Annotated in this window: 42 protein-coding genes and 1 pseudogene; 20 read left to right on the plus strand and 23 right to left on the minus strand. The window is 58.1% G+C overall.

The annotated features are described in order from the left end of the window. The 3 genes from BSF44_RS30410 to BSF44_RS22825 all read left to right on the plus strand — a co-directional run. On the plus strand, window positions 1-856 hold an 856-nt coding region (locus BSF44_RS30410), incomplete at its 5' end, for a hypothetical protein (protein WP_172435387.1). A gap of 899 nt (window positions 857-1,755) precedes the next feature. Then, window positions 1,756-3,372: a hypothetical protein gene (locus tag BSF44_RS22820; RefSeq protein WP_141250076.1), complete on the plus strand. Its 1,617-nt coding sequence runs from the start codon at window positions 1,756-1,758 to the stop codon at window positions 3,370-3,372. A gap of 782 nt (window positions 3,373-4,154) precedes the next feature. After that, window positions 4,155-5,822, plus strand: coding sequence for a PD-(D/E)XK nuclease domain-containing protein (locus tag BSF44_RS22825; protein ID WP_095945423.1), 1,668 nt, complete (start codon window positions 4,155-4,157; stop codon window positions 5,820-5,822). 174 nt (window positions 5,823-5,996) lie between these two features. On the opposite strand, the gene BSF44_RS22830 is transcribed toward BSF44_RS22825, so the two are convergent. Next, entirely contained in the window at window positions 5,997-6,905 is a 909-nt protein-coding gene (locus tag BSF44_RS22830) for a site-specific integrase (RefSeq protein ID WP_172435388.1), read from the minus strand. Window positions 6,906-7,083: 178 nt separating this feature from the next. Between BSF44_RS22830 and BSF44_RS22835 the strand changes: the two genes are divergently transcribed. Further along, entirely contained in the window at window positions 7,084-8,112 is a 1,029-nt protein-coding gene (locus tag BSF44_RS22835; RefSeq protein ID WP_095945425.1) for a DNA-binding protein, read from the plus strand. 10 nt (window positions 8,113-8,122) lie between these two features. Here BSF44_RS22835 and BSF44_RS22840 read toward each other — a convergent pair whose 3' ends face one another. Continuing rightward, complete coding sequence (locus BSF44_RS22840; RefSeq protein ID WP_095945426.1) at window positions 8,123-8,833, minus strand: hypothetical protein; 711 nt, start codon at window positions 8,831-8,833, stop codon at window positions 8,123-8,125. 1,252 nt (window positions 8,834-10,085) lie between these two features. Here BSF44_RS22840 and BSF44_RS22850 point away from each other — a divergent pair. The 11 genes from BSF44_RS22850 (at window position 10,086) to BSF44_RS22900 (ending at window position 21,880) form a co-directional block, all read left to right on the plus strand. After that, on the plus strand, window positions 10,086-10,733 hold the full coding sequence (locus BSF44_RS22850) for a hypothetical protein (protein WP_095945428.1): 648 nt from the start codon (window positions 10,086-10,088) through the stop codon (window positions 10,731-10,733). Further along, window positions 10,720-12,603, plus strand: a complete 1,884-nt coding sequence (locus BSF44_RS22855; protein WP_095945429.1) for a DDE-type integrase/transposase/recombinase — start codon at window positions 10,720-10,722, stop codon at window positions 12,601-12,603. Before BSF44_RS22850 ends, BSF44_RS22855 begins: the two co-directional genes overlap by 14 nt. A 260-nt stretch (window positions 12,604-12,863) precedes the next feature. Next, window positions 12,864-13,820 carry a TniB family NTP-binding protein gene (locus tag BSF44_RS22860; protein WP_095945430.1) on the plus strand — a complete coding sequence of 319 codons (957 nt, stop codon included), beginning with the start codon at window positions 12,864-12,866 and terminating at the stop codon, window positions 13,818-13,820. Further along, entirely contained in the window at window positions 13,813-16,017 is a 2,205-nt protein-coding gene (locus BSF44_RS22865) for a TniQ family protein (protein ID WP_095945431.1), read from the plus strand. Before BSF44_RS22860 ends, BSF44_RS22865 begins: the two co-directional genes overlap by 8 nt. Before the next feature lie 571 nt (window positions 16,018-16,588). After that, window positions 16,589-17,059 (plus strand): hypothetical protein, encoded by a 471-nt coding sequence (locus BSF44_RS22870; protein WP_095945432.1) that lies wholly within the window; start codon window positions 16,589-16,591, stop codon window positions 17,057-17,059. 172 nt (window positions 17,060-17,231) lie between these two features. Beyond that, a complete protein-coding gene (locus BSF44_RS22875; protein ID WP_095945433.1) occupies window positions 17,232-17,864 on the plus strand; it encodes a TetR family transcriptional regulator in 633 nt (210 codons plus the stop codon). Window positions 17,865-18,149: 285 nt separating this feature from the next. After that, window positions 18,150-18,650 (plus strand): urease accessory protein UreE, encoded by a 501-nt coding sequence (gene ureE, locus BSF44_RS22880; protein WP_095945434.1) that lies wholly within the window; start codon window positions 18,150-18,152, stop codon window positions 18,648-18,650. Then, the gene (locus tag BSF44_RS22885; protein WP_095945435.1) at window positions 18,647-19,321 is read left to right on the plus strand and encodes an urease accessory protein UreF; all 675 of its coding nucleotides are present in this window, start codon (window positions 18,647-18,649) and stop codon (window positions 19,319-19,321) included. Before ureE ends, BSF44_RS22885 begins: the two co-directional genes overlap by 4 nt. 23 nt (window positions 19,322-19,344) lie before the next feature. Beyond that, window positions 19,345-19,959 (plus strand): urease accessory protein UreG, encoded by a 615-nt coding sequence (gene ureG / locus BSF44_RS22890; RefSeq protein WP_046039876.1) that lies wholly within the window; start codon window positions 19,345-19,347, stop codon window positions 19,957-19,959. 27 nt (window positions 19,960-19,986) lie between these two features. After that, complete coding sequence (locus BSF44_RS22895) at window positions 19,987-20,559, plus strand: HupE/UreJ family protein (RefSeq protein ID WP_095945436.1); 573 nt, start codon at window positions 19,987-19,989, stop codon at window positions 20,557-20,559. 181 nt (window positions 20,560-20,740) lie between these two features. Continuing rightward, entirely contained in the window at window positions 20,741-21,880 is a 1,140-nt protein-coding gene (locus tag BSF44_RS22900; RefSeq protein ID WP_095945437.1) for an AGE family epimerase/isomerase, read from the plus strand. Window positions 21,881-21,887: 7 nt separating this feature from the next. Here the strand turns inward: BSF44_RS22900 and BSF44_RS22905 are convergent, their stop codons facing one another. From BSF44_RS22905 to BSF44_RS22950, 10 genes are all read right to left on the minus strand, one after another. After that, the gene (locus tag BSF44_RS22905; protein WP_095945438.1) at window positions 21,888-22,793 is read right to left on the minus strand and encodes a cation diffusion facilitator family transporter; all 906 of its coding nucleotides are present in this window, start codon (window positions 22,791-22,793) and stop codon (window positions 21,888-21,890) included. A 168-nt stretch (window positions 22,794-22,961) separates the two neighbouring features. Next, window positions 22,962-23,723: an SDR family oxidoreductase gene (locus tag BSF44_RS22910; protein WP_095945439.1), complete on the minus strand. Its 762-nt coding sequence runs from the start codon at window positions 23,721-23,723 to the stop codon at window positions 22,962-22,964. 297 nt (window positions 23,724-24,020) lie between these two features. Further along, window positions 24,021-24,269, minus strand: a complete 249-nt coding sequence (locus BSF44_RS22915) for a hypothetical protein (protein ID WP_095945440.1) — start codon at window positions 24,267-24,269, stop codon at window positions 24,021-24,023. Between the two features lie 296 nt (window positions 24,270-24,565). Then, window positions 24,566-25,282 (minus strand): ABC transporter ATP-binding protein, encoded by a 717-nt coding sequence (locus BSF44_RS22920; RefSeq protein WP_007979701.1) that lies wholly within the window; start codon window positions 25,280-25,282, stop codon window positions 24,566-24,568. Continuing rightward, window positions 25,279-26,151, minus strand: coding sequence for an ABC transporter ATP-binding protein (locus BSF44_RS22925; RefSeq protein WP_095945441.1), 873 nt, complete (start codon window positions 26,149-26,151; stop codon window positions 25,279-25,281). Before BSF44_RS22925 ends, BSF44_RS22920 begins: the two co-directional genes overlap by 4 nt. Beyond that, window positions 26,148-27,431, minus strand: a complete 1,284-nt coding sequence (gene livM / locus BSF44_RS22930) for a high-affinity branched-chain amino acid ABC transporter permease LivM (RefSeq protein ID WP_095945442.1) — start codon at window positions 27,429-27,431, stop codon at window positions 26,148-26,150. The genes BSF44_RS22925 and livM overlap by 4 nt, the downstream gene beginning before the upstream one ends. A gap of 3 nt (window positions 27,432-27,434) precedes the next feature. Further along, complete coding sequence (locus BSF44_RS22935) at window positions 27,435-28,349, minus strand: branched-chain amino acid ABC transporter permease (protein ID WP_008048116.1); 915 nt, start codon at window positions 28,347-28,349, stop codon at window positions 27,435-27,437. A gap of 239 nt (window positions 28,350-28,588) precedes the next feature. Continuing rightward, entirely contained in the window at window positions 28,589-29,722 is a 1,134-nt protein-coding gene (locus BSF44_RS22940) for an ABC transporter substrate-binding protein (RefSeq protein ID WP_008048115.1), read from the minus strand. 362 nt (window positions 29,723-30,084) lie between these two features. Continuing rightward, a complete protein-coding gene (locus BSF44_RS22945; RefSeq protein ID WP_095945443.1) occupies window positions 30,085-31,368 on the minus strand; it encodes an FAD-binding oxidoreductase in 1,284 nt (427 codons plus the stop codon). Window positions 31,369-31,534: 166 nt separating this feature from the next. Continuing rightward, the gene (locus BSF44_RS22950; RefSeq protein WP_056725425.1) at window positions 31,535-33,025 is read right to left on the minus strand and encodes an aldehyde dehydrogenase family protein; all 1,491 of its coding nucleotides are present in this window, start codon (window positions 33,023-33,025) and stop codon (window positions 31,535-31,537) included. A gap of 174 nt (window positions 33,026-33,199) precedes the next feature. Here BSF44_RS22950 and BSF44_RS22955 point away from each other — a divergent pair, with 174 nt between their 5' ends. From BSF44_RS22955 to nadE, 3 genes are all read left to right on the plus strand, one after another. Continuing rightward, window positions 33,200-34,111 carry a LysR family transcriptional regulator gene (locus BSF44_RS22955; RefSeq protein ID WP_095945444.1) on the plus strand — a complete coding sequence of 304 codons (912 nt, stop codon included), beginning with the start codon at window positions 33,200-33,202 and terminating at the stop codon, window positions 34,109-34,111. Window positions 34,112-34,316: 205 nt separating this feature from the next. Next, window positions 34,317-35,543 carry a nicotinate phosphoribosyltransferase gene (gene pncB / locus BSF44_RS22960; protein WP_095945445.1) on the plus strand — a complete coding sequence of 409 codons (1,227 nt, stop codon included), beginning with the start codon at window positions 34,317-34,319 and terminating at the stop codon, window positions 35,541-35,543. Between the two features lie 4 nt (window positions 35,544-35,547). Beyond that, window positions 35,548-36,375 (plus strand): ammonia-dependent NAD(+) synthetase, encoded by an 828-nt coding sequence (nadE, locus tag BSF44_RS22965; RefSeq protein ID WP_095945446.1) that lies wholly within the window; start codon window positions 35,548-35,550, stop codon window positions 36,373-36,375. Window positions 36,376-36,548: 173 nt separating this feature from the next. Here nadE and azu read toward each other — a convergent pair whose 3' ends face one another. Then, window positions 36,549-36,995, minus strand: coding sequence for an azurin (azu, locus tag BSF44_RS22970; protein WP_095945447.1), 447 nt, complete (start codon window positions 36,993-36,995; stop codon window positions 36,549-36,551). Between the two features lie 344 nt (window positions 36,996-37,339). On the opposite strand from azu, the gene BSF44_RS22975 reads away from it, so the two are divergent. Next, a complete protein-coding gene (locus tag BSF44_RS22975) occupies window positions 37,340-37,927 on the plus strand; it encodes a TIGR00730 family Rossman fold protein (protein WP_095945448.1) in 588 nt (195 codons plus the stop codon). A 68-nt stretch (window positions 37,928-37,995) separates the two neighbouring features. Then, a complete protein-coding gene (locus tag BSF44_RS22980; RefSeq protein WP_095945449.1) occupies window positions 37,996-38,175 on the plus strand; it encodes a hypothetical protein in 180 nt (59 codons plus the stop codon). Window positions 38,176-38,329: 154 nt separating this feature from the next. Here BSF44_RS22980 and BSF44_RS22985 read toward each other — a convergent pair whose 3' ends face one another. The 10 genes and pseudogenes from BSF44_RS22985 to BSF44_RS23030 all read right to left on the minus strand — a co-directional run. After that, window positions 38,330-39,220, minus strand: a complete 891-nt coding sequence (locus BSF44_RS22985; protein ID WP_095945450.1) for a transglutaminase family protein — start codon at window positions 39,218-39,220, stop codon at window positions 38,330-38,332. After that, a complete protein-coding gene (locus BSF44_RS22990) occupies window positions 39,220-41,706 on the minus strand; it encodes a circularly permuted type 2 ATP-grasp protein (protein ID WP_095945451.1) in 2,487 nt (828 codons plus the stop codon). Before BSF44_RS22990 ends, BSF44_RS22985 begins: the two co-directional genes overlap by 1 nt. 88 nt (window positions 41,707-41,794) lie before the next feature. Next, window positions 41,795-45,070, minus strand: coding sequence for a DUF2126 domain-containing protein (locus BSF44_RS22995; protein ID WP_095945452.1), 3,276 nt, complete (start codon window positions 45,068-45,070; stop codon window positions 41,795-41,797). 339 nt (window positions 45,071-45,409) lie between these two features. Further along, on the minus strand, window positions 45,410-47,713 hold the full coding sequence (locus tag BSF44_RS23000; protein ID WP_007994999.1) for a YgiQ family radical SAM protein: 2,304 nt from the start codon (window positions 47,711-47,713) through the stop codon (window positions 45,410-45,412). Between the two features lie 190 nt (window positions 47,714-47,903). Then, entirely contained in the window at window positions 47,904-49,301 is a 1,398-nt protein-coding gene (gene dnaB, locus BSF44_RS23005) for a replicative DNA helicase (protein ID WP_053153720.1), read from the minus strand. Between the two features lie 120 nt (window positions 49,302-49,421). Beyond that, window positions 49,422-49,868, minus strand: a complete 447-nt coding sequence (rplI, locus tag BSF44_RS23010) for a 50S ribosomal protein L9 (protein ID WP_034149636.1) — start codon at window positions 49,866-49,868, stop codon at window positions 49,422-49,424. A 19-nt stretch (window positions 49,869-49,887) separates the two neighbouring features. Continuing rightward, a complete protein-coding gene (locus BSF44_RS23015; RefSeq protein WP_095945453.1) occupies window positions 49,888-50,781 on the minus strand; it encodes a hypothetical protein in 894 nt (297 codons plus the stop codon). A gap of 36 nt (window positions 50,782-50,817) precedes the next feature. Continuing rightward, complete coding sequence (gene rpsR, locus BSF44_RS23020) at window positions 50,818-51,048, minus strand: 30S ribosomal protein S18 (protein WP_002551829.1); 231 nt, start codon at window positions 51,046-51,048, stop codon at window positions 50,818-50,820. Between the two features lie 28 nt (window positions 51,049-51,076). Continuing rightward, the gene (gene rpsF / locus BSF44_RS23025) at window positions 51,077-51,499 is read right to left on the minus strand and encodes a 30S ribosomal protein S6 (protein WP_008048087.1); all 423 of its coding nucleotides are present in this window, start codon (window positions 51,497-51,499) and stop codon (window positions 51,077-51,079) included. 305 nt (window positions 51,500-51,804) lie between these two features. After that, window positions 51,805-51,892 (minus strand): annotated as a pseudogene (locus tag BSF44_RS23030) (23S rRNA (guanosine(2251)-2'-O)-methyltransferase RlmB); the annotation flags it as partial.

Below are 51,892 nucleotides of genomic sequence, written 5' to 3' on the forward strand. Positions count from 1 at the left end.
GGACATGGCTGACTATCTGATGGTTGCCGATATAAATGTACTGGCACTTTCTGAAATTTCTTCCACTAACTCAGTCACCGGAGAAGCCCGAAACCAGCAGCTTGATGAAACTTTCGCCCGGCTCAGTATTAATGGCGCGAGTTGGCAATACCGGCTCTTCGAAAAGCGTCCAGGAGCCCGTGCACCAGATGATCAATGGACCGGCTTGGCTTGGAACACAGCCAAGGTCCAACTGGTGGGAGAACCCTGGAAAATTGATACGAATATTGACGAAGCGAAAGAAAAAGAAATCGCCAAACAGCTCAGCAAGGAATCCGGAACCATTATCTGGAGCCGCACTCCTTACGCCGTGAAACTGGCTGCCGCGTCCGGGAAGACGGACTTCATCATCGTGCCAGTGCACATGAAGTCAAACTCCGGCGGGACGGCCACTGCCAAGGCGCGGGAATATGAAGCTACCCTCCTCGTACAAGGTCTGAAGAAGCTACGAACTGAGTCGGGCGAGAAAGACATTATCGTCCTGGGTGACTCGAATATGCTGTCGAGCTCGGAGCCAGCAGCTACGGTATTGAAAGACTTTGGTTTTACTGATTGCAACGCCCGTGACATGGGTACGCACATTTCTTTCAATGCGAATGAAAAAGGAGCCCCGTTCGACCGAATATTCGTAATGAAGGACCAGAATGAAACGAAAGAGTCCTGCCCGTCTAACGGGGACGGCAGCGCACCTCTGGACTTCCGTATCGTTCGTCCAGAGGACTGGATACACGGTATGACACCGTCGGAGTTCCGCAAGAAGCTTTCTGATCACATGCTGGTTAGGACAGGATTGTGCATTGGCGCGGATGATGATTGATTGCGGATCAACGGGATATACCTTCCCATTCGGTCGTTGAATGATGAACTGGATGGGTTAATGTGACCCACTGCGAGTGTCATGTAGCACGGTCGGCAATGGCCCCCCCTGCCAGAGTTTCTCAACCTGAGAGCCATCACACATTTCCTGTGCAACGAAGCTAAATAGGATCGTTTTTTTTTCAATCGCAAATGCGCCGAACTCTCCTTAGTTTGCCCATTTACTGGATGTTTTCGGTTACGTAATCGCCCAAGCAGGCAGCAACGTGACTCGAGTCTGAGCCTCACCCTCAATGAATCACTTCATCATCACGCCCCGATACGCTCTAGACGGCCAGAAGGTTAGACAATCTCTCGCGTTTTCACACAGACTGGAAACAACGTCGCCCTTCCCTAAGGCCAGCAATCGGCCAGAAGTGGACCTATCAGAAAATTGTGGTTGGTGACACCACCATCCAGCTCAAGCTCATGACAGCGCCAGAAAGCGCTTGGCCTTTTTCTGGATGCCTATCTGACAAGGATTCCCCTTCACCGTTGGCCGGCGCTCATTCAGGCGTAAACCTCCGTCAGCCCAGTGGTGATTAGACTTGGGCAGATGGGAAACTGGCCTGCAAATCGCTCATGCCTATTTGTGGTCAAGATTTTCGCGTGATTCCAATGATTTGCGTCCCAAATCACTTTGCGCTAGTTTGTCCACACGTCGCTACATGGTCGACGGGCTGCCCACCCCTTGAGGCCTCACCGGCCGCAGCTAACCGGATCGAACCATGATCATCACAGCAATCTCTTGACCTAAGCCTCTTCCGGGCATCGGGGATGGCGGGTGGGCGTCTCCGATGTCGCTCCTTGGGAGCAACGGAGAAACTTATGGTACCAACTACACGCCGCGAAACCATCAAAGTGCAGGCCAAGCGCCTGCGCAATTTGTTCGTTATCGATCTGACCACTGCCAAATACGTTTTAGCGCGCGGCCCCTATGGCTGTGCCGATTGGGCGGATCTGTGTACCCGACTCGATCAGGAGCCCCCTCTTCAAGGTGCGTTGCAACTGGCCGAATTGCCCCAGTCCCCGAGCGCAACAGCATATCTGGCCAAGCATCTGTGCCCGTTGGCCACCTCGGTCAGCCAATTGATCATCACCAACCGCAACTTGCCAGAGCTCTGCGAAGCGCTGCGGCAAGTGTTCGCGGTACCGGGCAACCCAGTGGCGCTTACGGATGTGTTGCAGGCCATCACGCCAAGTGAGTGGCTACCCACCGAGATGGGGCCGGACCCACTGGCAGTGATTCAAAGTCGAGTCTGTGTTAACGGGGCGGATCTACAGCTGTTGGGAACCCGGATTTTCTGGCCGCGGTTATTTGCCTTTGATGCAGAGATCACCGTCGAACCAGTGACTGCAGAGCCCTTTGGCGACGACCTCAAAATCATGTGGGAGGTCGCTCCGTGGTATCAAGCGAGCCGAGACTACCTGTTCGAGTATCAACGTGGAGACGACTGGGACGACCTGCCAGATTTCGTGGAACCGCTGATTCCCGAGTGTGCGCGCATGCAACAGCATGCTCGGTGGTTTGCCCAGTGTCTGAAAGGGTGGTCGCAGGAACGCCACTACAATGACGAGGGCGAGGAATTCATTCCGTTCCTCTACCAGGGCCACGCCTACCTGGTGTTCGGCGTGCCCTGCGCTGAGCCGGTGATGCACCCGCCGTTGCGTCGGCAGTACATCCAGTTCCCGGACGAAGACAGTAACCGCTATCAAGTTATTCTGCTCGGTGGCCGGTTGCTGCAGATCGAGATGCTGGTCGTGCCCAAACCAGCCCAACATCAAAATTGGGATTACGCCGACTATCACCAGGCGCTGTGCAACGGATTGCTGGGCGGCGCGGCGGCCGCCGGCTGGATCAGCGCGCCCGTGCATGGTTGGGGTGACCTGTTATTCATCAGCCCCGCCTGCCGCTTCACCCTGGAATGCCAATTGCGGGTGGAGATCAAGCCCGAGCCCAATGAAACGCTCCTTACCCTGCAGACCGACAATCCAGACCTTGCCATGGAAGTGCTGGAACGGGTGCACAAGGGGGATTTCATTCGCTACGAGCACGCTACGTTCGGTGCGCAGTACGCCATGCGCATTGACTTGCCGGCCGACCACGCCCGTGTTGATCTGAGCCTGTCGATGAACTGTATCGAACAGACAATCTTCCACAGTGCCCACCTGATCAGCCGGCGCGTGACCCAAAGCGATGGGGACAAGCAGACGCTGTACTGCAATATTGAACCAGCCTTACTCAACCTGGTGGAACGCCAGCCGCTGAAGTTGCTGAAGAAAGCCATCCGCGAAGGGCAGATCCTGCGCGTCCAAGGGCTGTCCGAGCAGCTACAGGCAGCGCCAACCTTGCAGGCCAGGGGACCAGCGTTCGATCCGACCCTCAACGGGGTGGCCAACCCCCTGGAGGAGTCACTGTTCGATGGTGACGGCGAGTTGAGCTTCCACACGATCCGCTATCAACGCTCTAACTTCTAACCAAGTATCCAGCAACGTGGCCAATGCCGCGTTGCTGGACAAGCGAGCCCTTCTGTCCTCCGTCAAACAGGCCTGCTCAACGCGGCCAATCGCCAAACGGCGCGGCGGCCTCGCTGCGCAAAGATGGCCAGAGAAAGAGCATGCACGCCTCTTGTCCATGCCAGCGCGACGTGAAGTCGCGCTTACCCCGCTGGCGAATCAAACGGCACAGACTTCCGAGGATAAGATCATCATCAAAACGAAGAGATAAATAGCACTTATCTAACGCTATCATTCTCGATAGTTTTCCAAGTGAGCGAATAATATCTGCTCTTGGCCGGTCTCAGCCGGTCGCGATCGGATTGAGTCGACCCGATGAAGGCGCTCGTAACAGAATCTCGCTGGCTGTTCAGTGCAGAGCGTCACTCGGCAGCCCAAAGACCCTGAGCTGGTAATACGTCACGGCCTGGAATAGCGACTCAGCAAGTAGCGTAATCGCTCCAACGCCATCCGAGGAGCACCGATATCTAGATCTAGCGTTTCATAATACCGACGCAGCGCCTCCGAAATACGGCTAGCAGCCAACCATAGCGATTTGATAGACTTGGGAAGTTACCGTGAAAGAATCGACTACATTTCTTGAAGACGTATCCAAGCGAGGCGGTTGAGCATAGAAACCATAGGACTAAAGCACTTATTTGAGCGCACTCCTCTATTAATTTCTAATCGGGAGTAGACAATGCTTGGATCCTTACGACATACATCCCCCTGCTGCCTGTTTTGAATAGAGCGAGCCATCGCAGATGTTTACCGACGAATTTGAGAAGCTACTTACTTCAGCCCCTGAACGAAACATTGAGATCGAGCGAGAAATCGATCGCAAGTATTTTTTATGTAACGACAGAGCTGAAAGCACCAAAGTTTATCTAGATGCACTACATCAACTAATTGACGACTGGAACAATATAAGAGACCGCCGCTCAAAGAGCTCCCTTGTAAACTTCATCACTCACAAAAGTTTCCCTTTCAAAGAATCCAACATCTCACACCTTACACTTCTAGAAGAGGATTACTTACGAGAGCTGCACAGGCACATAGCCAACATTCAAATGGAGACCAAAAACCTCAAACATTCCAACTCATTCATATACAATCAGATAATTGGCGAAATAGAAAAGCACTTGCTGATTGAAATCTGGAACTCAAAATCCATTGAGGGAAAAATACTAAAACTCCTCGACCGCATGAATGACATTGTCTACTACCATTCATCAAGTCCAGATACGGTTGTTATCCACATCACCAACCTCAGTCGCACTATATGCATAGCCAATTACAGCTTCGATGAAATACATTTGCCATACCCTGCCACCCTGATACTCAATCACAACGATTTCTCCAAACTGTCAAAGGGGGTTTTAAGACAGGCTAATATTGTCGAGCTAAGCTATAAGGTTAATTCCGAGCGCTTTGAATACATTGACACTCGAGATACTTTGGACTGGTGTACGCAGAAAGTCAAAGGGGCCATAAAGAGCCTTGAATCAACCAACAACACACAGAATGGATACGAGATCATACAAGATTTAAATGATTGCCTTTCCGCAATAGAGTCAATTAGGTTTGATATTCTAGACATAAGCAGACTCAGATGGGACAAGCTGCGCCTGGAAGATGTCAAGCGAGTCAGGACCAAACTATCCAATACCGTTAACACCTTAGCGCTCCGCAAGCAAAAAGAAACTTATTTTGTCGAATCCTATCAGGCAATGATATCGGTGGACAGGGGTTTGCGGCTGATGTTCTACAGAATCACTCAGCGACTGGACCTTGATGGGAATATCTTGTTCTGCCTCAGCGAACTAAAAAGAAATAATGCACTATATGCGCTATCAGGGAATAAGCCTAAAAGCTTAGACACTACTTTTGGAGAGGAAAATCTTTCAGCAATACTCGCAAGCAACTTACAATGTATATATCGAAATCCTCACTCTCGCATCATGGTAAGGTGCGAATCCCGGGTAGGCAATGGCCGATCAGATATTACGATAGAGCAAGAAAGAAAGACAATCTCGATCATTGAGTCGAAGCTTATCAAGCAAAAATCCGACATCACCAAGGAAATTACATCAGCTATCAACCAGCTATTTGATAGGTACAGCGAAAATCAGTACTTAGACTCAGGCAGGTACTTTCAGCTGTATGTAATTATTTTCTGTCACGACAGAAATTTACGCGCTTTGGATGCACACATATCATCTGCTATTCGCGAATACTCTGAAAGAAATGGTCTATCCTGGGAAATACTTGAATCTACCGAAAACTTGATCAGATTTTCATATATTGAACCTAAGTCGGCTGACATGTTGTCTGACAAAGTTAGGACAATAACGCTTATAATTTGCAACATGGAGGTGGAATGGAAAAATCGCGCAAAGGATCGCACAAATCTCAAACCTTATTCATTTTAACATGGATCCTTACATAGTTACTTCTCAACGGCAACTTGAGTATTCTGAAAAACCAAGCGTATTAAGCCATCAGCGCGTGTTCGAGGAGGCGAACGCCAAGAAGAATGAGTCCGGCGATTGACCGTGAAAAAGTGTCACAAGCAGGCACCACACCGGTCATCGTCACTGCCACGCTTACCGTCGCCATTTTCCGAAAGGTGCGGTGGTGTCGATGTAACGCATCGCTGACTGCACGTCCCGCCAACCGACATAATCCATCAAGTCCTTAGCCCCCCACTCGTTACGATTGGCCCAGGTCGCAAATCCGCGGCGCAGCGAATGGCCACTGTAACCTTCGCCATCCAGGCCATTGCGGGCAAAGGCCATACGCAGCAGCCGCGACAGACTGTTCGAATTCAGTCCCTCGGCACTGACATGTCCCCAGCGGTCGATGGCGCGGAACACCGGTCCTTGCTGCAGGCCGCTGGCCGCCAACCAGGCCTCGTACGCCGCCACCGGACACAGACGCTTCAGCGCCGGCACCATGACGGTCCGCCCTTGATGCGCACGATCGGTTTTGTCACTGACGAGGAAGATTTCCAGGCTGGCTCCCGTATCAACTTTGATGTGCTCGACGCGTAGCTGGCACAGATCGTCGCTGCGAAAGGCGCGCCAGAAACCGAGCAAGATAAGCGCCTGGTCGCGGCAGGCGCGCAGTCGCTCTGCGGCCACCGTGGAGTTGGCCTGCGCCTGCAATCCGCCGATGCAGTCCTCAAGCGCTTGCAGTTGCAGCGCCTCGGCTCGTTTGACCGGTTGGGGATGCTCGGCACGTATGCCGCGCAGCACATCACGCACCCGCGGCGCTTTGGTCGGGTCCACAAAACCATGGCGTTTATGCCACTGCGCCAGGGCGGCCAAGTGCGTATACAGGGTAGAGCTGGAGAGCTGCTCCGCATAGGTCGCCAGATAGCGCGCGACACTTTCGCTGGACGCGGGCAACAAGCCTTGCCACGTCCCTTCAAAATGTTCAAGCGCACTGAGGTAACGGCGCTGCGTACTCGCCCGTCGCGCCGCCTTCACGTACCGATCCACTGGGGCCGTCACGCCACCCACCCTCCTCGCATACCCCTGATAAGCCGAATATTGCCCAAAACGCCTCTCACGTTTGAGAAATCAGCATTCACGCACGTCAGTTCGTCACCTGCCTCCATTCCCCACAGGACATTTGTACGGGTGTACTTCCATACTTCGTAACACGCTACGAAATAGTAGGAGACCGCTCATGGCTCGTGGAGGCATCAACAAGGCGCTGGTGCGAATGGCCCGCGAAGCGCTCATCGCCCGCGGCGTTCGTCCCAGTATCGACGCGGTGCGCGTGGAGCTGGGCAATACCGGTTCCAAGAGCACCATCCTGCGCTACCTGCGCGAGCTCAGCGCCCCCGAGACGTCGACCGTGCCGGTGGCCCTCAACGACGAACTGGCGCACCTCGTGGCAAGTGTAGCCGAGCGTGTTCAGGAGCAAGCCCGGCAGGCCGTGAGCGAAGACCAGACGCGGGTCGACGACGCGTGGCGGCGACATGCGCAAGCCCAGGCGCAACAACGCGAACTGATCGACGCGTTGCAAGAACAAGTGCGCCAGCTGGATAGCCAGTTAGTCGAGTACCGCGCTCGTGAACAGCAACTGCAGATGCGTTCGAATGAATTACAGGGGATTTACAATTCTCAGCAGCTGGAGATGAGTGAGTTGCAGCAGGAGCTCAGCAAGCGGGATCTGCTGGTCCAATCGCTCAACGAGCGCTGCGAACATCTGAAGGCATCACTGGACCACTATCGCGAACAGCAACGTGCACAACGCGAACAGGACCTCGATCGCTACGACCAGCAAACGCAACAACTGCTCAGGGAACAACGGACCCTGCAAGCGACCCTGCTCCAGAAGCAGGAAGAAATCGCCCAGCTCAATCGTGACAATGAGCGGCTGCTCACCGAGGCCCGGCTGACGGCGCGACAAGCGTCGAGCGACGCCCAGGAATTTCGCCAGGCCCAGGCCGCCTGGCAGGAACGGGCTCACACCCACCAAGAGGCGCAGGCGCAGTGGCAGGCCGAGCAAGTCGACCTGCGCAGCCGATTGCGCGCCGCCCTCCTCAAGCAGCGTGGAGATGCTCATTACATTCGCAACGAGCAGCGGCAAATCACCCACCTGCAGCGGCTGCTGGAGTCGCGGCCGCCCCCAGCGCCTGAGCCTGGCGGAGCTCCGTCACCCCAGCCGACAACACCTTCCGTGCGCGCAGAAGCAGTGCCGAGCCGCTGATGTTTGCGAGTTACACGGCCACGTTGAGCCGCGGATCCAGGTCGCGCATCAAGTGGCGAAGCGGCGCCGGACAGCGCCGTCCACCCCGACTGTAGCTGCGTGCCAACTGTTCATTCAGTGGGGTGCCGCCCAGGTGCAGCGACCAGAGCATGGCCAAAGCGCACCGCGTAGGCAGATCCGCTTCCGGCAGCCAGCCGCGATCCATCAGTTCCTTGCGCGTCAGTTGACTCAGAGCCTGCTGATACTCGAACGCGCCGGCATCGATGGGCCACTTCAACGACGAGGCGTCGGCGCCCAGCCCCCTGGCTTGCAGCCATTGATCAACCAATGCCCACAGATCAGGAAAACAGCGCTGGTACGTCGGCGACAGCGAGGCGATCGTCAAATAATGGCTGAAATGGGCGTGTAACCAACGTTGTTGAGGGTGATGGCCCAACGCGGAACTGTCCAACAAGGCCAGGGGCATCGCCAATTTCGTCCAATCGGGGACACCCAGCGCCCCTTTCATCCGCGCATTGGTACGGCACAAGTAACTGGAGCGTTCCAGTGCACGGCAGTTCGGCCTGAGGTGCTTCAGGTAGGTAAAGGGCGCCTCACTATCGTCGCTGTCCCAACTGAGCACGTCCCACAAGGGGTGGTTGCGGACAACCTCCATCTCGGGATACACCGCGGCCAGACGGTTCAGGCTATCTGCATGCAGCTTGATCCCGTGGTCCAGCAACCGCAGCCACTTGGGGTTACCTCGATGCAGTGACTCCGCCCCAGCAGCACTCGGTGCCGCGTACAGATGAGGGCGATCCAACTGATCACAGCGCAACGCAAATTCGCTGGGCGAACGAGCCCCCGTCAGTCGGTAGAGTTCAGCGCCGACAAACCGGTTCCGGCAGCGGCAGATTGATTTAAGGCTAAGTGTCGACACTTTGTCACCTCACACCCCCACCAATTACCCCGGTACACAACTATAGAGCGGTATGTAGGACTCGCCAGTCAGCCCGACATTCTCATAAGGCCATGTGAGGTGGGCAATTCCAGACATCACAAAAAGTGATGCGAAAACTTTTGTTCGCTAACTTGTTGATTTTTACCACGCATAGCTTTCGTCTATGAGTGGAATCGACTCATTTCCGGCGACACCACTGCTGGCTTATGGCGTGGGGGCAACGCACAAGTTTTAGTTACGTAAACTGTTGATATCGCATGGAAATAGCTTGCGTCTATGCACATGTCGACGCTGTTTTAGTCGACTGATTCACGGTACCTAGCGAAATAAAATAGACCTCCGACGCGGCAATTCCGCCGCGTCAGCTGGAGGACATGCATATGTATCCCCATCGACTGCCATACCGTTTCCGCTCCCAGTACGCGCCAATGCCCACCATCACGCAATGGCATGCGCGGCTCGGCACGCCCTATAGCGCTGCTATCCCACAGACTGCCCGAAGCCGTTACCCCATCCAAGACCAGCCCCACTGTTCCGACGGCGATGGGCAACTAGGCATCGTCGTGTGGTGGGTGTTTCGTCCGTACGGGCGCTCGGCATACCGCATGCTGTCAAGAATCCCCCCGCTGGTTCATACGACGTTCATCGCCGGTAACGATGAGCAGCAAATGAAACTGCTTGAAGCCACGATGGGCATCTCACTGTTTGAACTGGCTCGGCGACGAACGCACCGGCATTAACACGGGGCATCGCACAGCTCGCCCGAGTCTCCCGACGTGAGTGGCACCCCCCCCTCGCGTACTGGCGCCGATAAGCGCCGCTAGCGATCTCTGCCCGTCACGCTGACTGCCCCACGGCAACCTATTGGCGGCGAAGCGAGCCGAGCGCCTTGACCAGCGCGAAGCGGGTCTGCCCCGCTTCGCGCGGCACCGTCACCGTCACCGAGCAACCGTCAGTGGCGGTCGGGTACTGCGGATGGCCTTTAGTCTGCCGCCGTCATTGCTCATTCATCTCCCCCTTGAGGAGAACCATCATGTTGGCTTCACGCAACCGTCCCGAGGAAAACCTCACCCGTGCACCTTTGACCAAAGGTCGCCCGGGCAGTCGAGTCACGTTTTTTCCTTCGCGAAAAAATGGAGGGGCCGTAGCTTGCGGCAACCTGCAGCAGGCTAATTACTGTGTCCATCTGGAATACCGCCCGGATGTTCTCAGCTACCACTGCCGACCGCCCACTGTGTGCGGCGGCGCACGGCGCTACAAGGCCGACTTTCTCGTCACGCTGAGTAGCGGGCCACCGATTTATCTCAAATTCCTACCGTCCGACGATCAGCCGGAGGCGCTGGTCCGCGACCAAAAGCAAGCCGTGGAAGCGATGCTTCGAGATAAGGGGCTGTTGTTTCATTGGCTGGAGGCCTCTGACCTTCCCCATCCACAGGTTAGCTACAACCTGCGGGCCCTCTACCACCAGGGTTTTGGCAGCTCCCAACGAGCGGCAGAACAGGTACGCGCCCAAGTGATGGCGATGCCTGAACAGCGTGCGACTTTCGGCGCTCTGTTCGCCGGCGGTGCGACGTCTGCCGATATCTGTCACGCCATCTTCCTTGACCAACTGTGGACCAACCTCAAAGAACAACTCACCTTGCAAACTATGATTTACGGAGGCCGTGATGGACATCTTTGAATTCAAAATCGGTGAACACTACCGCTATCGCGGCCAACGGATGCAGGTTGTCGACCGGCAGGGTGAATGCGTACAACTGCGCGCGATCGAGGGCCGCCGGATCGTGCTGCGCCAGACTTGGGACATTCTGCTTCGCGCAATGAAGCGTGGCGCCCTCGTTAAAGATCAGGAAGCGCCGATTGAGCAGGATCCGCAAAAAATCATCGCCGGTCTGCCCAAGCCTTACGCTGTTGTATTCGACCGCCATTGTTACTACACCCGGGGACTGATGGACGAACTGCATGGCCGAATGCCAACGCGACGCGCCCAGTCAGTGATCCAGCGCTTGGCAAAGCAGATCAACGATATCTGCCCGCCCAGCCTGAGCACGGCACGCAGTTGGGTCCGAACCTTTTGCAAATCGGGTTACAGCTATCTGTCGCTCATCCCGGGCCGCAAACAAAAAATGAAACATCGCCTGGACCACCAGCCGTGGGAAATTCAGCAGATCATCAAGCAGCAGGTTAAAGATCTCTATCTGAAATCAGAACCCGCCTGTAAAACCGAAGTGATCGATGCCATTGTCCTGGAACTGGAAGCGTTTAACGAGGGCAGACCCAAACACGACCGGCTGAAGATACCTTCGACATCGACCCTCAATCGGATCCTGCGAGAACTGGACGCGTATGAAACGGCTTGTGCCCAGCACGGCAGTAAGTACGCCCAGAAAAAGCAAGGCTGGACCCGTAAACGGCCAAGCGCGGGGCGCCTGTTCGAACTGGTGGAGGCCGACACTCAACAGATGCACGTAATGGTCGTGAATGATCGAGGCGAGGTGATCGGTCGCCCGTACCTGACCGTTTTCCTAGAAGTCCTTACGCGGATGCCCTACGCCTGGAGCATCGGCTTTAACCCGCCCTCCCTGGACACCACCCTGCGGGCGCTCAAGCTGTCGTTATCCAGCGACAATATGTACGGGGGTGTCGCACTACGTTACGTCTTCGACAGTGGCCCCGAGTTCGTGGCGGATAACCTTCGTCGGATTATCACGCTGCTGGGCGGTGAGGTTTGTTACTGCGAACCGGCCACCGGCAATCAAAAACCTCACGTGGAAGCCTTTTTTGGCGTCTGGTCGAAGGAGATTGCCCATGCAATGCCCGGCACGACCTTTTCCAACATAGCCAGCCGTGGCGATTACGACGCTGAAAAAAACGCGCGCCTGACCATCGAAGAAATCAGAGATACCTTCCGTCGCTGGGTGAACGAGGTGTACTGCGAACGGGTGCACAGCAGTCTGAACACCTCTCCCCGACTGGCCTGGGAGGCGGCTTACTCGCCCATGTTCGCGCCGCGGCGCTATTCACCCTCGGAACTGCGTCAGCATTTCTTAAGTGCGTTCGAAGCCTCCGCCCAACAAGGTCGGCTGCGGTACAAATCGCTGTTCTGGACCGGACCAGCTGTGCCGTACCTGGCGAACCGCCAACCGAAAGTGGACAAGCTGCTTGTCTATTACGACCCCAGTGATCTCGGGCGGGCTTGGGCCTGCCATCCCAGCTATCCCGACGAGGTACTTGAGCTGCAGGCAGTCGATCCCGACTACCAGGAAGGACTGACCCTGCACCTGCATCAATTGATTCTTAAACGTCTGAAGGCGGAACGCGAAACCTTCAATCCGCGCAAGGCACAACGCGCTCGAATTACCCTGTTGCGTGAACTGGCCAAGGTCAAAACCCCGGCCCAACGGCGCCAGCGTCAACGTGCTGCGGAAAAGGGCTTGCTCCCAAAACAACCCAAACGCCCCGCACGGGTAACGAGAACCAAACCTAATACGCCAGTTGATTATCGCCATCACGGCGATACCCCGGACGATTATTCGTCGGTGGAGGTTTGACGCCATGTACAGCCTACTGCGCACTGCTTCACCCGCGCCGGTCGCACACCATTGCGCTAAAGCTTGGGGTCAGCCTCGATCGCCACCGCGCTCCGTCCCCCATCTGACTGCCCAGGCAGAAACGCTCCGTTTGCCGCGATGAAAGCGCTGTATCCAGCCATCGAATAACGGGCACCGCCACCGCCTGGGTGGATCCAGCGCACTGCTCCGCTCCACCCTGCAGCCCGTAAGTCCTACTGACCATACCGAGGTGCATTGCCATGGAAGCCGAGGTCCAAAAAATCATTCAAGCATTCAAAAGCAAAATTGTTTTCCATCCCCTCTATCGACACGCGTGCTCACAAATCCAGAACGCGATCGAAAACACTGAAGCGTTGGGTGAGCCAGTATGTGCCCTGCTTTGCGGGCCAAGCGGTACCGGAAAATCCACGCTTTGTCGTTATTTTCAAAAGCTGCATAACGGCAACGCGATGATTCGCCGTGACGATGGGACCTATACCAATCTACCCGTTTTTTATTGCGAAGTGCCCTCGCCGACGACCGTCAAAGGCTTAATCACCAATATGCTCCGTGATCTCATTGACGTCACGCCCAATGGCAACATCGAAAAACTGACGCATCAGCTCATTACTTGCTTGAAAACGTGCCAGGTAAAGATAATATTTCTCGATGAAATTCAGCGCCTCTGTATTACCACGGTGTCCGAGAAGGTTCGTCTCGACTCTCTGCAATGGATTGTCTCACTTCTCAATGGCGTTGGAATTCCAGTAATCCTTTCTGGCACCGAACTCTGCCGAGATATAAGACGTGAAAATGAGGCGTTTGAAAGTCGATACCCGTATTTTGCGGAACTATCACATTTCGCTTATGACACAGGCGCCAACTCCGCCCTTCTGGCGACACTGAAACAATTAGATACCGTAATGTACGACATTGCAGCGCTCGCCAAGGGGGTTCATCTAAACGACCCCACCATCGCCGCGCCACTCTATGTGGGTACCTGCGGCAATTTGAAAAAGATGCGTTTAATTATTAACGACGCATTGAAAACTTGCTTGCGCCGAGCCGCTCCGCACGAACTGAAAGCGAGCGATTTCTATGCGGCCTGCCAGTGTGTTGACCTGCCAAAAAACCTAGCAGACGGCAACCCCTATGCGTTGACTTATGATGACTCGCTTAAATTAATCCAGGACTATCAGGAGAGTCGCGATGAGTAATATTTTATTCATTCCTCAGCCTTTACCCGAAGAAAGCCCAACAAGTATGCTAAAACGCATGGCCATCAAGCATGGTTGTGTTTGTAACTCGGATTACCAGCATCTCTTTGGTGACGCGTGGTATCACAGTATCCCATTATCCCAATCTCACCCAGTCATTCAACATATTGCGAGACAAGCCGGCGTGGCAGGAGCGGATTTTCTCAGCGGCTTCTATAAGCGAATTGGCATTCTAGAACAAAGTCCACCGCTAAGCATTGCGGGAATTACGGTAGAAGCCGACATGATCCGCAGGAGAACAGTCGCGTATTGTTCCGAATGCTGGCGAGAGGGCCACGAGCATTTCATCAAAGACTTCAAGCTTGCCTGCTACTGCCCCTATCACAATCGCGAATATCTGACGCAATGCCCAAACTGTCGTCGCGGTCTTCATTGGAGCGTGCCGTTGGTGGAAAAGTGCGGGTGCGATTATCTTTTGATATCACCAACCTGCAGTTGGGATGAGGCAGAGAATGAACGAAACTTGCTAAGTATATTTAGAGCGGGGGCCACCGAGGAGTTCCAGCACCTAATGAGTGTCCTTAGAAAACTAGAATACCCATTAGGAAGAGACACTAAATGCCCCACAGACAGGTGTCTGCAATCGATAGCGTTTTGCATAATGAAAGATAACATGTTGGGCCTCATGACTCACCTGCGTGTTTTGGAATTTTACTATCCGGAGATACCCAAACGCATTCTCGCGGCGAAACTCGCCAGATTCAATGATGTAAAAGTACGCGCATGCGTATACGAATTCCTCAAATCCAAAACTGCCCAAACACCCGAACACATAGCCCAAAACTTACAGTCAGTGGGTGATTTTTACTTAACTAGAGCTCAAATTATGGTTTGGCTTAAAATAAAAGAAAACCAATGGTCAACCGCCGTAGACGCTATACAGATCGTAGACACTCGCCTCAGGCACACCCGATATAGCTGGAAGGAAGCGCAAACAATTGCTGCAAAAATGTTATCAATCAAGCTAAAAAACGGCTTCAAGAAAACAAAAAAAACAATTGACGGCCTGTTCAAAAAAGACTTTCAAAAAAAATTTATACTTCACAAAGGAGTAGTAAAAAGCCTGATCGATGAGAATTTTCTTACTAAAAAGTGGGACATGCACAAGATTTACTTTGACTCCCATGACGTAGAAAAATTTTCAGAGAATCTTATTTCAATACAGTTACTATCAGCCCAAAATCAGATCTCCGAAAAAGATATTCGCATGGCTATTTCCCAAGTACAACCACCTTCATTGGGTTTTTCAAATCCCTACCTTAACGCTCAACTCCTGAATATTCAATCGAGTGAATCAATAATTGAATGGTGCAAGAGAAATGTTCAACCAGGCAGAGTAAGCCCCAAATGCCCTCGGCACTCACTCAGACGATACGTCCCTAAGGAAGGAGAGGTTTGGCTACCCACTGCTTTGGCAGCGCGATACCTTGGATTCAAATTTCAAACAATACGGTTCCTTGTTAACCAGGGGATACTCAAAAATGTGCGAAGACAAGGCCTGGGAGGCGGCTCTCATATAAAGAGAACGGTGCTCGACGAGTTCAACAAGCAATATGTAGGTGTTACCGAAGCCGGAAAAATTTTAGGCTGTGGTCGTACGAAAGCGTCCACGACACTGCGCAGCATGGGAATTGAATCTATAACGACCCCAGAACCAAATAAATATTCCGCTGCTTTTTATCCACGCGACAAAGTCTTAGCCTGTGCAACGGCGACGCGCCGGATAATTCGTGAACGAAAAATTGCCTATACCGTAGCCGAAACATGCAGGAAATTGAAGGTAACCGAAAGCGTAGTTTTCTGCCTGATCAAAACAGGCCTCCTTAATTTTGCGGACAGTGCCCATCAATGCTACGGGCTTATAAACCGAAGCGATGTCGACACTTTCAACAAGCGTTTCGCCAATACCACGACCGTTGCCCGCTGGTTAAACGTCTCTATTACCTGTGTTTTTAGAATATTAAACCAACTCTCTATCATGCCCGTCAGTGGCCCTCCAGTTGACACCTCCTGCCAACGCTATTATGCGATCAGCGACATCAAAAAATACTTTAATATATCACTTAGAAAAAAAAAGATCAAATCAAAACCAAAAAGTTTGCTTAGTCAAGGCCTCCGACCTAAGCAAAAAATATGACATTAGCCCAAAAACATTTGGTCGACTTTTTCTACATTCTGGATTTACCACTCCGATTAAAATCAGGTACATCATCTACCTCATTCAGAGCGACGTAAAAAAAATTGAGCGGATCCTCAATAAATACTGCACGTATACCCAGGGCGATAGATATCTAGACGAAAGAAAATGCACAAGACACTTATTAAAAACAAAAAAAATTAAAGCTTACTACCCGCTGAAAGGCTATTGCGACTACGTCATGATCAAGAAATCTGAATTACACGAATATACCACCGATCATATTCCACTTTAACTATACCAGCTCGATCGCACGACTTGCACAGATCGGCAGTATCAATTGCCAATAACTCCAAAACCTTTATTGAAATAATATTCGAACGGGCACGCTACAATTGCACTGTTGCCGCAGCCGCTCAAAGCTGGGGCATTTTGGCAAGCCCTCCCAATTTTTAACTTATTTTGACAATTTCCTTTGAAGTCATTTTGACAAAAACCTTTGGAATCAATGACTGTTTTGGGCGACAAAAGTGAAAAGTGGGGTTTCGCACCCCCGAGGAGCACAACGATCATGAAACGCCAACTACTGCTTAGCCTTACACTCTCGATGCTGGCCAGCACTGCTTTTGCCCTGCCAGCAGCCGACCAGGCTACCCCACAAGTGAAACAAGACCACTCAGTGTTCAGCCAGACCATCGCCGCCGATGGCGCCGACCGCACTCCACAAGGCCAGACCCTTGCCGAAGGCGGCAATGATCGCCTGAAAGAAAAAGGCCTGATCACTCAGGATGGCTCGGACCGTACTCCTCAGGGTCAAACCCTGGCTGCCGATGGTTCCGATCGTACCCCACAAGGCCAGACTCTTGCCGCTGACGGTTCCGATCGCACCCCACAAGGTCAAACCCTGGCTGCTGATGGTTCCGACCGTACCCCTCAAGGCCAGACCCTTGCCGCCGACGGTTCGGATCGCACTCCACAAGGTCAAACCCTCGCTGAAGGCGGTGGTGACCGTGTGATCGAACGCAACAGCGCCGTGAGCTAAGCCCCATGGCCGCCCTGAAAGAAAGCCCAATCCCCGGATTGGGCTTTTGACTTTTTAGTGGTCCGCTTGATAAATGCCGCACCTCCCCGCTTGATCCCACCACAGTCGTTCGACGCCGGCAAAGCCGATTTGCTAGAGTGCGCCGCGTCCCTGTCCAGAAAACGCCCTTGCGATGCTGCCCCGCGCCGAACAGAAACAACAAACCCGTAATGCCCTGATGGACGCTGCCCGGCGCCTGATGGATGGCGGCCGAGGATTCGGCAGCCTGAGCCTGCGCGAAGTCGCGAAAACCGCCGGGATCGTACCGACCGGTTTCTATCGGCATTTTGCCGATATGGATGAATTGGGCCTGGTGCTGGTCAGCGAAGTAGGCCAGACATTCCGCGAAACCATTCGCCTGGTACGGCACAACGAGTTCGTGATGGGCGGCATCATCGATGCCTCGGTACGGATTTTTCTCGACGTGGTCAGCGCCAACCGTTCGCAGTTCCTGTTTCTCGCCCGCGAGCAGTACGGTGGTTCGCTGCCGGTGCGCCAGGCCATCGGCCGTTTGCGTGAAAACATCAGCTCGGACCTGGCGGCGGATTTGTCACTGATGCCAAAACTGCAGCATCTGGAGATCGCCGACCTCAGCGTCATGGCGGACCTGATCGTCAAGAGCGTGTTCGCCACCCTGCCGGACATCATCGATCCGCCAGCCGAGGCCTTGCCCGAGCACCTGACGCCCCAGGCGAAAATCACCCAGCAATTGCGCTTCATCTTTATCGGTCTGAAGCACTGGCAAGGACTCGGTAGCACCGAGTAACTTTCTGTGGATGAAATCCCTGTGGGAGCGAGCTTGCTCGCGATGAGGGCATGACATCCACCATCTATGTGACCGTTCCACCGCCATCGCGAGCAGGCTCGCTCCCACATTGAACCTCGCCGCTTCAACTTGGTGCGCAAATCAAAAACAGCGCACCAACTTCATCCAAAAGCTCCATCCCCTCGCAACTTATCCGCCCCATCCCACAGCCATTTCCTACATGTCACGTCGATTGGCAAGCCCCTTGCTCTAGCCTGAGCATTGTCCACTGCTGGAAGCCTTCCGATGCTGGTGATTCATCGCAGAATCGACCCTCAACCCGTTTGGGTCGCCGAGCTGCACCTGACGTTCGAAGCCCGCAGCAAAAGCCGTTTGCGCTGCTTCAGTGCCGAAGGCGAAGACGTCGGGTTGTTTTTGGAGCGCGGCCAGCCGCCGTTGCATGACGGCGAATGCCTGCAAGCCGAAGACGGGCGAATCGTGCGTGTCTGCGCCCGCCCCGAACAATTGCTGCACGTCACCTGCGCCAACGCCTTCGAATTGACCCGCGCGGCCTATCACCTGGGCAATCGCCATGTCGCCCTGCAAGTCGGCGACGGCTGGTTGCGCCTGCTCGACGATTACGTGCTCAAGGCCATGCTCGAACAACTCGGTGCCGTTGCCGTGAACATCGAGGCGCCGTTCCAGCCGGAACATGGCGCCTACGGCGGTGGTCATCATCATTCGCGCCACGGCGATGAAGACTTCAACTATGCGCCGAAACTGCACCAGTTCGGCGTACGCACATGAACCCGGCCTGGGCGCTGCTGCGCCTGGCCAGTCCGCAATTGCCGATTGGCGGCTACAGCTACTCCCAAGGGCTGGAAATGGCTGTGGATAACGGCCGTGTTCACGACCCCGCCAGCGCCCGGCGCTGGATCAGCGATCAGTTGTTGCTGAACCTGGCACGCTTTGAAGCACCCTTGCTGCTCGCCCATTGCGTGGCCGCCAGCGAGGAAAACTGGAACGAATTGCTGCAGGTCTGCGAAGCGCATCGCGCCAGTCGCGAAACCCGCGAACTGCATCAGGAGAGCCGGCAGATGGGCTACTCGCTGCAGCAATTGCTCAATGGTTTGCCGGAACTCGACGCGCCCGCCCGTGCCTTCCTCGAACAACGCAGCGAGCCACATCTGGCCCTGGGTTGGGCGTTGGCCGCGCGCGCCTGGCAGATCAGCCCGCAGGACGCTCTTGCCGCGTGGCTCTGGAGCTGGCTGGAAAATCAATTAGCGGTGCTGATGAAAACCCTGCCCCTGGGTCAGCAAGCCGCCCAACGCCTGACCAGCGAACTGCTGCCGCTGCTTCAACAAGCTCAACACAACGCCACCCGAATCGACCCCGATCATTACGGCAGTGCCGCTTTCGGCCTGTCCCTGGCGTGTATGGCCCACGAGCGCCAGTACAGCCGTCTGTTCCGTTCCTAGGGTCTGTTATTTTGGAGAATCACATGAACACACAACCCCTGCGCGTCGGCATCGGCGGCCCGGTCGGTTCCGGCAAAACCGCCCTGACCCTGGCCCTGTGCCTGGCCCTGCGCGAGCGTTACAACCTGGCCGTCGTGACCAACGACATCTATACCCGCGAAGACGCCGACTTTCTGGTGCGTAACGAAGCCCTGGCGCCGGAACGCATCATCGGCGTGGAAACCGGTGGCTGCCCGCACACGGCCATCCGCGAAGACGCCTCGATCAACCTCGAAGCCGTGGATCAACTCAACCGACGCTTTCCGGGGCTGGACCTGATTCTCGTGGAGTCCGGTGGCGACAACCTCTCCGCCACCTTCAGCCCGGAATTGTCGGACCTGACGATCTACGTGATCGACGTCTCGGCCGGCGACAAGTTGCCGCGCAAGGGCGGGCCGGGGATCTGCAAATCCGACCTGCTGGTGATCAACAAGATCGACCTCGCGCCGCTGGTCGGCGCCTCGCTGGAGATGATGAACAGCGACACCCAGCGCATGCGCAACGGCAAACCGTTCGTGTTCAGCAATCAGAAAACCGGCCTGGGTCTGGAAGAGATCATCGCCTTCATCGAACGCCAGGGTTTGCTGACCGCGGCCTGATCACGACTTCAACAAGGAAGCTTATCCATGACACTCAAACGCATTCTCGGCGCTCTGACCCTGCTGCTGACTCCGGCCCTCGCCTTCGCCCATCCGGGGCACGACGACAACGGTTTGATCGCCGGTATCGGCCATCCGCTTGGCGGCCTCGATCACTTGCTGGCGATGCTCGCGGTCGGTCTGTGGGCGGCACAGCAGCAAGGTGCTGCGCGTTTGGCGCTGCCGTGCACCTTTGTCGGCAGCATGTTCATTGGCGGGCTGTTGGGTTTTGAAGGATTGAACCTGCCGGCACTGGAGAGCGGGATTGCCGCTTCCGTGTTGGCCTTGGGGCTGGCGGTTGCCCTGGCAGTGCGTCCACCGTTGGTGATGGCGTTGGGTGCGACGGCGTTGTTTGCACTGTTTCATGGTGTCGCGCACGGGCTGGAACTGCCGGACATGTCGAGTCCCTGGACCTACGCCGCAGGCTTTGTCGCGGCGACGGCGGTGTTGCACGCGGCGGGTTATGCGCTGGTGCGGGTGTTGCCGCAGGCCGCAGCGCCTTTGGTACGGCTGGCGGGCGCGGCTTCGGCGGCAACCGGGGTGTGGTTGTTGGCGGGTTGATTTTTTGTTGCCTGTGATGACCCCTTCGCGAGCAGGCTCGCTCCCACATGGGTCCTGTGCGCACAGCTCCATTGTGGGAGCGAGCTTGCCCGCGAAGGCGGCCTGACAGACACAGCCTCTCTCAGGTCAGCCTCTCTGCTAACATGTCGCGCAATCGCCCCTGCCGTGACGACGCCAGCCAATGCCGCCTGTTTCCCGTTCTGCCTCCCAGCTTGAATTGACCGCCCTGTTCGCCTCGGTGCAACAGCACTTCCTGAACGTCATCGTGCCGCTTTGGCAAGGTCCGGGCTGGAACGCCGACATGGCGTTGCCCTACGAGGCGCTGGATGCCGAACACCGACCGCTGCCACCGCAACGCTACCGGGCCATGGCCTGTGCGCGGCAGTTGTATCTGTTTGCCAGCCTGATCGGTCAGGTGCCGGGTGCCGAAGAACGTGCCGCTGCATTGTTCCGCTCGTTGCAGCGGCACTTCCACGATGCCGAGCACGGCGGCTGGTTCTACAGCGTCGATGCACAAGGTGCGCCGCTGGATCAGCGCAAGGACCTCTACACCCACGCCTTCATCCTGTTCGCCTGCGCCCATTACTGGGACAAGGTCCGCGAACCGCTGGTGGAGTCGGTGCTCAACGCCTCGCTGGAAGTGGTCGCGCAGCGTTTCGCCACGGACGACGGTCTGTACGAAGCCACGCTCGACCGCGACTGGGCATCGCTGGACAGCGGCCCTTTGCAAAACCCGCTGATGCACCTGGCCGAAGCTTTCCTCGCCACCCTGTCGGTGCGTGAAGACCTCGACGTGCAACAGGCGCTCGTCGGGTTATGCACAGCCATGCACGCGCGCTTCATCGATCCGCAGCACGGCGTGTTGATGGAAAAGCCGCTGGGGTCTGTGGATAACTGGTTTGAGCCGGGGCACCAGTTCGAGTGGTATTTCCTGCTGGAATCCTCGCCGCTGTTGCGCAATTCGACGCTGCATGCCGATCTGGAACGGGCCTTCGCCTTTACCGAGCAAGTGGGCGTCGATCAGCAGACGGGTGCCGTGCGGGCGATGCTCGACTTTGCAGCGGATGGCGGCGTCCGGGACGCCACGCAGCGTATCTGGGCCCAGGCCGAGTACCTGCGCGCATTGACGCTGCGTCCGGATAACGAGGCCGTCGTGCTGCGTCAATTACAAGCATTGCAGCAGCGCTCGCTGCATACCGGCGGCTGGCACGAATGCCGTGACGAGCACGGTGAAGTCAGCCGCCGCGACATGCCGTCGACCACGCCTTATCACCTGGCGACCTGCTATCGCGGGTTGGCGCAATATCTCGCCACAAGGTGAAATCCAATCACTCAGTCCACTTGCGATCCCCGGTAAAGCTGATGGTCAGCCATCGCGCGGCATCCGGCTTACCGAGTTTCGCGGAAATCTCCTCGCGCAAACTGTCCAGTTGCCCCACACCGTCCAGCCAGTAATCCTTCGGCAATACGATGTGAATCTCGATAAAACAGGCCCTGCCGTGTTTCTGCACGTAGGAAATGTAATCGTCGAAACCATGCTCGACCTTCGCCACCTCCATCACCTGACGCACCTTGTCGTCCAGTTGATCAGGAACGATCCCCAACACATCGCGCAAGGCCGGGCCGAGGATTTTGAACGCCGGAGGAAGCATGCCCAAGGCCAGCAGAATGAGGATCATCGGGTCGACATACACCGCCCACTTGTCGTAACCCTGAGTCTTGAGCAACAGCGCGATGAGGAAACTCACCAGCAGTCCCGCCGACAGCATCGCGTCCACCAGCCAACTGATGTTGTCGAACTGGATCAGCGATGATTTGAGTGTGCGATTGCGATGGCGGACGTAGAAGAAGTAAATGAGCTCAACGACGGTGAACACCGCCGCGTAGAGGATCACCAGACCGAGTTCGACCTCGCGGCCTCCATTGATGATGCCGAACACACCATTGAGAAACGCATAAACGGCCACCAGGAATATGAAACAACCTTCGATCACCAGCACCATGGGCTCCAGGTGCCAGGAGCCGAACTGGAAGCGCTGATTGCTTTCCTTGGCGATCAGCCGGGCGGTGATCAGCATCAGAACCTTGATGAAGGCCGCGATCAACGAAAAAAAGCCATCGAACAGGATGGATTGGGCGCCCGAAACAAAACCGGTGATGATCCCGGCGAATGTCACGGCGAGCATCAGGAAGGTCGATTGTTTGAGCAGCGACTGCTCGCCTCGATTGCTCACTTGATCTCCTCTAAAACCTCTAGACCGCCGGGCGTGGCGGGCTGCTTGAGGGAGGAGTCTAGCTGAAGCTTTGTGTCGCCTGAGTCGGCCCCTTCGCGAGCAGGCTCCCACAGGTTCAATGCGATCCATGTGGGAGCGAACCTGCTCGCGATTGGCCGTTACGCGGTCTTAAGACTTACGCTCGATCGCAAACCCGGCCCATGTCTGGCTCACCGGCATCAGCTCCAGGCTGTTGATGTTGATGTGCGCAGGCGCATTGAGCACCCAGAAAATGGTCTCGGCGATGTCCTGCGGCTGAATCGGCTCGGCACCGGCGTAAGTGGCGTTGTAGCGCTCCTGGTCACCGGCAAAACGCACCAGCGAGAACTCGCTCTCGCACAGGCCCGGCTCGATGTTACTGACCCGTACGCCCGTGCCTTGCAGGTCGCAACGCAGGTTCAGGGAGAACTGTTTGACGAACGCCTTGGTCGCGCCATACACGTGGCTGCCCGGGTACGGGTAGTTGCCGGCGATGGACCCCAGGTTGACGATACCGGCACCACGACCGTGGGCAATCAGGCGCGGCAACAGCAGACGGGTGCTGTACATCAGGCCTTTGACGTTGGTATCGACCATGGTGTCCCAGTCGTCGAGGTCGCACTTGGGCGCCGGATCAACCCCCAGGGCCAGCCCGGCGTTATTGATCAACCCGCGCAGTTTGGCAAAGGATGGCGGCAGATTGGCAATCGCCTCCTCCATGGCCTTGCGATCACGCACATCGAGCACCATGCCATGGACTTCGGTCTGCTTCGACAGCTCGGCGCACAACGCATTGAGGCGCTCTTCACGACGGCCAGTCAGCACCAGTTTCCAGCCGGCCTCGGCAAAACGACGGGCACAGGCTTCACCAAAACCGGAGGTCGCGCCGGTAATAAACAGGGTGTTGGACATCGTGTTCTCCTTGCTTCGACTGATCGCCAGCCATTGGAATAGAAAATCAGCAGGCAGCATGCCCGGCCTTGTTCACAGCGGCAACCACCGTTCAATCTGTTCAAAAAATGCTCAATCCCGGCAAACCCTTGACCAGCGTGGCCTACAGCCATGTGCGCGCACGTTATCCACAGGCCGGTCCACAGTCTTTGGGGGCAAGTGGAAAAGCCGCAAGCCGCTATCCACAAGGCTTTGCGCGGGGTTTTGAAACTTTTTTGCTTGACCCTCAACCGCCTGCTGTGTAGCCCTTGGCCATTTTCATGACTGACGGGTCAAACCGACGATGGCGCCAAGCCAGTAACCACGGCCTTCAGCCGAGTCTTTCCAGAGTTTAATCACAGACTTATCCACAGGCTTGCCCACGTCGTTTCCATGCATTTTCATCCCGAACAAAAAGGTTGACAAAGCGGCTTGCAAGCTGCGCAAAAACACCTGATCAAAAAACAACCGCACCTCTGCAAGCCACGGTTTAAAAGGCCTACAGCCAGCTACTCCCACGTTATTCACAGCCGGTTCCACAGCAAACGGGGACAAGTCAAAACCGTGACAAAACAACTATTTGCAGCGGCTTTATGTCGCGCTTTACGAGCTTGGGAATATTGTTTTCCACAATTTCCACCGCCCCCTGTAGGAGCGAGCCTGCTCGCGATGGACATCAACGATAACGCGAACATTCTGGATAAATGCGTTGTCCTGGGGATCTTCGCGAGCAGGCTCGCTCCTACAGGGGATTTGCGGTGTTTGGGGGGATGTAAAAAAGCCCCGGCGATTGCGCGCCGGGGCTTGTGTTTAACAACAATGACTCAGTGCCCGCCGAGATAGGCGTTACGCACATCCTCGTTGACCAACAATTCCTTGCCGGTGCCGGTCATGCGGATTTCACCGTTGACCATCACATACGCCCTGTCCGACAACCGTAGGGCGTGGTTGGCGTTCTGCTCCACCAGGAAGATGGTCATGCCGGTCTTGGCCAGTTCCCGCAGGGTGGCGAAGATCTGCTTCACCACGATCGGTGCCAGGCCCAGGCTCGGCTCATCGAGCAGCAACAACTTTGGCCGGCTCATCAGGGCCCGGGCGATGGCGAGCATTTGCTGTTCGCCACCGGACATGGTCATCGCCCGTTGGGTACGCCGCTCTTCGAGCCGAGGGAACAGCTCGAACATGCGCTGCATGTCCTCCTTGGCGTACTTGTCACCGATAGGGATGGTGCCCATCAGCAGGTTCTCCTCGACGGTCATGTCGGGGAACACCCGTCGCCCTTCCGGCGATTGCGCGATGCCGTTGGAGGCGATGTAGTGGGACGACTTGTGGGTAATGTCCACACCCTGATAAAGGATCTGCCCGTCGGCTGCCCTTGGCTGGCCGAAGATCGACATCAGCAGGGTCGACTTGCCGGCTCCGTTGGAGCCGATCAGGCTGACGGTTTCGCCTTCGTTGATGTGCAGCGAGACGCCTTTAAGGGCCTGGATCGGGCCGTAAAACACGTCCAGATCCTTGAGTTCGAGGATGGGTTTACTCATACCACCTCCTCTTCTTCGGCGCCCAGGTACGCAGCAATCACTTTCGGGTCGTTGCGGATGTCGTCGGGACCACCCTCGGCAATGACGATGCCGTGGTCCAGCACTACGATGTGGTCGGAAATACTCATAACCATGCCCATGTCGTGTTCGATCAGCACCACGGTCAGATCGTGCTCGTCGCGCAGCAGCCGGATCATCGCGCTCAGCGCTTCGGTTTCCTGAGGGTTGAGGCCGGCGGCCGGTTCGTCGAGGCAGATGATCTGCGGACGGGTGCACATGGCCCGGGCGATTTCCAGGCGGCGTTGCTGGCCGTAGGACAGTTCACCGGCCAATCGGTTGGCGCAGTCCACCAGGTCCACCACTTCCAGCCAGTAGAACGCGTGGTCCAGCGCATCGCTTTCGGCCTTGCGATAGCCCTTGGTGTTGAGGATACCGGCCAGCATGCTGCGGTTGACCCACATGTGCTGGGCCACCAGCAGGTTTTCCAGCACGGACATTTCCTTGAACAAACGAATGTTCTGGAACGTACGCGCCAGGCCTGCACGGTTCACCAGGTGGGTGCCGCCGAATGCCTTGTAGAACAGCCGACTGGCGAAGGATTTCGGCGAAACGAAATCCGTTGGTTTGAACGACTCGCCCAGCAATTTGATGACGTTGGTCTGTTGCCCACGGATGTTGAGTTCGATCTTGCCGCCGGAGGCCTTGTAGAACCCGGTCAGGCAGTTGAACACCGTGGTCTTGCCGGCGCCGTTGGGGCCGATCAAAGCGAAGATCGAGTTGCGGTGCACTTTCAGGCTGACATCGCTCAACGCCTTGATGCCGCCGAAGTGCATCATCAGCTTTTCGACACTGAGTACGACTTCGCTCATGGCGCTACTCCTTTACGCGGGGTCACACCGGTACGGCTGATCCGAATCAGGCCGCGCGGTCGCCAGATCATCATCAACACCATCAGGATGCCGAACAGCAGCACACGATACTCGGCAAAACCACGCAGCAGCTCAGGGGCGACAGTGAGCACGAAGGCTGCGATCACCACGCCTATGGTCGAACCCATGCCCCCCAGTACCACGATGGCGAGGATCAGCGCCGATTCGAAGAAAGTGAACGAGGTCGGGTTGACGAAGCCCTGGTAGGTGGCGAAAAACACCCCGGCCAGACCGGCCGTCGAGGCACCAATGGTGAACGCCGAGAGCTTGACCAGTACGTGGTTCAGGCCCATGGAGCGGCAGGCGATTTCGTCTTCGCGCAGGGCTTCCCAGGCACGGCCGACCGGCATGCGGGTCAGGCGATGCTTGATGTGCAGCACGGCCAGGACCACCAGGAACAACACGGCGTAGATGAAGTAGTACTTCACGTCAGGGTTGTAGGCGATGCCGAAAAACTCATGGAACGGCACTCCGCCCTCTTTCGCCCTTTTTCCGAACTCGATGCCGAAGAAGGTTGGCAACGGCGCTGCCATGCCATTCGGGCCGCCGGTCAAGGACAGCCAGTTATTGAGGATCAAGCGAATGATTTCACCGAAGCCCAGGGTCACGATCGCCAGGTAGTCACCGTGCAGGCGCAGCACCGGGAAACCGAGGATGCAACCGGCCAGACCGGCCGTGATCGCCGCCAGCGGCAACACCGTCCAGAAACCCAGCCCGAGGTATTGATAACCGAGCGCCAGGCCGTAGGCGCCGATGGCGTAGAACGCCACGTAACCGAGGTCGAGCAGGCCGGCCAGGCCGACCACGATGTTCAGCCCCAGTCCCAGCAGCACGTAGATCAGCCCGAGGATGACCACGCCCAGCAGGTAGGAGTTGGAGAAAAACGGGAACACCACGGCGATGACGATCATCAGCGGGATGATCCAGCGCAACCGCGACTTGTAGTCCGGCGCCAGCACATGCACCCCGGAGCCTGTCGTTTCAAAGCCCTCGAGGATTCTCAGGCCCTTGGCTGTCTGCAGGAACAGGCTCAGGGCAAAGCGCCCGGCCATGACGATCGCCACGATCCACGCCACCCGAGTGGTTTCCAGGTTGAAGCCATAGCCATCGAGAACGACGCCGACAATCGGCCCGAACACAATCAGGGCAATGAGGCCGGCAAGAATCGCGTCAACCAGACTTTTTTTGATATCAATGGTTTTTTTAGTGGTTGAAGACATCGCTTACACCTTCGACACAAGAGGACGGCCGAGCAGGCCTTGAGGCCGAAAGACCAGAACGAGGACCAGCAGCGAGAAGCTGAAAACGTCTTTGTAGTCCGAGTTCACCAGACCGGAAAACAGCGACTCGGAAATCCCCAGAATGATCCCGCCGAGCATCGCGCCGGGCAGCGAGCCAATCCCGCCGAGCACCGCGGCGGTGAACGCCTTGATCCCGATGATGAAGCCGGCATAGAAGTCGAATGTGCCGTAGTTCATGGTGATCAGCACGCCGGCCAGGGCCGCCATCGCTGCACCGATGATGAACACGTAGGAAATCACCCGATCGGTGTTGATCCCCAGGATCGAAGCCATCTTGCGATCTTGCTGGGTTGCACGGCACATGCGGCCGAGCTTGGTGTACTTGATGATGTAGGTCAGCGCGGCCATCCCGACGAACGCTGCGACCAGAATGAAGACCTTGGTGTAGGTCAACTGAACGAAACCGGTACCGATATCAACGCGCCAGGCACCCGAGAGCAGAGTTGGAACGCCTTGTTGCTTCGCGCCCTGGGAGATCTGTGCGTAGTTTTGCAGGATCAGGGAGATACCGATCGCACTGATCAGCGGTGCGAGTCGGGTGGAGTTGCGCAGTGGTTTGTAAGCGACACGCTCGATGACCCAGCCATACACCGCCGTGACGACGATGGTGAAGATCAGTGTGCCAAGCATCAGCAGCGGGAAAGATTCGATACCGAAGTAAGCCAGCAGAGCCAGACTGATTGCCGCGAGGTAAGCGGAAATCATGTAAACCTCGCCGTGGGCGAAGTTGATCATGCCGATGATGCCATAGACCATTGTGTAGCCGATGGCGATCAGGCCATAGACCGACCCGAGGGTCAGGCCGTTGACCAGTTGCTGCAGGAAAATACCATCCATAACGCAATCTCACGCAATGAGAACCTGCACATGTGGCTGTGCGGTTCTTCTAAGGAAAATACAGATTTACGTCGGAGCAATGTCAGCCACGATCAGCCGACACACCACCGCTCTCTGTAGGAGCGAGCCTGCTCGCGATTGCGGTTTAACATTCAACGAATGAGTTGCCTGTCAGTCCGTCATCGCGAGCAGGCTCGCTCCTACAGGGGAACTGTGGAGTCAGCCGATCGAGTCAGCCCTTACTTCTGTTTTTCCAGCTGGTGGTATTTGCCATCCTTGTCCCACTGGTAAACCACGTAGTCGGAGATTTTCAGGTCGCCCTTGCTGTCCCAGGTCTTCTCGCCCATGACGGTCTTGACCGGGTTTTTCTTCAGCCAGGCAGCCGCTTCTTCGCCCTTGTTGGACTTGGCGCCGTTGAAGGCTGCAGCCAGGGTCTGAACCGAAGCATAAGCGTACAGGGTGTAGCCTTCAGGCTCGGTACCGGCCTTGCGGAAGGCGTCTACCACGGTCTTGCTGTCTGGCAGCAGGCGTGGGTCGGCGCCGAAGGTCATCAGCACGCCGTCAACGAATTGCGGACCGCCAGCGGTGGTCACCAGTTCGTCGGTCACGATGCCGTCGTCGGACATGAACTTGACGTCTTTCAGGCCTTGTTCACGCAGTTGGCGCACCAGAGGACCGGCTTCCGGGTGCAGACCACCGAAGTAGACGACGTCAGCGCCGGCGCCGCGGATCTTGGTCACGATGGTGCTGAAGTCTTTCTCGCCACGGGTCAGGCCTTCATACAGCACGGGCGTTACGCCGCGCTTGACCAGTTGAGCCTTGGTGGCATCCGCCAGGCCCTGGCCGTAGGTGTCCTTGTCGTGCAGCACGACAACCTTTTTGCCCTTGAGCACGTCGACGATGTAGTCGCCGGCCACGATGCCTTGCTGGTCGTCACGCCCGCACATACGGAACATGGCGCTCAGGCCACGCTCGGTCACGGCCGGGTTGGTGGAGCCCGGGGTGATGGCGATGATGCCCGCTTCGTCGTAGATCTCGGAGGCCGGGATGGTCGACGAGGAGCAGAAGTGACCGACCACGCCGGCGACTTTCTGGTTGGTCAGGTCTTTGGCGACCGTCACAGCCTGTTTCGGTTCGCAGGCGTCATCGCCCTTGACCAGTACGATTTTTTCCCCGTTAACCCCGCCCGCCGCGTTGACTGCATCGGCCGCCGCTTGTGCACCCTTCATGTACTGTTCGCCAAATGCCGCGTTGGCACCTGTCATTGGTCCCGCTACGCCGATCTTGATGTCAGCCTGAGCAAACGCAGAAACACCCAGCGCAGTTGCCACTGCGAGGGCCAGAAAGCCTTTCTTGTAAAACGTCTGGGACATGAGGTGATGCTCCTTGGTTTTTTTAATTGGCACTACAACTTCACTGAATGCTCAGAGCAAGGGCCGTGCCATCGGTTTTTTATTCTGAAAAAAGTCGCTGCTTTCTTGTTATTTCGACTGTTTCGATCCCATTTTCATTGGGCGTGCAACCGTCTAGACCGTGGAAGGTAAAACCATTATTTTTTTGAGGCGCAACCCACCTGCGCCATCATTGCAACCGCGGCTTTAAACGACGTGCAACCAGCCTGTAACAACGTGCGTCACCGAAGTGCACACTGCTGGTGCGGGACTGCTACAACCCGCACCACTACAGGCTAGCTGCAGATCGAAAAAGCGCCGCTTCCCACTGCAAAAATCAACCTTCAGATCACGATCCGCAGGCACTGGCCTGCGTGATACAGCGAGAATCCCGCCTCATACAGACAGCTGCGCAAGCCCACCCCGGCCAACGGCTGCATGGGCGCGAAAGGAATCGGTAGCGCTTGAGGATTTCCGTTACACAGGTAATCGGCAAAGGCCTTGCCGACCACCGTTCCCGTGGTCACGCCCCGGCCGTTGTAACCGGTGACCGCCACTAAACCGGGCGCGGGTTCGAACAGACGCATCAAATGATCGGGGGTAAAGGCGATGCAACCGGTCCAGGTGCACTCCCACTCCACCGGTTTGAGGTACGGGAAATAGTGCTGCTGCACCCGGTCGGCCCAGGCTTTGAGGAACCAGGCCGGCTTCTGATTGCCATTACCCAGGCTGCCGAGCAGCAGGCGACCGTCTTTGTCTCGACGAATACTGCTGAGCACCTGGCGGGTGTCCCAGGAACCCTGGCCACCGGGCAGAATTTGCCGGGCGGCGTCTTCGGTCAGCGGGGCCGAGGCCACCTGATAGTAGTAACCCGGGAAGAAATTGCGCCGCAGCTCCGTCCAGTCGCCTTCGGTGTAGGCGTTGGAGGCAATCACCACCTTTTCGGCCATGACCGAGCCCTGGGCGGTTTGCACAGACCAGCGCTGGCCCTGACGTTCGAGTCGGGTGACGGGGGAATGATCGAATAATTGACCGCCCAGGCCGATGGCCGCTTTGGCCAGCCCCGTGGTGTAGGCCATCGGGTTGAGCGTGCCGGCGCGGCGATCGAGCAGCGCGGCGGCGATCTTTTTCGTGCCGGTGGCTTGCTCGCAGGCCTGACCGGTGAGCAACTCCACCGGCGCACCGCGACGTTTCCATTGTTCTTCACGACTGCGCAGATCGGCTTCGCCGCGGGCGTTGTGCGCCATGTGCAGCGTGCCTTCGCGGCGCAACTGGCAATCGATGTTGTACTTGTCCACAAGGCTGAACACCAGGGAAGGCGCCGCCCCCAGCATGCGGTTGAGCTGGCTGCCAACCGCCTCGCCAAACCCGGCTTCGATCTCGTCCGGGGGAATCCACATCCCGGCATTGACCAGCCCGACGTTGCGCCCCGAACCACCATGGCCGGCGCGATGGGCTTCCAGCACACAAACGGTCTTGCCTTGCTCCAGCAGATGCACCGCCGCCGACAAACCGGTAAACCCGGCGCCGATGACGCAGACATCCACCGAAACCTCACCCTTGAGGGCCGAATTGTCCGGCCTTTGCGGCGTCAGTTTTTCCCACAGACACTCTTCGCGTAACGGCATTGCCAGACTCCAACAGAAACCCAACAAACACATTCATTCAATGTAGGAGCGAGCCTGCTCGCGATGGACGCCAACGATAACGCGTGCTTGCTGCATAAACGCGTTGTTCTGACGTTTTTCGCGAGCAGGCTCGCTCCTACAAGGGGATCGTTGTTCGATTAGAGATTCAATCGAACGTAATACCCTGCGCCAACGGCAACTCCAGCGAATAGTTCACGGTGTTGGTCTGGCGGCGCATGTAGCCGCGCCACGCATCGGAACCGGATTCACGACCACCACCAGTCTCTTTCTCGCCACCAAACGCGCCGCCGATTTCCGCGCCGCTCGGGCCGATGTTGACGTTGGCGATGCCGCAGTCGCTGCCTACTGCCGACATGAACTGCTCGGCTTCACGCACGTCGGTGGTGAAGATGCACGAGGACAGGCCTTGGGGCACAGCGTTGTTCAGGCGCAGGGCTTCCTGGAAATCGCTGTAACCGACCACGTAAAGGATCGGGGCGAACGTTTCGTGGCAGACCACATCGCTCTGCTCCGGCATTTCGACGATGGCCGGCGACACGTAGTAGGCATTCGGGAACTTGTCTTGCAACTGACGCTCACCGCCAAACACCCGACCGCCTTCGCTCAGGGCCTGTTCCAGCGCATCCTGCATGTTGTCGAAACTTTGCTTGTCGATCAGCGGGCCGATCAGGTTGCCTTCCAGCGGGTGACCGATCCGTACTTTCGAGTACGCGGCTTTCAGGCGGGTGACGATTTCTTCTTTCACCGATTCATGGGCGATCAGGCGGCGCAGGGTGGTGCAACGCTGACCAGCAGTGCCGACGGCGCTGAACAGGATGGCGCGAACGGCCATGTCCAGGTCGGCGCTTGGGCCGAGGATCATTGCGTTGTTACCACCCAGTTCCAGAATGCTGCGGGCGAAACGCGCGGCGATTTTCGGCGCCACTTCACGGCCCATGCGGGTGCTGCCGGTGGCGCTGACCAGCGCGACACGCGGGTCATCCACTAGCGCTTCACCGGCATCGCGGCCACCGATGATCACCTGGCTCAGGTACGGTGGTGCATCGCTGAAGTTCTTCAGCACGCGATCGAACAGCGCCTGGCAGGCCAATGCGGTCAGTGGCGTCTTTTCCGACGGTTTCCAGATCACCGGGTTGCCGCAGACCAGTGCCAGCGTGGCGTTCCAGGCCCAGACCGCGACCGGGAAGTTGAATGCGCTGATCACGCCGACGACGCCCAGCGGATGCCAGGTTTCGCGCATGTGGTGGCCAGGACGCTCGGAGGCGATGGTCAAACCGTACAGCTGACGGGACAGACCGACGGCGAAGTCGCAGATGTCGATCATTTCCTGAACTTCACCCAGGCCTTCCTGAGTGATCTTGCCGGCCTCCCAGGACACCAGCTCGCCCAGGTCGGCCTTGTATTCACGCAGGATGTCACCCAGTTGCCGCACCAGTTCGCCACGGCGCGGCGCAGGAACCTTGCGCCACAGTTCGAACGCATGATCTGCGCGACTGATGTGCTGCTCGACTTCAGCAGCGCCTTCCCAGTTCACGGCAGCAATCGTGCTGCCATCGATCGGCGAATGCACCGGCACTTTGCCGTTCTGGTACAGGGCCGGGTTCACACCTAGACGATCAAGCAATGCGGCAACCATGGGTCACTCCTCAAGCAAAAGACAGAACACGTGCAGCCGGAAATTCACGGCTGATCAGACCTGTAGTTTTAGCTGCCCGGAGGTTACTCAACAAACGACCATTAAGAGAGATATCATTCCGTTTATTCATGCTGTGCATTGCTGGCAATAAGAAACAAGAACCAAGGACCGCCCATGCTGAATAAACGCTACTTGCCATCGATCGCTGCATTGCAGTGCTTCGAGGCCGTCACCCGGCACTTGAGCTTCACCCGGGCCGCTGAAGAGTTGAACCTGACCCAGAGCGCCGTGAGCAAACAGGTCGCACAACTTGAAGAGCTGTTGCAGCACCTGCTGTTTCGCCGGGTACGCCGACGCCTGCAGATGACGCCGGCTGGCGATCTGTACCTGGTTGAGGTGCGAAAAATCCTCACGCAGGTCGAGATGTCGACCCATTACCTGCGTTCCTACGGTGGCGAAACAGAAGTCCTTCGGGTATCGACGCCTCCAACCTTCGGCGCGCGCTGGCTGGTGCCGCGTCTGAAAGGCTGGCGCCTGCGGCACCCGTCGATCCACCTGGACCTGTGCAGCGAGCAGGAAGCCGACGATCTGCTGCAAGGTCGCAGCGACCTGGCGTTCTACTTCGGCCAAGGCTCGCGGCCCGGCTCCGAATGCCTGAAGCTGTTCGGCGAAGAGCTGGTGCCGGTGTGCGCCCCGGGCAGCCTGCCTGCCCAACCGTTTACCGATCCGACGCAACTGTCCGATCTGGTACTGCTGCAAAACGCCTCCCGCCCCCAGGCCTGGCACGACTGGTTCGAGCATCAGGGCTACCACACCGAGCACAGCTATCACGGCCCGCGTTTCGAAACCTTTTACATGTGCATCCGCGCCGCCCAGGTCGGCTGCGGCGTGGCGTTGTTGCCGCGCTTTCTGGTGGAGGAGGAACTGGCCGACGGCAAGCTGGTCATTCCCTGGCAGCATGCAATGCCCAGCACGGACGCCTATTACCTTGCATACCCGGAGCACTCGGCGGAAGTGCCCAAGGTACGGGACTTTGTGAAGTGGATGCTGGAGCAGATCGACAATCTGGATGCCCCACAACATTGAGCCTTGGCGCATTCCTTGTGGGAGCGAGCCTGCTCGCGAAGGCGTCGGCACATCCAGCATCAATGTGACTGACAAACCGCATTCGCGAGCAGGCTCGCTCCCACAGGGGAATTGCAGCGGCCAAAAAATCGCTGGCATTCCTTGCTACTGATATGCGCCACTAACGCCATTGTCCAATACCGCAGCAACGCTGGAGATTCCCGTTATGAGCGAGAGTGTGTTTGCCGATCGCATCGTGCAGAACCTGCTCGACACCGACTTCTACAAACTGACGATGATGCAGGCGGTGCTGCACAACTACCCGAACGTCGAAGTCGAATGGGAGTTTCGTTGCCGTAACGGCGAGGACTTGCGCCCGTACCTGGCGGAGATCCGATTCCAGATCGAGCGCCTGTCCGAACTGAGCCTGAGCGCCGACCAGTTGAGCTTTCTGGAGCGCATCAGCTTCCTGAAGCCTGACTTCCTGCGTTTTCTCGGTTTGTTTCGCTTCAACCTGCGCTATATCCATACCGGCATCGAAAACGGTGAGCTGTTTATCCGCCTGCGGGGCCCCTGGCTGCATGTGATCCTGTTCGAAGTGCCGCTGCTGGCTCTGGTCAGCGAGGTCCGCAACCGCTATCGCTACCGAGAAGTCGTGCTGGAACAGGCCCGCGAGCAGCTCTACCGCAAGTTCGACTGGCTGAGCGCCAACGCCGGCAGTGATGAATTATCCGAATTGCAGGTGGCCGATTTCGGCACGCGTCGTCGTTTCTCGTATCGGGTGCAGGAAGAAGTGGTGAATGTGCTCAAGCACGATTTCCCCGGACGCTTCGTCGGCACCAGCAACGTGCACCTGTCCCGGGAACTGGACATGAAACCCCTGGGCACCATGGCCCACGAATGGATCATGGCGCACCAGCAACTCGGCCCGCGGCTGATCGACAGCCAGATCGCCGCACTCGATTGCTGGGTCCGCGAATACCGTGGCCTGCTGGGGATTGCCCTGACCGACTGCATCACCATGGATGCCTTCCTCGGCGATTTCGATCTGTTTTTCGCCAAGCTTTTCGACGGTTTGCGCCACGACTCGGGCGACCCGGTGGCCTGGGCGGAAAAAGCCATCGCCCACTATCACAAGCTCGGCATCGACCCGATGAGCAAGACGCTGACGTTCTCCGACAGCCTGACCCTGCCCAAGGCGCTGGAGATATTCCGGGCGCTGCGCGGTCGGATAAATGTCAGCTTCGGCATCGGCACCAACCTGACCTGTGACATTCCGGGTGTCGAACCGATGAGCATCGTGCTTAAAATGGCCGCCTGCAACGGCCAGCCGGTGGCGAAGGTCTCCGACGAGCCAGGCAAGACGCACTGTAAAGACCCGAATTTCGTCGCTTACTTGCGACACGTTTTCCAGGTTCCTGCCGCCCTTTCAAGTACATCTAGCAAGGAGTGAATTCATGCAAGCCGTACAGCGTGAGATTGCTGAACAGCTCAAGGTCCAGCCGCCATTCGCCGACGAAGCCGCCCTTGAGGCCGAAGTCGCCCGGCGGGTGACCTTCATTCAGGACTGCCTGGTCAACTCCGGGCTCAAGACCCTGGTGCTGGGCATCAGTGGCGGTGTCGACTCCCTGACCGCCGGCCTGCTGGCCCAACGGGCCGTCCGGGAACTGCGTCAGCGCAGCGGTGATGCCGCGTACAAGTTCATCGCCGTGCGCCTGCCCTACGAAACCCAGTTCGATGAGCACGACGCCCAGGCTTCGGTGGATTTCATCAAGCCGGACGAGCGCCACACCGTGAACATCGGCCCGGCGGTCAAATCCCTGGCCAATGAGGTGGCGGCCTTCGAAGGCAAGCACGCGGTGTCGGTGGACTTCGTGCTCGGCAACACCAAGGCGCGCATGCGCATGGTCGCCCAGTACACCATCGCCGGCGCGGCCCATGGCCTGGTGATCGGCACCGATCACGCGGCGGAAGCGGTGATGGGTTTCTTCACCAAGTTCGGCGACGGCGCCTGCGACCTGGCGCCACTGAGTGGTCTGGTGAAAAACCAGGTCCGCGCTATCGCCCGCCGCTTCGGCGCGCCGAAGTCGCTGGTGGAGAAAGTCCCGACCGCTGACCTTGAGGATCTGTCGCCGGGCAAACCGGACGAAGCCTCCCACGGCGTGACCTACGCCGAGATCGACGCGTTCCTGCACGGCGAGCCGGTGCGTGAAGAGGCGTTCAAGATCATTGTCGATACCTACAACAAGACCCATCACAAGCGGGTGATGCCGTTTGCGCCTTGAGGCGTGAGTGAATGAAAAAGCCCGCTGAGGCGTGATCCTCAGCGGGCTTTTCTTTGACCATTAGATTCATTGATGCTGATGGCCCCTTCGCGAGCAGGCTCACTCCCACATTGACGGCGCAGTACCTGTGGGAGCGAGCCTGCTCGCGAAGAACGATGACGCGGCGTGCCTGATTACTTCAGAGTCACGGTGCCTTTCATCATCGAGATGTGGCCCGGGAACGAGCAGAAGAAACCGTACTTTTGAGCGGCATCGAGCTTGGACACATCGAAGGTTACCGAATCTGTCTCGCCAGCGCCGATGATCTTGGTGTGGGCGATCACGCGGGCGTCGCCTTCTTTCAGGTAGTTCTTGTCGATGCCGGCGCTCAGACCGTCGGTGGCGATCGGCTGCATGTCGGCTTCTTTACTCAGCACCCAGTTATGGCCCATGACGTTCTTCGGCAAGCTGCCGGAGTGCTTGAGTTCCACGGTAAACGTCTTGCAGCTCTTGTCGATTTCAATGGCCTTCGTGTCGAAAGACATCTGGTCGGTGGAGTCGACGGTGACTTTGCACTCGGCAGCCATCAATTGGCTGCTGGCCAGCGTCAACAGGGATACCGCAACAAGTTTGGCAAACATGGTGAATCTCCAAGACAGGGTTAACGAAATCGCGAATAAACAGAAGACTGCCTGAAAACTTCGCAAGTTCATATGACTTGAATCAAAAACTGTATACAACTTTCGGGCTATGAGGCCGATGCAAATTATCTACCGGCCAAGTGTCTGGCCCGGACCTATCATCAGGCCGTCCCCCTTCAAATGGAATGTCTGTCATGTCGATCAACAGCCTGTTGTGCAGTTTGCTGGCCGCCTACGCCTGCGGCGCCAGCGGTACGTACGAAACGCCAGAACTCGAAGTCTAGCCCTTGGAGTACCCTGCGCCTGCCTTTACTCTGTGGCCCTGATCGACCATGGAGCAAGGCATGTCTTTAACATCCGTTTGTGTATTTTGTGGTGCCAGCACCGGCACCAACCCGGCTTACCGCGAAGCTGCCGTGGCCCTTGGCCGGGCATTGGCCGAGCGCAAGCTGACCCTGGTGTATGGCGGTGGCGCCGTGGGCCTGATGGGCATCGTCGCCGATGCGGCCCTGGCGGCCGGCGGTGAAGTGATCGGCATCATCCCGCAAAGCCTCAAGGACAAGGAAATCGGCCACAGCGGCCTGACTCGCCTGGAAGTCGTCGATGGCATGCACGCGCGCAAAGCACGGATGGCCGAGCTCAGCGATGCCTTTATCGCGCTACCCGGTGGCCTTGGCACCCTCGAAGAACTGTTCGAAGTCTGGACCTGGGGCCAGCTCGGCTACCACGGAAAACCGCTGGGATTGCTGGAAGTGAACGGTTTCTACAGCAAATTGACGTCTTTTCTCGATCATATCGTCGGCGAAGGCTTCGTTCGCGGGCAGCACCGTGACATGCTGCAAGTGAGCGAATCGCCGCAAACCCTGATCGATGCTCTGGATGCCTGGCAACCGTCCGTAGCGCCAAAATGGGCCGAGCAAAAACCCAACTAACGGCTCGGCACCGATACAGGGCAGAATATGCGCCGCTCAACCTCACCTTCGACCCCAGAGGATCGCCCATGGCTAAACCTAATTATTCCTTCGCCAAACGTCAGAGAGACTTGGCCAAGGAGCAGAAGAAAGAGGAAAAACTTCAGCGCAAGAAAGCTACAGCTGAAGAAGCGGCACTGAACCCTGAGGGTGAAGTGTCGGCAGAAGACGATGTTGATGCACCGAAAGACTCGGCGCCCGACGCCTGAGAACCTCCGGGCCCGATAACCTGATCAGGCCCACCGGATCCTCTGTAGGAGCGAGCTTGCTCGCGATGGTCGTTAACGATGACGCGGGAAACCGGTAGAAACACGGTGCCCCATCGTTTTTCGCGAGCAAGCTCGCTCCTACAGGGGACCTGCGTTAATCCAGAGGCATCACTGTGACGCGCACTTCCGGGTCATGGTTCCCTCCCCCCAGAATCACCCCCCGCAACGGCGACACATCGGAAAAATCCCGGCCCCAGGCCAGGGTGATGTGCTCCAGCGCCGGTTGCACATTGTTGGTCGGATCGAAATCCACCCACCCCAGCACCGGGCAAAACACCGAGACCCAGGCGTGGGACGCATCGGCACCGATCAGCCGTGGCTGGCCCGGTGGCGGCTGGGTCAGCAGGTAGCCGCTGATATACCTCGCCGCCAACCCTCTGGAGCGTACGCAAGCGAGCATCAGGTGGGCAAAGTCCTGGCAGACCCCGCGCCTACGCTCCAGCACCTCCACCAGCGGCGTCGCCACCTGGGTCGCTTCGGCATCGAAGGTGAACTCACTGAAGATTTTCTCCATCAGCGCCTGCACGCCGAGCAACAACGCTCGACCGGGCGGAAAACAGCTTTGCGAAAACTCGACGAAGTTTTTCTTCAAATGCACATACGGCGATTCAAACCGGTATCGGCAGGCTTCCAGCAATTCGGGCGACAGCGGTTGGCTGCTGTAGGTCAGCGCGCTACGGGTCTCTTCCCATGCGGGTGACAGATTGAAGTCCAGTGCAGCTCGGGGCAGCACTTCAATGGTCAGGCTGGCGTTGACCAGCAATTCGTCGTGGGGACGCTCGAACGCCAGCCGGGTCAACGGATTGCCGAACACATCCAGTTCATCGCGACGCGAGGTCGGCTGCGGGCTGATCTGCAATTGCCGGTCGGTGCAGCGCTGCCAGGCACAAGGCCGTGGCCACAAATGCGCCAGTTGCTGGGCCAGGGACACCGGGCTGTCGTAGTGGTAATGGGTGTCGTGAAAAATCTGGTAGTGGGCGCTCATCAGACGGACACCGTGCGCTGGCTGACATCATCGACATGGGCGAAATGCCGCAGCGCCAGGCGATCGGAAACCTGCCCGCTGGCATCGGCGATCTCTTGCAGCAGCGCGGCCAGCCCCTCGATGGCGGCGCGAACACTGGCGTCGCCGAACAGCGGGTTTTCCAGGCAGCCCAGATCGAATCGCGCCAGACGCTCGACCAATTGCGGCAGCGCTGCTTCGCGCGGCACGCCAAAGTCATCATTGAGGCGTTTGAGGGTGCGGGTCACCAGTTTCAACTGGAACAACACGGCGTGAGGGTTCTGCTCGTCGAGCAATAGCAGGTCGAGCACCGGAATCATCTGCGCCACCGCCAGGTAGCGAGAACGGTAGGTGATGCTGCTGTTGCCCAGTTCCAGCAGCCATTCCAGCCCGGCCTGGCCGAAAGCCCCGGCGCCCCGAAGGAACGCCGCCAGGCTGGCGCTGAGAAATTGCAGGCGCTCGATCCGCCGGCCAATCATCAGGAAACGCCAGCCTTCGTCCCGGGTCATGTCGTCCAGGGCAAAGCCGGACAGCGCCGCCAGGGACATCACCAGACGGTTGAGGAAATCCAGCAACTCGCCGAAATCCGGCTCTTCGGTTTCCAGCTCCATGGCTTCGCGCTGCAACTCCACCAGCGCCTGCCAGTTTTCCCGCGAGAGTTTGCCGCGCACCTGTGAAGCCGCCCACTGCAAGCGTTGCAGGTTGGAACGCAGGCTGAACGGCCAGTCATCGCCGAGCAACGCCGCCAACAGGCGCTCCGGCAACTCGCCCTCCTCGGGCAGCAGCATCAACCGTTCGCCGAGGTCCACCGCGGCCTGCAGGGCTTGCGGGTCGTCGCCGTCGACATAGCGCGCCAGCATGATGCGCAGCAAACGGGCACTGTCGTCGCAACGTTCGCAGTAACGACCGAACCAGAACAGGTTTTCCACCACCCGCGACGGCAGGTACGGATCGCGCCGCACAAGGTCATGCACACCGATGTTGCGCTGGGCCTTCCATTGTTCGCCGCTGGGTGCACGCTCGCCCAGCACCCAGGTGTCCTTGCTGGCCCCGCCGCGCTGCATCGACACGACTTCGGCATCGGCTTGGGCGGCAACCCGGGTCAAGCCGCCGGGCAAGACCCGATAACCCTCACGGCTGGCCACCGCATACACGCGCATGCCGATGGCACGGGGTTGCAGTTGACCGCCTTCGGCTTGCCAGATCGGCGCCTGAGACAATTGTGCGAGCTCTTGCGCCACATAGGCGTATGGACGCGCCTGCATGCGCTCGGCGAGTTCCTGACGCTGCTTTTCACTCAAATCACGGCCAAATACAGGAGCAAAACTCTGGGACGGAAACGCCGGTTTGATCAGCAACTCCGGAAGCTTCTCCAGGGCCTGGGCCAGAACCGGCGCTTCGCCACACCACCAAGTGGCAATGGACGGCAGGGTCAGCTCTTCGCCAAACAGGAATTGATTGATCCTCGGCAGAAAACCCAACAAACCGGGCGACTCCAGCACACCGCTGCCGAGGGCGTTGGCCACCAGCACCCGCCCCTGCCGCACGGCTTCCAGCAGGCCCGGCACGCCGAGGGCTGAGTCGGTACGCAGCTCCAGCGGATCGCAGAAATCGTCATCGAGTCGACGCATGATCGCGTGGACCCGACGCAGGCCACTCAGGGTCTTCAGATAGACCGTGGCGTCGCGCACCGTCAGGTCGCCGCCCTCCACCAGCGGATAACCGAGTTGGCGGGCCAGATACAGATGTTCAAAATAGCTTTCGTTGAAACGCCCCGGCGTCAGCAGCACGACCAACGGCGCGTCCCCGTCACTCGGGGCCTGACGGGCCAGGGTTTCCTGCAAGGTACGGAAGAACCCGGCCAGGTGCTGCACTTTCAGATCGCGGTACAACTCGGGAAAGGCCCGGGACACAATCGTACGGTTTTCCAGCGCATACCCGGCTCCCGAAGGCGCCTGGGTACGATCCGCCGTCACCCACCAGCGGCCATCGGGTGTGCGCGCCAGGTCCACGGCATACAGATGCAGAAAGGCTTCGTCTGGCGGGCTGATGCCCTGACAGGGCCAAAGAAAGTTGTTGTGACCGAACACCAGCTCGACGGGCAGCAGACCTTCGGCAACCAGCCGTTGCGGGCCGTAAAGGTCAGCCAGCACGGCATTGAGCAATCGCGCCCGCTGAGCAATGCCGGCCGACAACTGTTGCCACTCATCGGCCGCGATGACATGGGGCAGCAGGTCCAGCTCCCACGGCCGGTCCGCGCCCTTCGGGTCGGCATAGACGTTATAGGTAACGCCGTTTTCCTGAATCTGCCGGGTCAGCAGGGCCTGACGCTGCACCAGTTGCGCCGGCGTGCTGCGTTGCAACTGCTCGAACAGCCGGCGCCAGTGCGGGCGCACGGCACCACTGTCGTCGAGCAGTTCGTGATAGGTGCCCGCCGTCAGCGGGTAGCGGTCTAGCAGGTCAGGCATGGAAAACTCGGCAGACAGCAATGAACGGTCAGACTAACGCAGGCTCGTGACACCCGGATATACGAAAAATCCGAGCGTCGCGTACGGTTTAGAAACGTCGCAAATCGAGTGTCATTGGTAGCTCGTCGTTGATTTCCAGTTTAGGTACAGGAAGTTTCCCTGGCGTGTGTCCGATGCGGAAGAAGCGCGCCATCCGCCGGCTCTCCGCTTCATTGGCATTGACCGGCAAGCTGTCATAGTTGCGCCCGCCCGGATGGGCGACGTGGTACTGACAACCGCCCAGCGAGCGCTGCATCCAGGTGTCGAGCAGGTCGAACACCAGCGGCGCGTGAACCGGGATGGTCGGTTGCAGACAGTTGGCCGGTTGCCAGGCACGAAATCTCACGCCCGCGACGAATTCGCCTACACGCCCCGTGGGCTGCAATGGCACCGGGATGCCGTTGCAGGTCAGCAGATAACGCTGGGGCGGTAGACCGCTGAGCTTGACCTGCAAACGCTCCAGCGACGAATCCACGTAACGCACCGTACCGCCCACAGCGCCCTCTTCGCCCAGCACATGCCAGGGCTCGAGGGCTTGACGCAGTTCCAGCGCAATGCCACTGACGGCGAAGTCGCCAACCTTGGGAAAACGGAACTCCAGATGCGCGGCGAACCATTCGGCCCGCACCGGATAACCGGCGGCGTTGAGGTCGACGATAACATCGGCGAAGTCTTGCTCGATAAAGTGCGGCAACAGGAAGCGATCGTGCAGCTCCGTGCCCCAGCGCGCCAGTTTCGGCGGTGCATAGGGCTCGCGCCAGAACCGCGCGACCAGCGTCCGCAGCAACAGTTGTTGCGCCAGGCTCATGCGTGCATGGGGCGGCATCTCGAACGCGCGCAGCTCCAGCAACCCGAGGCGCCCGGTGGCTCCGTCCGGCGAATAGAGCTTGTCGATGCAGAACTCGGCGCGGTGGGTGTTGCCGGTCACATCGATCAGCAGATTGCGCAGCAGCCGGTCCACCAACCATGGAGGACATTCCTCGCCCGCTTCAGGCATCTGCGCGAAAGCGATCTCCAGTTCGTACAAGGCATCGTTGCGCGCTTCGTCGACACGGGGCGCCTGGGACGTCGGGCCGATGAACAAACCGGAAAACAGGTAGGACAGCGACGGGTGGTTGTGCCAGTAACTGATCAGGCTGCGCAATAGATCCGGGCGACGCAGAAACGGCGAGTCCCCCGGTGTCGCGCCACCCAGCACGAAATGGTTACCGCCACCCGTGCCGGTATGCCGGCCGTCGATCATGAACTTCTCGGTGGTCAGCCGGGTCTGGCGCGCTTGTTCGTAGAGGAATTCGGTGCGCTCGACCAGTTCATCCCAGGTCGCGGACGGCTGTACGTTGACCTCGATCACCCCCGGGTCCGGAGTGATGCGCAAGTTGCTCAGGCGCGGATCGCTCGGCGGCTCATAGCCCTCCAGCAACACCGGGCACAGCAACTCTTCGGCGGTGGCTTCGATGGCGGCGACCAGTTCAAGGTAGTCCTCGACCCGTTCCAGCGGCGGCATGAACAGATACAACCGGCCTTCCCGCGCCTCGGCACAGAAGGCGGTGCGGGTCAGCCAGTCGGCGGATTCGTCAATCTTCGGTGCACGCTCCTGCACCTCGGCAGCTTCGTTTTTGCTTTGCAGTTGCGTGGTATCGGGCAGCGGCGGGAAATCCTGATTCGGGTCTTGCGGATGAATGAACGGATACTCCGCCGCCTTCACCCACGGTTGCGAACCCAATGGCAAGCGATAACCCAGCGGCGAATCACCCGGCACCAGTCGGCAGTGCTCGTCGCGCAGATACCAGCGCCCGCTCTGCCACTGATCACCCTTGGCGGTGCGCGCCAGCGGCAGGACCTGGCCGATGACCTTGTCCAGGCCTTGGTTGAATACTTTGCGCAGGCGTGCCCGTTCCAGCGGTTCTTCCAGACGCGAGTCTTCGGCACTGACGTTCTGCGGCAGCATGCCTTCGCGCCAGAGGTAATAGAAATTGTCTTCGTAGGCTGGGAACACAAAGCGTGTCGGAATCTTAAGGCGTTCGGCGACGCTCGCCAGGAAACGCCCGGCCAGCGCGCCGTCGGCACCGTAGTCTTGCTGCTCGTCGGCGATCAGTGCGCTGTTGTGCCAGATCGGCACGCCGTCACGGCGCCAGTAGCAATTGAGCGACCAGCGCGGCAGTTGCTCGCCGGGGTACCACTTGCCCTGTCCGAAATGCACCAGCCCCTGGGGCGCGTAGTGCTTGCGCATGCGCTGGAACAGCTCGGCGGACAGCCGTCGCTTATCCGGTCCCAGTGCCGCGGTATTCCATTCGGCGCCGTCCGGGTCATCGATGGACACAAAGGTCGGCTCGCCACCCATGGTCAGGCGCACATCGCCCTCCAGCAGGTCGGCATCGATCTGACGGCCCAGGGTCTGGATCGCCAGCCACTGGTCGTCGGTGTAGGGCTTGGTGACCCGTGGTGCCTCCCAAATCCGTTCCACGGACATTTCGTGGCTGAATTCACACTCGCAGGGTTCCACCAAGCCGCTGATCGGCGCCGCAGAGGACGGATCGGGACTACAGGCCAACGGAATGTGTCCTTCACCGGCAAACAGCCCGGAGGTCGCATCCAGGCCGATCCAGCCGGCGCCGGGCAGGTACACCTCGCACCAGGCATGCAGGTCGGTGAAATCCACTTCGGTGCCGGACGGCCCGTCGAGACTTTTGACGTCGGCGGTCAGCTGGATCAGGTAGCCCGACACGAAACGCGCCGCCAGCCCCAGGTTGCGCAGCAGTTGCACCAGCAACCAGGCGGAATCGCGGCACGAACCGGACGCCTGGTCGAGGGTGTGCTCAGGCGTTTGTACGCCGGGCTCCATGCGGATCAGGTAGTCGATGTCTTCACTCAAACGCTGGTTGAGCGCGACGAGAAAGTCCACGGCGGGCAACGGCGTGCGGTCGATGCCGTCCAGGTAAGCCTTGAACTTCGGCGTCAGGGGCAGGGTTTCCAGGTACGGCGCCAGCTCCTTGCGCTCATCCGCGGCATAGGCGAAGGGGATCTTTTCCGCGTAGGGTTCGAGAAAGAAGTCGAACGGATTGAAGATCGCCATTTCCGCCAGCAGATCGACCTCTATTCGCAATTCTTCGGTTTTTTCCGGGAACACCAACCGCGCCAGGTAATTGCCCTGAGGGTCCTGCTGCCAGTTGATGAAGTGCTGTTCGGGGGAGACTTTCAGCGCATAGGACAGAATCCGCGTGCGGCTGTGGGCGGCGGGACGCAGACGAACGATCTGCGGGCCGAGCTCGACAGCGCGGTCATAGCGGTAATGCGTAACGTGGTGCAATGCGACATGAATCGACACGGCGTGCCTCCTGCGAGCCCTAAGCGTATTCAAAAGCGGGCAAGACTTATGCCATCCAGCAGCGCTGGCGCTTTCTTCGGTTGCCTGAGGCAGTACAGCACCAAAATCGGGCGATGCGGGAAAATGGTTTGACGCAGGTGCACGTAAATGTGGCGATCCGTCAGAAATTGCTTGGCAGTTCCGGCCTCTTCGCGGGCAAGCCCGCTCCTACAGGGGAACGCATTTCATTGTAGGAGTGAGCCTGCTCGCGATGAGGCCAGTAGCTCCAGTACATTTTCTCAAGCCTTGAATGCAGAACGCCAACCCGAAGGTTGGCGTTCTGTTCAGCGAGGGCGCGGCTTAGCGCGGCACGACCGGCTTGCGTGTCGGCTTTGGCCCCTTGCCTTTGGCCGCATCCTTGCGCTCCTTGGCCGCCTGCTGATTGCGGGCGAATGCCGCCGCCTTGGCCTGTTCGCGCTTGTCCCACGGGTTGCCGCCATCGCTGGCACGTGGTGGAAGGCCGGTGTGCTGGGTCAGGATCTTGGTGGTCTTTTCCCCTGCAACCTTGTGGCTACCGGCCGGCGTCGAATTCTTGCGACGGGCGCTCTGGTAGCTGTCAGTCGACGGCTGGTGCAATGGAATCAACTGGTTCTTGCCCGGCCCGATCAGGTCGGCTCGGCCCATGCGGGTCAGTGCCTCGCGCAGCATCGGCCAGCCCTTCGGGTCGTGATAACGCAAGAACGCCTTGTGCAGACGACGCTGCTCCTCGCTCTTGACGATGGTCACCGCGTCACTCTTGTAGGTGACCTTGCGCAGCGGGTTTTTGCCCGAGTGGTACATCGCGGTGGCGGTGGCCATCGGCGACGGGTAGAACGCCTGCACCTGGTCGGCACGGAAGCCGTTACCCTTGAGCCACAGGGCCAGGTTCATCATGTCTTCATCGGTGGTGCCCGGGTGGGCGGCGATGAAGTACGGAATCAGGTATTGCTCCTTGCCCGCTTCCTTGGAGTACTTCTCGAACATGCGCTTGAACTTGTCATAGCTGCCGATGCCCGGTTTCATCATCTGGTTGAGCGGACCTTCCTCGGTGTGTTCCGGGGCGATCTTCAGGTAACCACCGACGTGGTGGGTCACCAACTCTTTAACGTATTCCGGCGACTCGACCGCGAGGTCGTAACGCAGACCGGAAGCGATCAGGATCTTCTTCACACCCGGCAACTCACGGGCGCTGCGGTACAGCTGGATCAGCGCCGAGTGGTCGGTGTTCAGATTCGGGCAGATGCCAGGGAACACGCACGAAGGCTTGCGGCACGCGGATTCGATTTCCGGACTCTTGCACGCGATGCGGTACATGTTCGCGGTCGGGCCGCCGAGGTCGGAGATCACGCCGGTAAAGCCCGGGACCTTGTCGCGAATCTCTTCGATCTCGCGAATGATCGACTCGTGGGAACGGTTCTGGATGATCCGGCCTTCGTGCTCGGTGATCGAGCAGAAGGTGCAGCCGCCGAAGCAGCCACGCATGATGTTCACCGAGAAGCGGATCATGTCGTAGGCCGGGATCTTCTCCTTGCCGTACGCCGGGTGCGGAATGCGCGCATAAGGCATGCCGAACACGTAGTCCATTTCTTCGGTGGTCATCGGAATCGGTGGCGGGTTGAACCAGACGTCCACTTCGCCGTGCTTCTGCACCAGTGCACGGGCGTTGCCCGGGTTGGTTTCCAGGTGCAACACGCGGTTGGCGTGGGCGTAGAGCACCGCGTCGTTGCGGACCTTTTCCACCGACGGCAGACGAATCACGGTCTTGTCGCGGGTCATGCGCGGGCTGGCCAGGATCTGTACGACCTTGGCTTCCTGCGGATCTTCAACCGGACCTTTTTCCTGTTCGATGGCGCAGGCCTGGGTGTCCTGGGTGTTGACGTACGGGTTGATGATCTTGTCGATCTTGCCCGGACGGTCGATGCGCGTGGAGTCGACTTCGTACCAGCCTTGCGGCGTGTCACGACGGATGAACGCGGTGCCGCGCACGTCGGTGATGTCTTCGATCTTGTGACCGTAGGACAGGCGCTGGGCGACTTCGACAATCGCACGCTCGGCGTTGCCGTAAAGCAGGATGTCGGCGCTGGCGTCGATCAGGATCGAGTTGCGTACACGGTCCTGCCAGTAGTCGTAGTGGGCGATGCGGCGCAGGGACGCTTCGATGCCGCCGAGCACGATCGGCACGTGCTTGTAGGCTTCCTTGCAGCGCTGGCTGTAGACCAGGCTGGCGCGGTCCGGACGCTTACCGGCCAGGCCACCCGGCGTGTAGGCGTCGTCGGAACGGATTTTCTTGTCCGCGGTGTAGCGGTTGATCATCGAGTCCATGTTGCCGGCCGCGACACCGAAGAACAGGTTCGGCTCGCCGAGCTTCATGAAGTCGTCTTTGGACTGCCAGTTCGGCTGGGCAATGATCCCGACGCGGAAGCCCTGGGACTCCAGCAGCCGGCCGATGATCGCCATGCCGAACGACGGGTGATCGACGTAGGCATCACCGGTGACGATGATGATGTCGCAGGAATCCCAGCCGAGCTGATCCATCTCCTCCCTGCTCATGGGCAGGAACGGCGCTGGCCCGAAACATTCGGCCCAGTACTTGGGATAGTCAAATAACGGCTTGGCTGCTTGCATGTCGATAACCGGTGTTGGCTTTCATTGAATTTCGCGGGCGCGGAATATAGCACAAATTTTGACCAATTCCGACGGCTGTGGTCGGAAATTGTGGCAACCTCATCGCGAGCAAGCTCGCTCCCACAAGGATCACACCGAACCTGTGGGAGCGAGCTTGCTCGCGATGAGGCCAGGTCAGGCGATGAAAAACTTATTCGTCATCGTCGAAGTTGTAGCTACCCGGCGCCAGGTTCTCGAAGCGCGTGTACTTACCGATGAACGCCAGGCGGATAAAGCCGATCGGGCCGTTCCGCTGCTTGCCGATGATGATTTCGGCGATGCCCTTGTGCTCGGTTTCCGGGTGATACACCTCGTCGCGGTAAACGAACATGATCACGTCGGCGTCCTGCTCGATCGCTCCGGATTCCCGGAGGTCGGAGTTGATCGGCCGTTTGTTCGGTCGCTGCTCGAGGGAACGGTTGAGCTGGGACAGCGCCACCACCGGGCAGTTGAACTCCTTGGCCAAGGCTTTCAAGGAGCGCGAGATTTCAGAAATCTCGTTGGTTCGGTTGTCGCCGCCGGAACCTGGAATCTGCATCAACTGAAGGTAGTCGATCATGATCAGGCCGATCTCACCGTGTTCACGCGCCAGACGTCGGGTACGCGCACGCATTTCCGACGGGCTTATACCGGCGGTGTCGTCGATGAACAGCTTGCGGTCATTGAGCAGATTCACCGCCGAGGTCAGGCGCGGCCAGTCGTCATCTTCCAACTGACCGGAACGCACCTTGGTCTGGTCGATCCGACCGAGGGACGACAGCATACGCATGACCAGCGATTCGCCTGGCATCTCGAGGGAATACACCAGAACAGCCTTGTCACTGCGCAGTACGGCGTTTTCCACCAGGTTCATCGCGAAGGTGGTTTTACCCATCGACGGACGTCCGGCGACGATGATCAAGTCAGCCGGCTGCAGGCCGCTGGTCTTTTCATCAAGGTCGGTATAGCCAGTGGACAGGCCGGTAATGGCGTTGTCAGTGTTGAACAGCGTGTCGATGCGATCGATGGCCTTGGTCAGCAAATCGTTCACACCCACCGGGCCACCGGTTTTCGGCCGGGCCTCGGCAATCGCGAAGATCTGGCGTTCCGCTTCGTCGAGGATCTCCTCGGCAGTGCGACCTTCCGGGTTGAAGGCGCTGTCGGCGATCTCGGTGCTGATGCCGATCAGTTGGCGCAACGTCGCGCGCTGACGGACGATCTGCGCATAAGCCTTGATGTTGGCGACGGACGGTGTGTTTTTCGCCAGTTCGCCAAGGTAACCGAGGCCACCCACCTGCGATGTCTGACCTTCCTTGTCCAGTTGTTCGGCAAGGGTCACGACGTCAATCGGGGAGTTCTGATCGGCCAGCTTGGCGATCGCACGGAAAATCAGACGGTGGTCATGTCGATAGAAATCGCCGTCGGAGACTTGATCGAGCACGCGTTCCCAGGCGTTGTTGTCCAGCATCAGACCACCGAGTACAGCCTGTTCGGCTTCGATGGAATGCGGCGGCACTTTCAGCGCGGCGGTTTGCAGATCGTATTGCTCGGGAGCGGAGATTTCGTTCATGGCCACTTGGAATCAGATGTAAAAACGGGGATGCCAGAAAGACAAAGGGCACGACCTGTAAACAGGATCGTGCCCGATGTTACCGGCAAGCACCCGAGGGTGCCAGCCGACAAGTGCTGCTTAAGCTGCTACCACGACAACGCGTACGGTGGCTTCAACTTCGGCGTGCAGGTGCACGGCTACGTCGAATTCGCCTACGTTGCGGATGGTGCCGTTCGGCAGACGAACTTCGCTCTTCTGCACTTCAACGCCGGAGGCGGTCAGTGCGTCAGCGATGTCGTGAGTACCGATCGAACCGAACAGCTTGCCTTCGTCGCCAGCGGTGGCAGTGATGGTCACTTCCAGCTCGGCCAGTTGGGCAGCGCGGCTTTCAGCCGACGATTTACGATCTGCTGCAGCTTTTTCCAGCTCAGCGCGACGCTCTTCGAACGCAGCCAGGTTGGCTGGGGTCGCAGCGGTAGCTTTGCCGTAAGGCAGCAGGTAGTTACGACCGTAACCAGCCTTAACGTTCACTTTGTCACCCAGGTTGCCCAGGTTGGTGACTTTTTCCAGAAGGATCAGTTGCATGTGAAAATCCTCTTAACTTTTAACCTTCACCGTTCGCGTTATCGGCATCTTTCGGTGCCGAACGACCGCGAAAATCAATCAGGCTGTCGACGATGGCCAGGACCACCAGCAACGGATAGATCAGTTGCATGAACAGCAACAGCGTCACGTACAACCCCACCAGCCAGAACCTGGCCAGTCGCTTCTGCGCCACCAGCCCGTGAATCAGGGCCAGCCCGGCGAACACCAGCGGTACACTGCACAACGGCGTCAACATGGCCATCTGTGAACCGAAATTCGGCCCCAGAAGCATGCACGCCAGCAGCAACATCGCCGGCAACAGCGGGATGCGGATGGCGCGAAACTCGCGACCAAAACCGCCCGGGTTGTACAACAACGCCTGCCAGTAGCGCCCGACAAGCAGGCTCAGCAAGCTGACGATTTGCAACAAAGCCGCAATCAGGCCGGTCAGGACCGGTGCAATCAGGGACGCGAAACGCGCTTGTTCGTCTACCGACAACTTCTGGTAGACATCGCCGAGTAGCGACGGCATGACTTTGATCAAAGCCTGCGCCAGCATCTCGATCTGGGGAGCAAAAGCTGTCCCCAACACCACTGAAAACACCACTCCCATCGCTATGCTGACCAGCAGCACGCGGTTCCAGGACTCGCTTGCGCGCAAAACCAACGCAAGGCTCGCAGACCCCAGTAGCACCAGAAGTGCCCGTGGGTCGTCGGAGTAAAGCCACCAGGCCAGTGCCGGCAGCAGTCCCAGAGCAAGAACGCCCAGGGCGTCCCTCAATCCGCGCCGCAGGAGCACAAGGCATCCGGCGGCAGCACCCAACCAATACAACAACGGCAATGCCGCGCATCCAGCCACTACGAGAGTGGCCTGCATACGGCCGCGCATGATGAACTCAGCTATGGCCCGCATGCATTCAATCCTTTGCTACGTGTCGACTGCCCGGTCTCAGCGGCCGTGGCTGTCGGTGTAGGCCAGCAGGGCCAGGAAGCGGGCGCGCTTGATAGCGGTGGCCAGCTGACGCTGATAACGAGCTTTGGTACCGGTGATGCGGCTTGGAACGATTTTGCCGGTCTCGGATACGTAGGCTTTCAGAGTGTTGAGATCTTTGTAATCGATCTCTTTCACGTCTTCAGCGGTGAAGCGGCAGAATTTACGACGACGGAAGAAACGTGCCATGTAATTGGCTCCTTAAAAGGTCCGTGGATTACTCGTCAGCGTTATCGCTGTTGTCGCTGTCATCACTATCAGCGCTTTCAGCGCCTTCGTGCTCAGGACGGTCGCGACGCTCACGGCGCTCACTGCGGTTTTCTTCAGCCTTGAGCATCTCGGACTGGCCGGTAACGGCTTCGTCGCGACGGATGACCAGGTTACGGATCACTGCATCGTTGTAGCGGAAGTTGTCTTCCAGCTCGGCCAGGGCCTTGCCAGTGCACTCAACGTTCAGCATCACGTAGTGAGCCTTGTGAACATTGTTGATTGCGTAGGCCAGTTGACGACGGCCCCAATCTTCCAGACGGTGGATTTTGCCGCCGTCTTCTTCGATCAGCTTGGTGTAACGCTCAACCATGCCGCCGACTTGCTCGCTTTGATCCGGGTGGACCAAAAAGATGATTTCGTAATGACGCATGAATGCTCCTTACGGGTTGTAGCCTGCCGCTCAAAAGCGGTCAGACAAGGAGTGAATGACACTTATGGACTTGCGGACGCTAGACACGTTGGTGCCTGCCATCACAGCAAGGGGCGCAATTGTAGAGAAGGGGCGAGGGAGGCGCAAGGTAATTGGTGATTATTTGAACAACCCCAACCTTTCCCTCACCACAAAAACACTGTGGGAGCGAGCTTGCTCGCGATGGGGATGCAACATTCGACATTGATGCTGAATGTTACTCCGCTATCGCGAGCAAGCTCGCTCCCACAGGGACTGCAACTGGATCAGGACTTCTTGGCAGCAGCCTTGGCTTTGACACTGCGCTGGCGCTGCGCTTCGAACAGGCAAACACCCGTCGCCACGGAAACGTTG

Source organism: Pseudomonas sp. ACN8 (genome assembly GCF_002303925.1).
Taxonomy (GTDB): Bacteria; Pseudomonadota; Gammaproteobacteria; order Pseudomonadales; family Pseudomonadaceae; genus Aquipseudomonas.

Bases quoted from the DNA above. Each gene is read 5' to 3' on its own strand.
- BSF44_RS22825 (WP_095945423.1), top strand. From the start codon at position 4,155: ATGTTTACCGACGAATTTGAGAAGCTACTTACTTCAGCCCCTGAACGA.
- BSF44_RS22835 (WP_095945425.1), top strand. From the start codon at position 7,084: ATGGCTCGTGGAGGCATCAACAAGGCGCTGGTGCGAATGGCCCGCGAA.
- BSF44_RS22850 (WP_095945428.1), top strand. From the start codon at position 10,086: ATGTTGGCTTCACGCAACCGTCCCGAGGAAAACCTCACCCGTGCACCT.
- BSF44_RS22855 (WP_095945429.1), top strand. From the start codon at position 10,720: ATGGACATCTTTGAATTCAAAATCGGTGAACACTACCGCTATCGCGGC.
- BSF44_RS22860 (WP_095945430.1), top strand. From the start codon at position 12,864: ATGGAAGCCGAGGTCCAAAAAATCATTCAAGCATTCAAAAGCAAAATT.
- BSF44_RS22865 (WP_095945431.1), top strand. From the start codon at position 13,813: ATGAGTAATATTTTATTCATTCCTCAGCCTTTACCCGAAGAAAGCCCA.
- BSF44_RS22870 (WP_095945432.1), top strand. From the start codon at position 16,589: ATGAAACGCCAACTACTGCTTAGCCTTACACTCTCGATGCTGGCCAGC.
- BSF44_RS22875 (WP_095945433.1), top strand. From the start codon at position 17,232: ATGCTGCCCCGCGCCGAACAGAAACAACAAACCCGTAATGCCCTGATG.
- ureE (WP_095945434.1), top strand. From the start codon at position 18,150: ATGCTGGTGATTCATCGCAGAATCGACCCTCAACCCGTTTGGGTCGCC.
- BSF44_RS22885 (WP_095945435.1), top strand. From the start codon at position 18,647: ATGAACCCGGCCTGGGCGCTGCTGCGCCTGGCCAGTCCGCAATTGCCG.
- ureG (WP_046039876.1), top strand. From the start codon at position 19,345: ATGAACACACAACCCCTGCGCGTCGGCATCGGCGGCCCGGTCGGTTCC.
- BSF44_RS22895 (WP_095945436.1), top strand. From the start codon at position 19,987: ATGACACTCAAACGCATTCTCGGCGCTCTGACCCTGCTGCTGACTCCG.
- BSF44_RS22900 (WP_095945437.1), top strand. From the start codon at position 20,741: ATGCCGCCTGTTTCCCGTTCTGCCTCCCAGCTTGAATTGACCGCCCTG.
- BSF44_RS22910 (WP_095945439.1), bottom strand. From the start codon at position 23,723: ATGTCCAACACCCTGTTTATTACCGGCGCGACCTCCGGTTTTGGTGAA.
- BSF44_RS22920 (WP_007979701.1), bottom strand. From the start codon at position 25,282: ATGAGTAAACCCATCCTCGAACTCAAGGATCTGGACGTGTTTTACGGC.
- BSF44_RS22925 (WP_095945441.1), bottom strand. From the start codon at position 26,151: ATGAGCGAAGTCGTACTCAGTGTCGAAAAGCTGATGATGCACTTCGGC.
- livM (WP_095945442.1), bottom strand. From the start codon at position 27,431: ATGTCTTCAACCACTAAAAAAACCATTGATATCAAAAAAAGTCTGGTT.
- BSF44_RS22935 (WP_008048116.1), bottom strand. From the start codon at position 28,349: ATGGATGGTATTTTCCTGCAGCAACTGGTCAACGGCCTGACCCTCGGG.
- BSF44_RS22940 (WP_008048115.1), bottom strand. From the start codon at position 29,722: ATGTCCCAGACGTTTTACAAGAAAGGCTTTCTGGCCCTCGCAGTGGCA.
- BSF44_RS22945 (WP_095945443.1), bottom strand. From the start codon at position 31,368: ATGCCGTTACGCGAAGAGTGTCTGTGGGAAAAACTGACGCCGCAAAGG.
- BSF44_RS22950 (WP_056725425.1), bottom strand. From the start codon at position 33,025: ATGGTTGCCGCATTGCTTGATCGTCTAGGTGTGAACCCGGCCCTGTAC.
- BSF44_RS22955 (WP_095945444.1), top strand. From the start codon at position 33,200: ATGCTGAATAAACGCTACTTGCCATCGATCGCTGCATTGCAGTGCTTC.
- pncB (WP_095945445.1), top strand. From the start codon at position 34,317: ATGAGCGAGAGTGTGTTTGCCGATCGCATCGTGCAGAACCTGCTCGAC.
- nadE (WP_095945446.1), top strand. From the start codon at position 35,548: ATGCAAGCCGTACAGCGTGAGATTGCTGAACAGCTCAAGGTCCAGCCG.
- azu (WP_095945447.1), bottom strand. From the start codon at position 36,995: ATGTTTGCCAAACTTGTTGCGGTATCCCTGTTGACGCTGGCCAGCAGC.
- BSF44_RS22975 (WP_095945448.1), top strand. From the start codon at position 37,340: ATGTCTTTAACATCCGTTTGTGTATTTTGTGGTGCCAGCACCGGCACC.
- BSF44_RS22980 (WP_095945449.1), top strand. From the start codon at position 37,996: ATGGCTAAACCTAATTATTCCTTCGCCAAACGTCAGAGAGACTTGGCC.
- BSF44_RS22985 (WP_095945450.1), bottom strand. From the start codon at position 39,220: ATGAGCGCCCACTACCAGATTTTTCACGACACCCATTACCACTACGAC.
- BSF44_RS22990 (WP_095945451.1), bottom strand. From the start codon at position 41,706: ATGCCTGACCTGCTAGACCGCTACCCGCTGACGGCGGGCACCTATCAC.
- BSF44_RS23000 (WP_007994999.1), bottom strand. From the start codon at position 47,713: ATGCAAGCAGCCAAGCCGTTATTTGACTATCCCAAGTACTGGGCCGAA.
- dnaB (WP_053153720.1), bottom strand. From the start codon at position 49,301: ATGAACGAAATCTCCGCTCCCGAGCAATACGATCTGCAAACCGCCGCG.
- rplI (WP_034149636.1), bottom strand. From the start codon at position 49,868: ATGCAACTGATCCTTCTGGAAAAAGTCACCAACCTGGGCAACCTGGGT.
- BSF44_RS23015 (WP_095945453.1), bottom strand. From the start codon at position 50,781: ATGCGGGCCATAGCTGAGTTCATCATGCGCGGCCGTATGCAGGCCACT.
- rpsR (WP_002551829.1), bottom strand. From the start codon at position 51,048: ATGGCACGTTTCTTCCGTCGTCGTAAATTCTGCCGCTTCACCGCTGAA.
- rpsF (WP_008048087.1), bottom strand. From the start codon at position 51,499: ATGCGTCATTACGAAATCATCTTTTTGGTCCACCCGGATCAAAGCGAG.